At 45.9% G+C, this 57,671-nt stretch carries 53 protein-coding genes, 1 tRNA gene and 1 pseudogene (1 of these 55 running past the window's edge); 29 read left to right on the top strand and 26 right to left on the bottom strand.

The window, feature by feature from the left end; all coding sequences use genetic code 11:
• Positions 1-964 carry the 3' portion of an outer membrane beta-barrel protein gene (locus tag BKN38_RS04670; protein WP_066454123.1) on the top strand. It extends 383 nt beyond the left edge of the window, so the window shows 964 of its 1,347 coding nt (coding positions 384-1,347); its start codon lies beyond the left edge, outside the window; its stop codon occupies positions 962-964.
• A 12-nt stretch (positions 965-976) separates the two neighbouring features.
• On the opposite strand, the gene BKN38_RS04665 is transcribed toward BKN38_RS04670, so the two are convergent.
• Both BKN38_RS04665 and BKN38_RS04660 read right to left on the bottom strand, forming a co-directional pair.
• Positions 977-1,582 carry a hypothetical protein gene (locus tag BKN38_RS04665; protein ID WP_066454121.1) on the bottom strand — a complete coding sequence of 202 codons (606 nt, stop codon included), beginning with the start codon at positions 1,580-1,582 and terminating at the stop codon, positions 977-979.
• 9 nt (positions 1,583-1,591) lie between these two features.
• Positions 1,592-2,956 (bottom strand): penicillin-binding protein activator LpoB, encoded by a 1,365-nt coding sequence (locus BKN38_RS04660; protein WP_082942449.1) that lies wholly within the window; start codon positions 2,954-2,956, stop codon positions 1,592-1,594.
• Between BKN38_RS04660 and BKN38_RS11060 the strand changes: the two genes are divergently transcribed.
• Complete coding sequence (locus BKN38_RS11060; RefSeq protein WP_156528102.1) at positions 2,945-3,115, top strand: hypothetical protein; 171 nt, start codon at positions 2,945-2,947, stop codon at positions 3,113-3,115. The genes BKN38_RS04660 and BKN38_RS11060 overlap by 12 nt on opposite strands.
• Positions 3,116-3,278: 163 nt before the next feature.
• Here BKN38_RS11060 and der read toward each other — a convergent pair whose 3' ends face one another.
• From der to rpe, 3 genes and pseudogenes are all read right to left on the bottom strand, one after another.
• Positions 3,279-4,817: a ribosome biogenesis GTPase Der gene (gene der / locus BKN38_RS04655; RefSeq protein WP_066454114.1), complete on the bottom strand. Its 1,539-nt coding sequence runs from the start codon at positions 4,815-4,817 to the stop codon at positions 3,279-3,281.
• A gap of 133 nt (positions 4,818-4,950) precedes the next feature.
• Complete coding sequence (locus BKN38_RS04650) at positions 4,951-5,967, bottom strand: 3'-5' exonuclease (RefSeq protein ID WP_233712874.1); 1,017 nt, start codon at positions 5,965-5,967, stop codon at positions 4,951-4,953.
• Positions 5,968-6,116: 149 nt separating this feature from the next.
• Positions 6,117-6,755 (bottom strand): annotated as a pseudogene (gene rpe, locus BKN38_RS04645) (ribulose-phosphate 3-epimerase); the annotation flags it as partial.
• A 113-nt stretch (positions 6,756-6,868) separates the two neighbouring features.
• Between rpe and BKN38_RS04640 the strand changes: the two are divergent.
• The 5 genes from BKN38_RS04640 to BKN38_RS04620 all read left to right on the top strand — a co-directional run bounded on the left by BKN38_RS04640 (position 6,869) and on the right by BKN38_RS04620 (position 12,977).
• Complete coding sequence (locus BKN38_RS04640) at positions 6,869-7,921, top strand: class 1 fructose-bisphosphatase (protein ID WP_066454111.1); 1,053 nt, start codon at positions 6,869-6,871, stop codon at positions 7,919-7,921.
• Positions 7,922-7,974: 53 nt separating this feature from the next.
• On the top strand, positions 7,975-8,196 hold the full coding sequence (locus BKN38_RS04635) for a hypothetical protein (protein WP_066454108.1): 222 nt from the start codon (positions 7,975-7,977) through the stop codon (positions 8,194-8,196).
• A 159-nt stretch (positions 8,197-8,355) separates the two neighbouring features.
• Entirely contained in the window at positions 8,356-9,012 is a 657-nt protein-coding gene (locus tag BKN38_RS11805; RefSeq protein WP_066454104.1) for a hypothetical protein, read from the top strand.
• A gap of 41 nt (positions 9,013-9,053) precedes the next feature.
• A complete protein-coding gene (locus tag BKN38_RS04625; RefSeq protein ID WP_066454102.1) occupies positions 9,054-12,464 on the top strand; it encodes an Eco57I restriction-modification methylase domain-containing protein in 3,411 nt (1,136 codons plus the stop codon).
• Between the two features lie 42 nt (positions 12,465-12,506).
• A complete protein-coding gene (locus BKN38_RS04620) occupies positions 12,507-12,977 on the top strand; it encodes a hypothetical protein (protein ID WP_066454099.1) in 471 nt (156 codons plus the stop codon).
• On the opposite strand, the gene BKN38_RS04615 is transcribed toward BKN38_RS04620, so the two are convergent.
• Positions 12,964-13,362, bottom strand: coding sequence for a TIR domain-containing protein (locus BKN38_RS04615; protein ID WP_066454096.1), 399 nt, complete (start codon positions 13,360-13,362; stop codon positions 12,964-12,966). The two genes, BKN38_RS04620 and BKN38_RS04615, sit on opposite strands and share 14 nt — an antisense overlap.
• A 78-nt stretch (positions 13,363-13,440) precedes the next feature.
• Between BKN38_RS04615 and BKN38_RS10280 the strand changes: the two genes are divergently transcribed.
• Positions 13,441-13,617, top strand: coding sequence for a DUF5131 family protein (locus tag BKN38_RS10280; RefSeq protein WP_233712873.1), 177 nt, complete (start codon positions 13,441-13,443; stop codon positions 13,615-13,617).
• Between the two features lie 180 nt (positions 13,618-13,797).
• Here BKN38_RS10280 and BKN38_RS04610 read toward each other — a convergent pair whose 3' ends face one another.
• The 3 genes from BKN38_RS04610 to BKN38_RS04600 are packed head-to-tail and all read right to left on the bottom strand — an operon-like array spanning position 13,798 to position 16,339.
• Positions 13,798-14,655: an amino acid ABC transporter ATP-binding protein gene (locus tag BKN38_RS04610; RefSeq protein ID WP_082942447.1), complete on the bottom strand. Its 858-nt coding sequence runs from the start codon at positions 14,653-14,655 to the stop codon at positions 13,798-13,800.
• A 16-nt stretch (positions 14,656-14,671) separates the two neighbouring features.
• Positions 14,672-15,349 (bottom strand): amino acid ABC transporter permease, encoded by a 678-nt coding sequence (locus BKN38_RS04605; protein WP_066454093.1) that lies wholly within the window; start codon positions 15,347-15,349, stop codon positions 14,672-14,674.
• Positions 15,350-15,400: 51 nt separating this feature from the next.
• Positions 15,401-16,339 carry an amino acid ABC transporter permease gene (locus BKN38_RS04600; RefSeq protein ID WP_324737479.1) on the bottom strand — a complete coding sequence of 313 codons (939 nt, stop codon included), beginning with the start codon at positions 16,337-16,339 and terminating at the stop codon, positions 15,401-15,403.
• A gap of 24 nt (positions 16,340-16,363) precedes the next feature.
• On the opposite strand from BKN38_RS04600, the gene BKN38_RS04595 reads away from it, so the two are divergent.
• From BKN38_RS04595 to BKN38_RS04580, 5 genes are all read left to right on the top strand, one after another.
• Complete coding sequence (locus BKN38_RS04595; RefSeq protein WP_066454091.1) at positions 16,364-17,995, top strand: MBL fold metallo-hydrolase; 1,632 nt, start codon at positions 16,364-16,366, stop codon at positions 17,993-17,995.
• 7 nt (positions 17,996-18,002) lie between these two features.
• Positions 18,003-18,671: a DMT family transporter gene (locus tag BKN38_RS04590; protein WP_082942446.1), complete on the top strand. Its 669-nt coding sequence runs from the start codon at positions 18,003-18,005 to the stop codon at positions 18,669-18,671.
• A gap of 10 nt (positions 18,672-18,681) precedes the next feature.
• Positions 18,682-18,906, top strand: a complete 225-nt coding sequence (locus tag BKN38_RS10275) for an EamA family transporter (protein WP_158655933.1) — start codon at positions 18,682-18,684, stop codon at positions 18,904-18,906.
• A gap of 118 nt (positions 18,907-19,024) precedes the next feature.
• The gene (locus BKN38_RS04585; protein WP_070957709.1) at positions 19,025-19,411 is read left to right on the top strand and encodes a methyltransferase domain-containing protein; all 387 of its coding nucleotides are present in this window, start codon (positions 19,025-19,027) and stop codon (positions 19,409-19,411) included.
• Positions 19,362-20,063: a methyltransferase type 11 gene (locus BKN38_RS04580; RefSeq protein WP_256325535.1), complete on the top strand. Its 702-nt coding sequence runs from the start codon at positions 19,362-19,364 to the stop codon at positions 20,061-20,063. The genes BKN38_RS04585 and BKN38_RS04580 overlap by 50 nt, the downstream gene beginning before the upstream one ends.
• A gap of 99 nt (positions 20,064-20,162) precedes the next feature.
• Here BKN38_RS04580 and BKN38_RS04575 read toward each other — a convergent pair whose 3' ends face one another.
• From BKN38_RS04575 to BKN38_RS04545, 7 genes are all read right to left on the bottom strand, one after another.
• A complete protein-coding gene (locus tag BKN38_RS04575) occupies positions 20,163-20,831 on the bottom strand; it encodes a DUF2726 domain-containing protein (RefSeq protein WP_066454086.1) in 669 nt (222 codons plus the stop codon).
• 92 nt (positions 20,832-20,923) lie between these two features.
• Positions 20,924-20,999: transfer RNA gene (locus tag BKN38_RS04570), tRNA-Glu, on the bottom strand.
• Positions 21,000-21,009: 10 nt separating this feature from the next.
• On the bottom strand, positions 21,010-22,059 hold the full coding sequence (locus tag BKN38_RS04565) for an SPOR domain-containing protein (protein ID WP_066454084.1): 1,050 nt from the start codon (positions 22,057-22,059) through the stop codon (positions 21,010-21,012).
• A gap of 33 nt (positions 22,060-22,092) precedes the next feature.
• Positions 22,093-22,635, bottom strand: a complete 543-nt coding sequence (locus BKN38_RS04560; protein WP_070957708.1) for a DUF1882 domain-containing protein — start codon at positions 22,633-22,635, stop codon at positions 22,093-22,095.
• 9 nt (positions 22,636-22,644) lie between these two features.
• Entirely contained in the window at positions 22,645-23,895 is a 1,251-nt protein-coding gene (locus tag BKN38_RS04555; protein ID WP_066454072.1) for a serine hydroxymethyltransferase, read from the bottom strand.
• A gap of 39 nt (positions 23,896-23,934) precedes the next feature.
• The gene (gene lysS, locus BKN38_RS04550) at positions 23,935-25,614 is read right to left on the bottom strand and encodes a lysine--tRNA ligase (protein WP_066454134.1); all 1,680 of its coding nucleotides are present in this window, start codon (positions 25,612-25,614) and stop codon (positions 23,935-23,937) included.
• Between the two features lie 18 nt (positions 25,615-25,632).
• Positions 25,633-26,244, bottom strand: a complete 612-nt coding sequence (locus BKN38_RS04545; protein ID WP_066454070.1) for a CvpA family protein — start codon at positions 26,242-26,244, stop codon at positions 25,633-25,635.
• Positions 26,245-26,320: 76 nt separating this feature from the next.
• Here BKN38_RS04545 and lnt point away from each other — a divergent pair, with 76 nt between their 5' ends.
• Both lnt and BKN38_RS04535 read left to right on the top strand, forming a co-directional pair.
• Positions 26,321-28,126, top strand: coding sequence for an apolipoprotein N-acyltransferase (gene lnt / locus BKN38_RS04540; RefSeq protein ID WP_066454068.1), 1,806 nt, complete (start codon positions 26,321-26,323; stop codon positions 28,124-28,126).
• A 25-nt stretch (positions 28,127-28,151) separates the two neighbouring features.
• Positions 28,152-28,796, top strand: coding sequence for an ABC transporter ATP-binding protein (locus BKN38_RS04535; RefSeq protein WP_066454065.1), 645 nt, complete (start codon positions 28,152-28,154; stop codon positions 28,794-28,796).
• Between the two features lie 241 nt (positions 28,797-29,037).
• On the opposite strand, the gene BKN38_RS04530 is transcribed toward BKN38_RS04535, so the two are convergent.
• Positions 29,038-31,071 (bottom strand): Na/Pi cotransporter family protein, encoded by a 2,034-nt coding sequence (locus tag BKN38_RS04530; protein WP_066453783.1) that lies wholly within the window; start codon positions 31,069-31,071, stop codon positions 29,038-29,040.
• Between the two features lie 90 nt (positions 31,072-31,161).
• Here BKN38_RS04530 and BKN38_RS04525 point away from each other — a divergent pair, with 90 nt between their 5' ends.
• From BKN38_RS04525 to BKN38_RS11800, 5 genes are all read left to right on the top strand, one after another.
• Positions 31,162-31,353, top strand: a complete 192-nt coding sequence (locus BKN38_RS04525; RefSeq protein WP_143000203.1) for a hypothetical protein — start codon at positions 31,162-31,164, stop codon at positions 31,351-31,353.
• Positions 31,354-31,628: 275 nt separating this feature from the next.
• Positions 31,629-32,228, top strand: a complete 600-nt coding sequence (locus BKN38_RS04520; RefSeq protein WP_066453771.1) for an FAD-dependent oxidoreductase — start codon at positions 31,629-31,631, stop codon at positions 32,226-32,228.
• 1,127 nt (positions 32,229-33,355) lie between these two features.
• Positions 33,356-33,997: a TRAP transporter small permease gene (locus tag BKN38_RS04500; RefSeq protein WP_172798592.1), complete on the top strand. Its 642-nt coding sequence runs from the start codon at positions 33,356-33,358 to the stop codon at positions 33,995-33,997.
• Positions 33,998-34,148: 151 nt separating this feature from the next.
• Positions 34,149-35,444 (top strand): TRAP transporter large permease, encoded by a 1,296-nt coding sequence (locus BKN38_RS04495; RefSeq protein ID WP_066453760.1) that lies wholly within the window; start codon positions 34,149-34,151, stop codon positions 35,442-35,444.
• A gap of 11 nt (positions 35,445-35,455) precedes the next feature.
• Positions 35,456-35,584 (top strand): hypothetical protein, encoded by a 129-nt coding sequence (locus BKN38_RS11800; RefSeq protein ID WP_256325534.1) that lies wholly within the window; start codon positions 35,456-35,458, stop codon positions 35,582-35,584.
• Between the two features lie 234 nt (positions 35,585-35,818).
• Here BKN38_RS11800 and BKN38_RS04490 read toward each other — a convergent pair whose 3' ends face one another.
• The 5 genes from BKN38_RS04490 to BKN38_RS10600 form a co-directional block, all read right to left on the bottom strand.
• Positions 35,819-36,529, bottom strand: a complete 711-nt coding sequence (locus tag BKN38_RS04490) for a hypothetical protein (RefSeq protein WP_066453758.1) — start codon at positions 36,527-36,529, stop codon at positions 35,819-35,821.
• Positions 36,530-36,803: 274 nt separating this feature from the next.
• Complete coding sequence (locus BKN38_RS04485; protein WP_070957707.1) at positions 36,804-39,155, bottom strand: lipopolysaccharide assembly protein LapB; 2,352 nt, start codon at positions 39,153-39,155, stop codon at positions 36,804-36,806.
• Positions 39,156-39,190: 35 nt separating this feature from the next.
• Positions 39,191-39,415 (bottom strand): YdcH family protein, encoded by a 225-nt coding sequence (locus BKN38_RS04480; protein WP_066453754.1) that lies wholly within the window; start codon positions 39,413-39,415, stop codon positions 39,191-39,193.
• Between the two features lie 165 nt (positions 39,416-39,580).
• Positions 39,581-40,498 (bottom strand): YihY family inner membrane protein, encoded by a 918-nt coding sequence (locus tag BKN38_RS04475; protein WP_082942424.1) that lies wholly within the window; start codon positions 40,496-40,498, stop codon positions 39,581-39,583.
• 580 nt (positions 40,499-41,078) lie between these two features.
• The gene (locus BKN38_RS10600; RefSeq protein ID WP_143000202.1) at positions 41,079-41,489 is read right to left on the bottom strand and encodes a hypothetical protein; all 411 of its coding nucleotides are present in this window, start codon (positions 41,487-41,489) and stop codon (positions 41,079-41,081) included.
• Positions 41,490-41,789: 300 nt separating this feature from the next.
• On the opposite strand from BKN38_RS10600, the gene BKN38_RS11055 reads away from it, so the two are divergent.
• Positions 41,790-41,960 (top strand): hypothetical protein, encoded by a 171-nt coding sequence (locus BKN38_RS11055; RefSeq protein ID WP_156528092.1) that lies wholly within the window; start codon positions 41,790-41,792, stop codon positions 41,958-41,960.
• A 128-nt stretch (positions 41,961-42,088) separates the two neighbouring features.
• On the opposite strand, the gene BKN38_RS11795 is transcribed toward BKN38_RS11055, so the two are convergent.
• Entirely contained in the window at positions 42,089-43,330 is a 1,242-nt protein-coding gene (locus BKN38_RS11795) for a hypothetical protein (protein WP_066453750.1), read from the bottom strand.
• Between the two features lie 185 nt (positions 43,331-43,515).
• On the opposite strand from BKN38_RS11795, the gene BKN38_RS04460 reads away from it, so the two are divergent.
• From BKN38_RS04460 to BKN38_RS04450, 3 genes are all read left to right on the top strand, one after another.
• Complete coding sequence (locus BKN38_RS04460) at positions 43,516-44,034, top strand: DinB family protein (protein WP_066453748.1); 519 nt, start codon at positions 43,516-43,518, stop codon at positions 44,032-44,034.
• Between the two features lie 102 nt (positions 44,035-44,136).
• On the top strand, positions 44,137-45,795 hold the full coding sequence (locus tag BKN38_RS04455; RefSeq protein WP_066453746.1) for an NFACT family protein: 1,659 nt from the start codon (positions 44,137-44,139) through the stop codon (positions 45,793-45,795).
• A gap of 95 nt (positions 45,796-45,890) precedes the next feature.
• Positions 45,891-46,244: a hypothetical protein gene (locus tag BKN38_RS04450; RefSeq protein ID WP_066453745.1), complete on the top strand. Its 354-nt coding sequence runs from the start codon at positions 45,891-45,893 to the stop codon at positions 46,242-46,244.
• Positions 46,245-46,471: 227 nt separating this feature from the next.
• Here the strand turns inward: BKN38_RS04450 and BKN38_RS04445 are convergent, their stop codons facing one another.
• Together BKN38_RS04445 and BKN38_RS04440 are read right to left on the bottom strand one after the other, a co-directional pair.
• Positions 46,472-47,677 (bottom strand): 2,3,4,5-tetrahydropyridine-2,6-carboxylate N-succinyltransferase, encoded by a 1,206-nt coding sequence (locus BKN38_RS04445; RefSeq protein WP_066453744.1) that lies wholly within the window; start codon positions 47,675-47,677, stop codon positions 46,472-46,474.
• 112 nt (positions 47,678-47,789) lie between these two features.
• Positions 47,790-48,704 carry an AEC family transporter gene (locus BKN38_RS04440; RefSeq protein WP_066453742.1) on the bottom strand — a complete coding sequence of 305 codons (915 nt, stop codon included), beginning with the start codon at positions 48,702-48,704 and terminating at the stop codon, positions 47,790-47,792.
• A 261-nt stretch (positions 48,705-48,965) separates the two neighbouring features.
• On the opposite strand from BKN38_RS04440, the gene BKN38_RS04435 reads away from it, so the two are divergent.
• On the top strand, positions 48,966-49,649 hold the full coding sequence (locus BKN38_RS04435) for an HAD-IB family phosphatase (protein WP_066453739.1): 684 nt from the start codon (positions 48,966-48,968) through the stop codon (positions 49,647-49,649).
• 112 nt (positions 49,650-49,761) lie between these two features.
• Here BKN38_RS04435 and BKN38_RS04430 read toward each other — a convergent pair whose 3' ends face one another.
• Positions 49,762-50,844 (bottom strand): hypothetical protein, encoded by a 1,083-nt coding sequence (locus BKN38_RS04430; protein ID WP_066453736.1) that lies wholly within the window; start codon positions 50,842-50,844, stop codon positions 49,762-49,764.
• A gap of 415 nt (positions 50,845-51,259) precedes the next feature.
• Here BKN38_RS04430 and BKN38_RS04425 point away from each other — a divergent pair, with 415 nt between their 5' ends.
• Genes BKN38_RS04425 through BKN38_RS04410 form a run of 4 tightly spaced genes read left to right on the top strand, consistent with a single transcriptional unit; the run spans position 51,260 to position 57,265 of the window.
• Positions 51,260-52,795 carry a mechanosensitive ion channel domain-containing protein gene (locus BKN38_RS04425; RefSeq protein WP_066453796.1) on the top strand — a complete coding sequence of 512 codons (1,536 nt, stop codon included), beginning with the start codon at positions 51,260-51,262 and terminating at the stop codon, positions 52,793-52,795.
• A 9-nt stretch (positions 52,796-52,804) separates the two neighbouring features.
• Complete coding sequence (gene mtaB, locus BKN38_RS04420) at positions 52,805-54,226, top strand: tRNA (N(6)-L-threonylcarbamoyladenosine(37)-C(2))-methylthiotransferase MtaB (RefSeq protein WP_082942423.1); 1,422 nt, start codon at positions 52,805-52,807, stop codon at positions 54,224-54,226.
• On the top strand, positions 54,213-56,108 hold the full coding sequence (locus BKN38_RS04415) for an AAA family ATPase (RefSeq protein WP_066453733.1): 1,896 nt from the start codon (positions 54,213-54,215) through the stop codon (positions 56,106-56,108). The genes mtaB and BKN38_RS04415 overlap by 14 nt, the downstream gene beginning before the upstream one ends.
• Positions 56,109-56,116: 8 nt before the next feature.
• Positions 56,117-57,265 carry a DUF5131 family protein gene (locus tag BKN38_RS04410; RefSeq protein ID WP_233712869.1) on the top strand — a complete coding sequence of 383 codons (1,149 nt, stop codon included), beginning with the start codon at positions 56,117-56,119 and terminating at the stop codon, positions 57,263-57,265.
• Positions 57,266-57,671 lie beyond the last annotated feature (406 nt).

Genomic DNA, 57,671 nt, shown 5'->3' with positions numbered 1-57,671 from the left:
GATTTTGCATTATGAGAATCTTTTGCGGGTAAATGGTATCACGCCCCACAAAGAATCCGAATACATCGAGCATCGCTTCGCCGACAAAGATGATGCCGCCAAACAAGACCTAAGCCGCTACTACACGCTAGCGGACAAAAAAAGCGGCGCATTTGCCAGCATCTCCATAGGCTTTGGCAATATCTCACAAACCTACACCGATGGCCTATACAACCGCACCAATAATGTCCCAGCTGATGACAAAGACAGCACCAGCTGCAATGAAACCGATAAAAGCGGGTGCAAAATCACAGGCGTGTTTATAAATGGCGCGCAGGGCATCGCAGTAGAATCCGATGTTTTCGCCTTTGGCGGGGGGTTTGGGTATCAGAAGTTTTTCAATCCCTACTTTGGTTCTAGGCTCTATGGCGATGGGCTTTTGAGCGCTGGGAGCGAGACTATAGGCGGCGAGAAAGTCGGCAGTTTTTATTATGTTTTGGGTGGGATGAATGTCGATTTGCTAGGCGAGCTGCCTTTTGGTGTCTTTACCAAATCAAGATTCTGGGAGAAGTTTGCTGTGGGTGGGTATTTTGGGCTAAATATCGGCGTGATGCTGCTTTTTGATGAGTCAAATGAGAATCTATCCAAATACTTGATAAACCCCGGCGTAAGACAATACACCAGCAAAGATGTGCTTTGGAATTACCAGCTGCAAGTGGATTATGGGCTAAATATGGGCTTTAGCATAAGTTTCACGCACAAATACAAGCTAGACATCGGCGCCAAAGTCCCCATGAGCCTGATAGGACTGCCCTCAGAGCTAAGGCTCGGGCTAGAATCCCCTGCTAGATACGATGGCGCGTATATAAAGAGGGAGAATGATGGCAGAGAAAGGGTTGTAGAAGACTCTCAAACCCTCGTATCAAAAGACATCACTTTCACACGCTCCCCCATTTTTACGATAAGCTTCATTCAGCTGTTTTAGTTTGGATTCTGGCTAGTCCCAGTGTTTTATATTTTTAGGCTCGATTATTTCTATATCTATGATGTCATCATCATCGCACTTTGGAGGCATTTTGATATGTTTATATTTAAAAGCAAAAAATGGATTGAGATTGCCAAAGACTATATAATTTCCAATCCACAAAAGCATCAGCATAAAAAACCCAAAGCCAGCACCCACAATACTAATGATAAGCACCAGTGACACGCACCATCCCACCTTGAAAAACCTAATAGCTGCTGGGTTATACTCTTTTATCTGTGATTCTATGCTTAGTGGCACTATCAGGCAATAAATAAGCTTTGCAAAAATAAATAAAAATAACCCGCCAAAAAGTGACAAAAACGATAATAAAATAAACATATCCCAAAACATCTCTCGCATATTTACAAAGCCTAAGCCCCACATTATCGCACCAGCGACAGATACTAAATATTTCAAGCTTTCGTTGCGTTGTATTTTTGAGAAAAATATTTTGTGCAATAAAATATAAAGCAATAAGCACACAAAAAATCCCAAAAATGCACCGATGACAAAAAGTAAAATATAGCTATTATGCAAAGCCACTTTGGCAGCGGCAGAGCCTAGTAAAAATTTCATGCAAGCCCCCTAAAATAAGTCAAACATAAGGATTATCCCTAGGTTGAAAGAGCCTACGCCCGCCCAGTCCTCGCCCTCTTTGCCATCTAGCATATATCTGTAGCTTACATCGAGGTAAAAGCTTTTGTAGCCAAACATCGTGCCGATTTCCCAAAATGGATAAGTGCCATTTATCTTGCGGTTGATTTCATAGCCTGCGGTGTTTGCTGGAGAGCCCTTGATACTGGAGCCTACATCCATAAACACGCCACCGCCAGCATAAGGCACAATACCAAAAACATATCCATCTATATCCACCTCTGCATTAAAACCGATTCTAGCATTTCCACCAAGCATACTGTGCGATATGGTGATGCCCTCTATGTTAATTCCAGCCCACGAACAATAATCTACGCCACTGCATGTAAAATCATATTCAGAATCAACGGAAATTTCATGTCCGCCATATACAATATTTGCATTGGCAAAAATGCCATTTTTCTTTTTGTAATAGCCACCAATTCTAAACATATATGGTATAGGAATCCAAGTAAAAATTGGACTTTGGTTGAGAGTTATTGTTCCGCTATGATGAGGCACAAATGATGACTTATTGTCGGTAGTGGTGTATGGCGTTGGCATCATACTAACAGAATCAAGTCCCATGCCCACATCCCCGCCAATCGTAATCCCCCACGCAGAATGATTGGCAAATTTTTGCTCTTTTTCATAGTTTTTTAGCGTTTGTAGCTGGGAGCATGCCTCTTTGGAGCCAAAGTCGCAGGATTTTTTCAGTAGCTTTTTGCCGACTTTGTAGTTGTTGGCATTGAACGCGCGCGTGCTGTCCTCATAGCATGCCTCAGCACTCCCCTCCTCACAGGTTAGATTCTCAAATGTGCTAAACGCGCCCACTTGCTTTTTGTCAATCACTTTGATGATGATTTCTTCATGATCCCACACGACAAGCCCGGTTTTGAGATCTGTCAGCACAAACAAAAACAAATAATCCACGCGCTTTTTGCTGCCTACATTTTTGGTGTTTTTGGTTATTTTGCCAGTGAGGGAGTATTGTGGGGCTAGCAGCATGCCTTTTGCTTGCGTGGTGTTTTGGTTGTATTCATCATCGCTGCGTAGTGTGCGGGAGTCAGAGATGAGCGCATCTGTGGTGGCGCCGCTCCCTGCGATAGCGTTTGTCAAGGTGATCTTTTTGGCTTTGGCAAGCTGTCTGGCTAGGCTTCGCATGAGAAACTCGACATCAAACTCCTCTTGGCTTAGGTTGCTGATGTCAGAGATGGCTAGTATCGCGGTCTTTTCTTTGGGTAGCGATTTGATGAAAGGCGAGCTTAGCAGGGATTTGGTGCTGGCTTTGGTGACTTTCTCCAAATGCTTTGGCAAAGCGTTGGATTTTTGCGCCTGCTAGCAAAAGCCTTGCTTGCGTTTGACTTCTGGCTTTTGTCATTTGCGCCGCTGGCTTTTGACTCGATAGATTCTAGCTTTTTGCGCGCTTTACTTTTTCGCCGCCTTGTTGGTTTGCGCCTAGAATCTAGATTCTAGCTTTTGCCAGCTTATTTTGTTAAGTTGGCATCCATCGCAAGGCTATTTCCAAAAATCGCGTGGCATTATAGCAGATTGATACACATAGTGCAAATGAAAATAAATGCGGAATTGGATTCTGCGTGCAAAATGCAGCATTTGGTGTTCTGCGCGCAAATTTATATCATTTAGATACTGCGTCTTTTTGCGATTTGTCGCGGGGGGTTAAGATGATGGGCGTGCCGCTTAAGCCAAACTCTTTGCGCAGGCGATTTACCAAAAAGCGCTTGTAGCTGAAATGCAAGGATTTGGGGCGGTTTGAGATGAGCGCGATTTGCGGGGGTTTGGTGGCGTATTGCGTGGCGTAGTAGATTTTTACTAGCTTGCCATGGTCGCTTGGTATGGGGTGGATTTTGGTGGCGGCGGCGATGCTCTCATTTAGCTTGGCGGTGGGGATGCGCATCGCGTAGTTGGCATAGACTTCGAGGATTTTTTGCTTTAGCTCGGTGATGTGGCGCTTGTTTGTCGCGCTAAGCGTGAGGAATGGCGCGTATTCTAGGAAGCGGAATTTGCGCGAAAATACCTCTTTCATCGCCTTAAAATCAGTATGCCTGATGTCCCATTTGTTCCACACGACGATCACGCCAAGCGCGTGCTTTTGCACGAGCGATGAGATTTTCTCATCAAGCTCGACAAGCGGCTCGCTCGCATCTAGCACGAGGATAGCGATGTCTGCTAGATCGAGAATCTTGCTTGTGCGATCGAGTGCGAATTTTTCTAGCGAGTGGATTTTGCCGCGCTTCCTGATGCCCGCTGTATCGACAAAATGCAAGCGCTTGCCCTCAAACTCTATCTCATCGCTCACGGGGTCTATCGTCGTGCCTGCGCGCGAGCTCACGATACTGCGCTCTTGGCCTACTAGCGCGTTTAGCAGCGAGCTTTTGCCGACATTTACGCGCCCGATGATGCCTATTTTTATAATGCTAGAATCTGCTTCATCTTGAGAATCTGCACTGGATTCCAAATCGGATTCTGCTGTGGATTCTGCGTTTGCGCTGGATTTTGCGCCTTCAGATTCTGCGCTAGAATCCGCTTTTCTAGATTTTTTCTTTTTGGTAGAATCTGCCTTTTTAGATTCTGCGCCTGCGCCCGCGCCACCAGCACCACTCGCGCCCTCATCCCCAAACGCCGCCAGAATCTCATCCTCTAGCGAAGTCTGCGCGCTAGATTCTGCCTCGCCAAACAGCGCATCATCAAGCGCGGATAAAAGCTTGCTAATCCCGCGATTGTGCGTCACAGAGATTAGAAACATCTCGCGCACGCCAAACTCGCCAAACGCGTAGCCAAACTCCTTTTGCGCGTCGTTATCGATTTTGTTTATCACTAGGAAGCATGGCGCGTGCTTGCTTATCTCAAAAAGCATTTTTTTGTCTTCGTCGCTTGGGATTTCTTTGCCATCGACTACATAGAGCACGATGTCGGCTTTTTTGGAGGATTCTATGGCTTTTTTGGCGACTTTGGCGAAGAGCTCATCGGTGGTTTTTTCGATCCCGCCGGTGTCGATGAGGCGCGCTTTTTTGTCGCTGATGATGATTTCAGTGGCGTTGGTGTCGCGCGTGGTGCCGCTGATGTCAGAAGTGATGGCGATGCGCGATTTGGCGAGGCGGTTAAACAGCGATGATTTGCCGACATTTGGCTTGCCTACGATTGCTATGGTTTTCATGATATGCCTTTGTTTGTCGTTGTTGGCGGCTAGAGTTTGCGACTAGAATCTATATAGAATCTATTTGCGTGCCGAGATTCTGCGCTAGATTCTGGCGCAGATCTAGGCTAGAATCTAGATCTAAAATCTAAGCCTATCTTTTGAGTGCGCCGGTGGAAAAATCTATCAAATCTTGCGCGGTGCGTATGTGGCTAGGCGCGCATTTTAGCGCTATCTCAAAGACTTTTAGCGAAGTCAGCGCATCGGCATAGGCGCGGTGCGCGATGGGCGTGTTTATCCCTAAAAATTCGTTTAGATACTGCAAAGAATAGCGCCTTGAAAGGATGCTTTTGCGCGCGAGGTTTATGGTGCATAGGCGAGGATTTAGCAGCGCGCCAAAGCCGTGAGAATCAAGCGCGTAGCTCAAAAATCCATAATCAAAGCCGACATTGTGCGCGACAAAAACGCTATCGCCTAGAAACTCTTTGAAATCGCGCAGGACGGATTCTGCGCGGCGGCTATCTTTTAGCATCTCGCTCGTGATGCCTGTAATCTCGCTAATCATCTCTGGCACATGCGGCGCGTGGATAAACTCCTCAAAACGCCCGATAATCTCGCCATTTTGGTAAGTGATAGCGCCTATCTCGATGACTTGGCATTCTTTGGGCTTAGCACCCGTCGTCTCGATATCCACAAAGCAAAATCGCTGCTCGCTTAGCGGCACTCTCGCAGTGCTAAGAAAATAATGCGCGCCATCCGTCTCTAGCGGCAACCCCTGCGCTTTGATAAGCTCCAGCGCGACATCTAGGCCAATCCCCAAATCCAGCTCTTGCGCGTTATTTTGCTCTAGGAGTTTATGCATCTCATCGATGCTTAGGTGGGATTTGGCAAGCTCGGATTTGAGGGTGGTGGCGAGCTGTTCTAGCGGGGATTTTGGGGATTCGGATTTTGGGAGATTTTGGCTTGCTTGGGGGTTTGTTTGCGGGTTTTTTTGTTGGTCTGCTTGCGGGTTTATTTGTGGAGTGGTTTGCGCGGATTGGGTGGCGTTTTGCGCGGATTTTATGATTTGAGACTGCATGATATTAGATTCTATTCTAGCATGCGACGCGGCATGCGATGCTATATGTGGCGCGCTAGATTCTCCAAAATTTCTGCTTGTTTCAAAACTCATAACACTTTCTCGCTTGCACTACTTGCCATTCACTTACTTTGTGAGGCGTTTGGCGCGCCACAAGCAGAATCTGCGCTTTTGGATTCTGGCGCTTTTTCTAGTGTTTTTGCTGGCGCTTTCTCCAGTGTCTTTTTTGGCATTTTCCCGGCTAGCTTTAGAGAATCTATCGCGCTTTTATAATCGCTACTGCCAAACACATAGCTCCCAGCCACCACGATATCAGCGCCCGCTTCTTGCAGACTTGCGATATTTTTGTCATTTACCCCGCCATCGACTTCGATGAGACAGCGCGGATTTTTTGCCATGATGAGATCTTTTAGCCGCTTCGTCTTTTCTAGCACACTAGGGATGAATTTCTGCCCGCCAAAGCCCGGATTCACACTCATCAAAAGCACCATGTCAATATCTGGCAAAATATAGCGCAGGGCTTCTTCGCTGGTGTGTGGGTTTAGCACGACAGCGGGGCGCGTGCCAGCATCTCTGATATGACACACAAGCCTATGCAGATGTGCCACTGCCTCGATATGCACGCTCATAAAAGCAGGCTTCAGCGGCAAAAAATAATCCACAAAGTCCTCGACATTCTCCACCATCAGATGCACATCTAGCGGGATAGTCGCGGCTTTTGCCACTTGGGTGAGGATGGGCATGCCAAAGGTGAGGTTTGGCACGAAATGCCCATCCATCACATCGATATGCAAAAAATCCGCGCCCGCTTTGCAGATGGATGCTACTTCACTGCCAAGATTTAGGAAATCCGCCGATAAAATGCTAGGAGCGACAAGCATAAAAACCTCGTGTTATTTGTGTAGATTTATGGATTTTTGGATGCTAAAGCGTATCATAATTTGCGTTAGAATATAATTAAGCGCGATAAAAGATAAAAGCAAAAGGAAGTAAAATGAGCGAGAATCCAAACGAGAATCTAGGCATTTCTAGTGCGGTGGGCGCGGCAAGTGCAAAAGGCGTGGAGGATATATATGAGTGTATCAAGGCGTGTGCGATAGCACTAAATGCGACGCTACAAACTGATGATACAAGCTATCTTGCAAGCACCAATTCTAGCGGGGATATGCAGCTAGGCATCGATGTGGCGGCGGATGCGCTGATAGGGGAGCGACTGCTGGCGCTTGAGTGCGTGCGCGGCGTGTGCTCGGAGGAAAAGCAGGGGGCTGTGTATAAGGATTTGGATTCTGGTGATTTAGGCGCTGGCTGTGGCTGTGGCGCAGAATCCAAAGGCGCTAAAAATGGCACAGAATCTAAGTGCAAGCCCGCGCAAAGCAGCGCGCTAACCGCACCCAAAGGCGGGCTTTTGGTAGCGTATGATCCGCTAGATGGCTCTAGCTTGTTTGATTCTGATTTGAGCGTGGGGAGTATTTTTGGCATTTATGATGGTGCGTTTGGCGCGGAGCATATCGTGGCGGCGGCGTATGTGGTGTATGGACCGCGCCTTGAAGTCGTGTTTGCAAGCGCTGGCGCGCAAGGCGTGAAGCATAGCTTCTATAATGGCAAAGAGTGGGTGAGTAAGCCAAATCTCGCGCTAAAAACTAAGGGCAAGCTAAACGCGCCCGGCGGGACGCAAAAGCACTGGAGTGCCGCGCACAAGGCGCTTATCGATGGCTTTTTCGCGCAGGGGTATAGGCTGCGGTATTCTGGGGGGATGGTGCCGGATTTGCACCAGATTTTGTGCAAGGGCGGGGGGATTTTCAGCTATCCAGCGACGACGGATGCGCCAAATGGCAAGCTTCGCAAGCTTTTTGAGGTGTTTCCTTTCGCGCTCATCTATGAAAAGGCGGGCGGCGAGGCGATAGCGCCAGAATCTAGTGGCGCGTGCAAGCGCGTGCTGGAGCTAAAAAGCGCTAGCCTGCATGAAAGCACACCATGTTTTCTAGGAAGCAGCGAAGAGATAGCACAGGTGCGCGCGGCGTATGCGTCTGCTAGCGGCGCGCGGTGATGCTGATAAATGGCGCGGTCATTTGGCGGCGAGACTAAAAAAAGGGGCGATAAATGAGTGAAAATCCGATGACAAAAGATGTGTATGAGCGCGAGCTAGAGCGCGCAAAGGGCGAGCTAGAGGCGTGCCAAAGGGTACGAGGCTGGCTTAGCGAGGCGCAAAACAAAGGCTGCTATGAATGCCAAGAACTGCTAGAATGCGCCACTCGCAAATCCTATGTAAGCGCTGTGTATAAAAGCATGAATAAAGGACAAGTGGGAGATTTTGATTTTTAGGCGGCAAGTCTAGCTATTTTGCGTGCTAATTTTTGCAAAACTTTTTAATAAACAGGCGCAAATCTCAAGCAAATAAGAATCTTTGCAGGCAAAATCTAGCGCACAAATTTTGCTATAATGCCAAATCCAAATGACACCAAAAATATAATAAGGGCAATAATGCAAACCCAAAATTCCGCGCAAAACCAAAGCTCCACACAAAACCAAAGCTCCACACAAAACCAAAGTTTTTTGCAAACTCCAAGCCCCGCGCAAATAAAAAACTTCTTGCAACCCCAAAGCTTTATGCGAAACAATCTTTTTACCACCTACACCTTACAAGTGGATTTTCCACAAATCTATCATTTTACAGATTCTAAGCAAGACCAAGACGCCCAAAAAGCGCTAGATTCTATAAAAACCCTTTATAACAAAGAAAAATTTAGCAAACAAAACGAGCATCAATTTGAGGATGATTTTATCGCCAAAGTTTTGGAGATTTTAGGCTGGCATTTTGTGCGCCAAGATGAAAAAATCATTCAAGGCAAGCTAGAAAAGCCGGACTTTTTGCTATTTGCCGCGCCAGAATCCAAGCAAGATTACCAAAGCATAGACAAAGAAAGCCGCAAAGCTAGCAATGAGTTTATAAGCGTGGTTTTAGAATCCAAAGCCTATAGCATAGAAGTAGATAATAACAAAGTCAAAGACAATCCACATTTCCAGCTTTTGCGCTATCTCAATAACCTAAAGCTAAATTTTGGCTTTTTGAGTAATGGCAGAATCTGGCGCTTTTATAATAACGAAAAATCACCGCCAACAAGGTCTTTTATGAAATAAATCTAGAATCTATCCTAGAAAATACCGATAAAAATCAAGCTTTGCAGGATTTTAAATATTTTTATTTTATCTTTCGAGCGGATAACTTCGCCAAAATCGATAAAGCCAGCGAGGAAGCCCAAACTACTATACACTACACCCTAGCACAAAATGAAAATGCCAAAATAGAGCTAGAAAATGACTTGCAATCTATTATTTATGGGATCGAGGGTAAAGATTCTTTGTTTGAGTTTATAGGAAGTGCTATTTTTGATGCAAATCCGCAGGCAAGTCTGCAAGAAGTCTATGAAAATTCACTTTATTTTATTTTTCGTATGCTATTTATCGCATATTTTGAGGATAAATTTAGCGAAACTCTAGGCAGGCATTTGTGTTTTGGCGATATTTTAAGCGTCACAAATTTATATAATCAACTAGATAATTTTAAGGCTGATTTTGTAGGCAATGGGAATCTAAATCAAATCTTTAGAATCTATGACAAAGGCGAGCCAAACTATGATATGCCTGTGTTTAATGGCGGGCTTTTTGATGAGAGTAAAGCGCCTCTTTTGCTTACGCCAAGGACTTTTGACAACCAAAAGCTAAAACACATCCTAAAAGAACTTTTATTTTACAACAATGGCGACTCTCTTTTCAAAAGAGACTACAAAACGCTAAGTGTGGCGCATTTAGGCACGATTTATGAGGGATTATTGTCTTACTTTTTTGAGCTAGCTGATGAGAATCTCGTCTATGTCATCTACTCTGACAAAAAAGCCAGCAAAGACGCATCAAAAAATCTAGCAAAAAATCAAATAAAAAGCATGGAAGGATATTTTGATATTTATGACTATAAAAATTTAGAAAAATCCTACAAAATCGAGCGCGTCCAAAACTATCAAAAAGGACAAATCTATCTCAAAAATACTAGCAACTCACGCAAAAGCACTGCTAGTTTTTATACGCCAGATATTATCACCAAATTTCTTGTTGAAAATGCACTAGAAAATGTGCTAAATGATGAAAACATAACGCATTTTAAAATCCTTGATAATGCCTGTGGAAGCGGACATTTTCTAGTCGAAAGCCTAAATCAAATCACGCAGATTGTAAGCCAAAATTTTGACTCTTTCCCAAGTCTCAAAAAACTTTTTCTCATCGAAAAGCAAAGCATAGAATCTAATGTAAGCAAATACATAAAAGACTATGTGCCTGATGAGAATGATATTTTAAAACGCCTACTTTTGAAATGCGTGATTTTTGGCGTGGATTTAAATCCATTTAGCATAGAGCTTACCAAGCTTAGCCTTTGGATTGATAGCTTTATTTTTGGCACGCCGCTAAGTTTTATCGAGCATCATATAAAGCAAGGAAATGCACTCATTGGCACGAGCATCGCTGAGTTTAGGCAATATTTTGAAGCGATCTTAAAAAAGGATTCTAGTCTTTTTGTAAATAATTTTTTGGATATTTTTGGCGAATTTTCTGATGTCTTTACGCTGCTAGATTCTATCACAGATACCACGCACGAGGATGTTTTAGAATCAAAGCGCATCTATAGCGAACAGATAAAACCAAAGCTTGATGACCTAAATATGTATCTAAATTTTATCACTACCAAAAGCTTTTGTGATGCGCAAGAGTTGCAGATTTTAAAATCTGGCGAAGTGTCTATAAATGAGATTCTAAACAAAGAAAAATACAAAGATTTGCAAGAAATCATCTCAAAATATACCAAAAGATTTAATTTTTTTAATTATGAAATAGAATTTCCAGAAATCACAGCAGGTTCAAATTTTGTGGGCTTTCAGGCAGTCGTTGGCAATCCACCTTGGGATAAAACAAAGTTTAGCGATAGCGACTTTTTCCCACAATATCGCAGCAACTATCGCACAATGAGCAATTCGCAAAAGGCAGAGCTAAAGACAAATCTTTTGGCTAAACCCTACATAGCAAAAAACTATAGTGAGCAAAAAGAGTTTATCCAAAGCGCAAATAACTACTACAAAGCCAGCTATCCGCTAAATGAAGGCAGCGGCGATGGCAATCTATTTCGCTTTTTTGTCGAGCGCAATCTGGCTTTGCTTGCCCCAAATGCAAGCCTAAACTATGTCTTGCCAAGCGCTTTGATGCTAGAGGAAGGAAGCTTTAGGATACGCAAAGAGATTTTGGAAAATAAAAATCTTGTATATTTTTATAGCTTTGAAAATCGCGAAGGTATTTTTAGAGATGTGGATTCTCGCTATAAATTCGCCCTTATGCAAGTGATAAATGCCCCTCGCAACCCAAGAAGCAAAATAAAAACAATGTTTTATAAAACAAACCCAGCACAAGATTTGTATGACAAAGATTCTATAATCAAAACAAGCTTCAAAAGCATAAAAGCCATAAGTCCGCATCAGCTAGCATTTATGGAGGTTAGAAGCAGGTTTGACTTAGAAATATTAGAAAAATGCTATAAAGCTTATGATGCTTTGGATTTGGAGTGGCTTGATTTTAGGCGCGAACTTGATATGACAAATGATAAAGATTTATTTATAGAATCTTTTGGTGAAAATTTGTTGCCACTATATGAAGGCAAAATGATTCATCAGTTTGATGCAAAGTTTGGCACTCCTCAATATTTTTTAGACAAAAAGGCATTTGATGAGCGATTAAGAAGCAAAGAAATTTATCGAATGAAACAGGACTTGGGGCTAGATTCCAAAGAATTTGATAAATTGCTAGATAGCATTATATCATCGCAAGCCAATTCCTTGTCATTGCGAGGGAGTGGAGCGAGCGAAGCAATCCAAAAATCCAATAGTTATTGCGAGCGAAGTGAAGCAATCCACACAAAAGATTCTCTACTAGATTCCATAATCGCCTATGATAGAGAGTTTTTTAGACTAGGTTTTAGGGCAATTGCAAGCGATACAAATGAACGCACGCTTATATTTTCACTTTTACCAAAGGATTGCGGTGTAGGAAATAGTATATGGAGTAACACAACAAAAATCTATGTGATAAATAACTCTAAAATATCCACCAAAACCATAGGCAACTTAAAACTTTTATTTGCACTTGGAATGTTTAATTCAATTATGCTAGATTTTATCGCAAGAGCAATGATACAAATAAATGTAAATAAAACCTACCTAGAGAGAATTCCGCTCCCACAACCAAGCGATGAGGAAATTTTAGCTAATCCACTTTATAAAGAACTAGCCCTAAACGCCTTAAAACTTCAGCTTTATAATGACAAAGCAGGAAATTTCAAAGAATTAGCAGATGAATTTAAAATAAGCAAAAATCAAATCCCAAGCACCCAAAAACTCTACGATACGCTAAAAGCAAAAAATGATATTTTAATCGCAAAAGAAATCTACAAGCTAGAAAAAAGCGAATTTATCTATATGCTAACAACTTTCAAAGTCCTAAACACAAAACAACCCGGCTTCATAGCCTTACTTGAATCTTTGTGGGAGGAGTAAAAGTGAAATTTAATTTGACAATAATCTTTAAGGAGAAAAGTAATGGGACTAAAAAATAAGAGTAAAGAGGACTCAGGTGTTTTGCTGGAGCAATATAAACTAGCTGTAACCATGGCAGATAAAGTAAGTGATAGAAGAGGAATTACAAACAACTTTTTTATTGCACTAAATTCTGCTATTGCTTCTGTAGGGAGTCTTACGAAAGAATATGTTTTAATTTTTATTGTTGGAATCCTCTTTTGTTTCTTGTGGCTTTCTATTCTAAAAAGTTACAAAAGACTCAATAAAGTTAAATTTGATATCATAAACAAACTAGAAAACGATTTGCCTATTAATTTAATGCAGCATGAATGGAAATTATTAAATAAAAACAATCATGAGATATTTTCCTATTATGAATCGTATATACCAATAATTTTTATTTTAGTTTATGTATCATGTATCATAATTAAATATTTACCTTGCATAAAATTATTCATTGAATGCTTGAAAAAAGCTTCTAGCATTCAATGATTGCATCTACAATGGATTTCTTTTGCCAACTAACGATGTGAGTCGCATTTTCTTTTACCATTGCCGAGGTTTTTTGGCTACCCCATTTTTCAACGGCTATGATTTTTTTATTGTATTTTTTTGCCATTTCTATTTCTTTATTTATCCACTTACTATAGTTAGCATATAGTCCTGCTAATATCAAAACGCATGAACATGATTTTATCTTTTTTTCAATAGCTTCATACAATTCTCTATCACTTCCTGTTGTATGAATTGGATCATTTTTGGGAACTGAGTAATCCTGCCATCTTAAACTAGAATTATTCAACAAGTTGGTTAGACCTTCATATTCATTGTGATATGCCCAAGAATGGCTTATAAAGATGTAATATGTTTGATTCATTTTCTTTCCTTTAATTTTTTTTAAGATTATAGCATAGATGCTGTAAACAAGCAGGTCATAATATATCGTAAATCTTGGGTGCTAAATATCAAAAAACAATGTGAAGAACAAAATGTTACTTTTTTCTTTAAACAATGGGGAACATGGGGAAGCGATGGCATAAAACGCAATAAAAAAGAAAATGGTGCGCTTTTAGGTGGTAAAATATATCGAGATTATCCCAAAGTTTGGCAAAACATTCAAAATTGCCACTAGTTTTATCGCGCGCGTTTGGCTTGGTGTAAATTTGGCGCAAATAATATTGATTTAGCTGCTCCAACTACTTCACGATAAAATAGAGGCTTGCCGCATCGGTCTAGATTTTGGATTCTAGGTTATTGCTGCATAGCGGCACGCGCTAGCAGCGCCAAGCACTCCATTCCTCGCCACGCACTTTCACACCCCGCCACGCGTCCTTTTTACTTTGAAATCAAAACTCTGCAAGAAATTCCGCGCGCGCTTAGTTTTTGGATTGGCAAAAAACTCGCTAGGCGTGTCCTCCTGCGCGATTTTCCCCATATCCACAAACACTATCCTATCGCTCACCGCCTTGGCAAACCCCATCTCATGCGTCACGATTATCATCGTCATCCCCTCATCCGCAAGCTCGAGCATCACATCCAGCACCTCGCGCACCATCTCCGGGTCAAGCGACGCCGTCACCTCATCAAAAAGCATCATTTTTGGATTCATACACAGCGCACGCACGATAGCCACGCGCTGCTTTTGCCCGCCGCTTAGCTCTTTTGGATAGGCTTTGATTTTGGATTCTAGCCCCACGCGTTTGAGCCATGCGTGCGCCTCCTCTTGCGCCTCTTTGCGCGCGCGTTTTTGCACTTTTAGCGGTCCTAGCAGGATGTTTTCCTCGATATTTAGATGCGGGAAAAGCTCATAGTTTTGAAACACCATCCCTATCTGCTCGCGCACCTTGCGCCACTTGGTTTTTGGCGTGTTTATCTGCGCGCCTTCTAGGTATATAGCGCCCTTTTGCGTCTCTTCAAGCCCATTTATGCAGCGCAAAAGCGTGGATTTACCACAGCCGCTAGGTCCTAGGAGGGTTAGCACCTCGCCCTTTTTTACCGACAGATTGATATCATCTAGCACGAGATGCGCGCCATAGTATTTGTAGAGATGCTCGATTTTTAGCACTTCTTTTGTTGATGCATTTTGTGCCGATGCCTTTTGCGTCGATGTCTTTTGTGATGACGCATTTTGTGATGCCTTTTGCGATGCTTCTTTTGATATTTCTTGCATGGATTCTCCTTAAGATTTAGCCTTTCAGCTCTGAGTCCCAGCGCCGCTCTAGCGCCCTAGAGAGCCTGCTTAGCGGATAGCACATCGCAAAATACGCCAAAAGTATCACTCCATATATCACAAAAGGCGCGCTTTCTAGCTGGCGATTTGCCTCGATGATCTGCCGCCCCACTTGCAAAATATCCGCGATACCGATAAAAAGCAAAAGCGAAGTCGTCTTTATCATGCGGGTGAAAAGGTTTATAAGCCCCGGGATCAGCCGCTTGCTAGCAAGCGGTAGCACGACAAATGCCTGCACTTGCAGCCACCCAAGCCCCAGGCTAAATGCCGCATCTTTCTGATGCTGATGTATCCCGCTAAGCGCGCCGCGCACGAGGTCTGCCATCTCCGCCCCGCCCCAAATGCTAAACACCAAAACCGCCACAAACACATTAGAAATGCTGATATCAAGCAACTGCGGCAAGCCAAAATAGCACACATAAAGCAGCGCCAAAATAGGAATGATACGCACAGATTCTAGATACACCTTACACAGCGCGCGCAGCACCCAGAATCTAGCACTCATCATCACACCGACAATGAGCCCGATGAAAATCGAGCAGGCGATACACAAAAGCGCGATGCCAAAGCTAACGCCTAGCCCTTGCAGCAGTCGCCAGAGATTTGCGCCTTCAAAAAGTGTTAGCGTAGTCATTGTGTGCCTTTATTTTGTGGTTTTTTAGATTCTCGCGTTAGAATCCAGCCCCTAAATCCGCTTTTTCAAATGCGACTCTACCGCCCCAAACACCAGCGATATCGGCAGTAAAATCACCAGATATATCGCTATTAGCATGATGAGCGCCTCATAAGTTTTGCCATAGAGATCAATGATATCTTTGCTCACATACAGCACATCGCCAAGTGCGAGCACGCCGACTATAGAGGTTTCTTTGATGAGGAAAATGACATTCGCACTCAAAGCCGGCATCGCCACGCCAAGCGCCTGCGGGGCGCGCACGAAGCATATCACGCCAAAGCGCGAGAGCCCGATGCTGAGCGCGGATTCTACTTGCGATCTGCTGACACTCTCAAGCCCCGCGCGAAACGCCTCGCACATATACCCGCCGCCAAGAAACGCAAGCCCGACCACCGCGCAGCTGAAGGCATCAAGCTTTATGCCAATTTTTGGCAGGGCGAAATAGAGAAAAAAGAGCTGGATAAGCAAGGGTGTGTTGCGCGAAAGCTCGACATAGCCGCTGATGACAAGGCGCAGTGCGCGCAAAAATGCGCTCATCAAAGGCGTATGCGCGCGCGTAGCAGGTGCAGAATCTATACTAGCGCTTTTGTGGATATCTTTTGTCTCTACCAGCACCACCGCGCAAATCGCGCCGATGATGACGCTTAGTGCAATGCCAAGCGCTGAAATCTGCAGCGTCAGCCACAGCGCGCCTTTGAAAAGATAAAAATGAGAAATGATAAAATCCCAATCAATCATATATACTCCAAAATTTATACTCCAAAATCCGCGAGGGTTTTTAGAGATTTTGCGAGAATCTAGGCAGAATCTAGCGCCAAATCCCCCATCAAACTCGCGCCAAAAGTGGCAAAATAAAAGCGCCATTATAGCCAAACTACCAAAATCCGCGCTATATTTCACACGCGCAAATGCTATAATACGCGCCAGATTCACGCACAAAACAATCATATCATTATCATATAAGGAGAATTTATGAAAAAAGCCAACCCTTTGGATTCCGCACCCGCCTTGGATTCCACGCCCCCTTTAGATTCTGCCCTAGCGCACGCAAATCCCGCGTATAATGTAGCCCACAGCCAAGCGCGCATCGCCAAATCAAAGCATTTCATCGATGGTAAAGCGCGCAATATCGAGCCTACCACGCTAGAGACGCCTATACAAAGCATCGCCAAAAATATGACAAAATTTGACAGCGCGCCCAAAAGCCAAAAAACACAGAATCCAAAGGCGCAGAATCTAAGCTTGCAAAATCCATTTTGGCAAGATCAGATTCTGCACACTCCAGCCGCGCACGCCCCAGCCACATCCGCGCCAAAACCCGCGCAAAACTCACCACTACAAAACCCCCAATCTCCACAAACCCCGCCACTTCTGCAAATCCCACCAGAATCCATATCGCTAGAATCCGCGCCCAAATCCAAAGCCCGCGTGTTTTATGAGATCCTAGGCATGCGACATCGCGACATCATCATCCCCAGCGTCAAAACCGATTTGCGCGCGTTTGTGCCAGAGCGCGATTCTTTCGTGTGGTTTGGGCACTCATCGCTACTTTTTTGTATAGGCGGCAAGACTATCGCGATAGACCCGGTGCTCGATGGCTCCGCCGCGCCGCTGCCTTTCATCATCAAGCCCTTCAAGGGTGCGGACATCTACAGCTCGCGCAACCTGCCCGATATCGATTACCTCATCATCACACACAACCACTACGACCACCTAAGCAAAAAAAGCATCAAACTCCTAGCGCGCCGCGTGGGGCTGGCTATCGTGCCACTAGGCGTGGGAAAATATCTGCAAAAATGGGGGATAGAACCTAGCAGGATTTTTGAGCTGGACTGGGGCGAGGATATGGCGCTAAATGAGGCGCTTCGCGTGTATTGCCTGCCGGCTAGGCATTTTTCTGGGCGCAAAATGGTGGATATGAATGCGAGCCTTTGGGCGTCTTTTGTGCTGGAGTGCGGGGGTGAGGAGTCTGAAAGTGTAGAATCTGCGAAAGTGGATTCTATGGGCTTAGATTCTGGCGGCGTGGATTCTGATAGCTTCAAAACCCCTCACAAAACGCATATCAAGCGCATATTTTTAAGCGGCGATGGCGGGTATGGCTCGCATTTTGCAGAGATTGGCGCGCGGTTTGGGCGGATAGATATGGCGTTTTTGGAAAATGGGCAGTATAACAAGGACTGGGCACAGGTGCATAGCTTCCCCAATGAGTGCCTGCAGGCTGCCAAAGACCTGCACGCGCGCGCGATGATGCCTATACACAACTGCAAATTTCAGCTTTCATTTCATAAATGGTATGAGCCGCTGGAGTGCATCGCTAGGTTGTATGAGCGTTATCGTGATGAGCTTTCTTTTGCGCTTGTCACGCCGATGATTGGCGAGATAGCGCCGCTTTGGCAGGATTTTGGCGTGCAAAATTTTGGCGCACCGGATTGCGATATGCTAGACTGCGATGTTTTAGATTCTGCGCGCGCGAATTCTGCTATACAGACAAACAACTTGCGGACAAGCACCACGCAAACAAACGCATGGCGGCGCACGCAAAAAACCAAGCAGGATTCTAGACAAGATACCAACCCAGAATCCACGCCAAAATCCACCAACTAGAATCCACATGTCAAACACCTCGCAAGCCCGCTCGCTGCTTCTAGGACACGCGCTAGCGATTTTTACGATTTTTGTGTGGGGTGGCACTTTTAGCGCGACGAAGATTTTGCTGCAAGACTTCGCTGCGGCCGAGATTTTGCTTTTGCGCTTTTTTATAGCTTTTATATTTTTGTGCGTGCTTTGCTATGCGCTCCATATCCGCGCGCTCGCGTGGCAGGGGCTTGGCAGAGAGTGGCTATTTATGGGTGCTGGGCTTAGCGGGGCGTGCTTGTATTTTTTGGTGGAAAATATCGCGCTATCGCACACAAGCGCGGCAAATGCTTCGATTTTGGTGTCTATCAGCCCGATTTTTACCGCGATTTTATGCTTTTTGCTCTATGGCAAGCGGCTAAAAAGGCTTTTTGTGCTTGGCTTTGTGCTGGCAGTCGCTGGGATTTTTCTAGTAGTGCAAAGTGGCGGCTTGGCGTTTAGCGTGTCGCTTTTTGGCGATATGCTTTGCGTGCTGGCGGGACTTATTTGGTCGATTTACACTATCATTTTGCAGCGGATTTTTGCCCTCTGTCGCGGCGTCTCGCACCTTGCTATCACACGCAAGATATTTTTGTATGGCGTGATTTTTACGCTGCCTTTTGGGCTAGGCTCTGCTGATTTTAGCGATTTGTCGCGCTTTTTTTGAGGTGCGATATTTGGCGCTTTTGGCGTTTCTGGGGCTTGTGGCAAGCGCGCTTTGCTATCTGTCGTGGAATGCGAGTCTAAAGCGGCTTGGCATCATCAAAGCAAGCGCGTATATCTATGCCATACCTGTGGTTGGCGTGCTGATAGCTACCATCTGGCTTGGCGAGAATCTAAGCGCGCAGATGATCCTAGGCGGCGCACTGGTGCTGCTAGGGCTTTTTCTAAGTCAAAAATAGCCAAACATAAATCAAAGGTGGCAAACAAGTGGCGGGCAAAACGCCAGAATCCTAAGCGCTTTTTAACGACTTTTGGGCTAGTATCGCGCGCAATACCACACTACAATAAAGGAATGCTATGAAAATGCTAAATTTTGCCTGCGGAAGCAGGATAGCGCAGGGCTGGGAAAATATAGATTTTAGCCCTATGGATAATCGAGTCAAAAAGGTAAATCTGCTAAAGCGCCTGCCTTATGATGACAATCATTTTGATGTGGCTTATAGCAGCCATTTTTTGGAGCATTTGACACCGCGCAATGCAGAATCTATCCTAAAAGAAATCAGCCGCGTTTTGAAGCCGGGCGGGATTTTGCGCGTGGTTGTGCCGGATTTGGAAAATATGTGCGAGGGCTACTTGCAAGCTTTGGGCGCGCTAAAGGCTAGCAAAGCCATAAAAGCTAGAAAAGCAGAATCCAGTGATTTTGCTGCAAATATCGGGGGGGGGGGGCAACCTGCCAGAATCTAGGACGCTAGAATCTAAAACGCTAAATTTTAAAGCATCAGATTCTAAGATGCTAGAATCCAAAGTGCCAGAATCTAAAACATTGTCGCCTAAAATAGATTCTGGTGTTTTGGATTTCAAAGATTGCGAAAAGCGCTATGATTGGATGATGATAGAGATATTTGACCAAATGGTGCGGATGAAAAGCGGCGGGGAGATGCTTGAGTGCTTCGAGCGCACAAGGGAGGACAAAGATGTGGCGCTAGCGGCGTATATACAAGAGCGCGTGGGGGAAAATGTGCTAGCAGATGGGGCTTGTGCCGGGAAAAGTGGCGCTTCAAAAATCGCCAAACTAAAATCAAAGCTAGCAAAACTAAGCGCGGATAAAATCGCCAACAAAATCCTATCTCTCTATCTAAAAGCCCTGCGCGCGATGATTCCAAAAACTTTGCGCGATGAGATTTTTATAAACACAAGTATTGGTGAGCGGCACAAATGGGCTTATGATAGCTTCTCGATGTCGCGATTGCTTGGTAAAGCGGGGTATAAAAATATCAAAATCCTAGATTTTAAAACCTCTGATATCACAGACTTTAATCAATATTTGCTAGATATCAACCAAGATGGCAGCGCGTATAAAGGCTGCTCGAGCCTCTATGTGGAGTGCGTGAAGTAGGCAAATAAAAGCGGATAGATATAAGGCGATAGGCAAAATGATAGGCATAAAAGGGTGATTTGGCTAGCTGTGATAAATTTCAAAAATCTGTTGCAGATTTTAGGCCTTGCAAAGCTCTTGCGTGATTTTATCGATTTCTGCTTTTAGCTTGTCTTTGTCTATCTCTTCTTTTTTATCCACATATTTATAAATCATCTCGCCTTTTATCACAAAAAGCTTTATCCCTACTTTATCCAGAATCTGCTTTTTTATATCATCATTGTTGCGCACGGATTTTTTATGCTCTTCACTTGGATTATCGACACCATAATGCCCGCTGCCATAAAACTCCACTACAGCGACTGGCGCGAGAGTGTTTTTCTCATTTTTAAAATCTCTTCTTGCTAGCAAAAAATCCACATAAAAGCCCGCATAAGTTTTCCACACCTCATCATCTTTTGGATTTTTGATAAAAGCCTTCATCGCCACTTGTGGCAGGATACTAAAACTATTTTGCAGTGATTTTTCAAAAATAAGTGCTTTAAATATTTCTATTTCTTGAAGATTGAGCGGATTTTTTGCCTCAAGTTTTGCATTTGATATGAGATCTATTTTTTCGCCAAAACTTAGACTTTTGCCCTTTTGGGCTTGCCATGGTTTTTGGTAGCGCGCAGATTTTGGATAAAAAATCTGATAAAAAATGCGCCTAAGCCGCTGCAAAATAATAAAACCAGCAAGAATGCAAGCAAGCGCGATTAATACAGAAATAAAATCATTGAAATTTGGCATTTATGTCCTTTTGTTGTGTGCTAGATTCTAGCCTTGTGACAATATAAGCTTGGGTTTTGTATTGTAAAAATATGCAAGTAAAAATAAAACACTGGCGACCCCTGAAAGATTCGAACTTCCGTAACTGCCTAGAAAGGGCAGTATCCTTGACCGCTAGATGAAGGGGTCATCGCCCCTGCTATTGGATTTCGACAGGGGTAGGGTTTTCTTTGAAGATGTTGGCGATTTCTTCGCGGTTTGGCGCTTGTGGTCGGCTGGCGTATGGACCTATGAGGTAGCGCGTGGTGGGGATATTGTCGATTTTGGTGTGCTGGATGCGATAGGGGTATTTTTTGATAAGCGCCATAAATTCGGCGTTTGGCTCTTTTTCAAACGCGCCCACTTGCCAATAAAATCCTTGCGTAGGCGCAGAACCATTTCTCGCGGTGGTTTGCGCGCTAGAAGTGCTGGCGGGTGCTGGCGCTTGAGTGGATGCGCTTTGAGCGGGCGTATTTTGAGCTGGTGCGTGGGCTTGTGCTAGTTTGCCAGAATCCTTTGCGGAATCTTTGCTAGAATCCGCTTTTGGCGCTGGTTTTGCTGGCTCTTTGGCAGAATCTTTTGCTGTGCTTTGAGCGGGCGCGCTTGGCTTGGCAGGCTCTTTAGCTGCTGGTTTAGAATCTATTTTGGAATCCGGTTTAGATTCTGCTTTTGGTGTGCTTTTGGCTGGTTCTTTTGCGCTATCTTTGGTTGCAGCTGGCGCGCTTGGTTTGGCGGGCTCTTTGGCAGTTTGTGCTGGCTTTTGTGGCTCGGATTTTATGCTATCTTCTATAGCCTTTAGCGCATCATCTATGCTATTGCCAGCATTTGCGCTATTTATGTCATCTTGTAGCCCAAAGCCATTATTTGCATCATTTGCGCCATCATTTTCTAGCCCAAATCCCAAATCCTGCGGCTGCAGCGGCGTATTGGCAAAATCTAGCGAGCCAAAGTCATTTGAGCTAGGGTTGTTGCCCATGCCAAAATCATCGCCAAAATCCTTCGTGGCTGGCTTCATGATATCAGTATCTACGATGCTGCTAGGCTTTGCTACTTTCTCTTCTTTGGAGCCTAGTAGCTTCCACATACCAAACGCCACCACCGCGATGATGACAATCGATGCGATGACGATAAGCACGGCTTTTTTGCCATTGGATGATTGTTTGGTGTTGCCAAGCAGAATCTCGCTCAACTCTTTTCTATCTTCTGTCATAAATTCTCCTTGCTTTTGTCATAAACTCTTTTGCTACATATGCTTCGCCCAAGAAGCCCCGCGCTCTTTTGCAAAAATCTCATAAGGAAGCGCCAATATATTAAACTCTCTAGGTAAATCATTGGTAGGAAATACGCGCCACTCTAGCGGCGTTTTCTGCGCTAGCTTCATGGATAGGATTTTGGCTAGTCGCTGCCCTTCACCAAGGTCAGTATGCCCTTTATGCACATAAAGATGCAGGTGTCCGGGCGTTTTGGTGGTGTAGGCGGTGAAGTTGATAAAGCCCTCATTGCGCAGCAAAAGCTGGGCTTTTTGGTAGAATCTATCCGGACTTCTGCCATTATAATCAAACACTAGATTCTCCACTTTATCGCCGGGCAGTATGAGGCTGTGCGCGACGGTTATACGTTTGGCGAAGTGGTCGCGTATGATAGGGCTTGTGAGCGGGCTATTCACCCTCTCAAATTTATCAAAAAGCAGCCTCGCATTGTAATGCACCTTCTGACCGATGCCATCCACCTTCTTATAGTAGAAGGAGGTGTGCATTGTGATAAGCTTCAAATCCATTTCTGTCATATTGTGTCCTTAAAAAATGGGCTTGTTATAGACGACAAACCCCTTGTTGAGCTCTTTTATCTCTGCTTTGATGGCTTCTTGAAGTTTTGTATCGCTAATATTATCCAAAATATCCGTGATTTTCTCCGCTATCCATGCAAATTCTGCTTCTTTCATCCCGCGCGCGGTGAGTGCTGGCGAGCCGATGCGGATTCCGCTAGTGACAAAAGGGCTGCGCGTTTCGCCGGGCACGGTGTTTTTATTTACCGTGATGCCAGCGTTTCCGAGTGCCAAATCAGCATCTTTGCCGCTAAAATCTTTTTGCAAAAAGCTCATCAAAATGAGGTGATTATCTGTCCCGCCGCTTACGAGGTCATATCCGCGAGAGACGAGCACTTCTGCCATTTTTTTGATGTTTGATTTCACTTGCTTGGCGTAAGTTTTCCACTCTGGCTTGAGATTTTCTCTAAATCCTACCGCTTTTGCTGCGATGATATTCATAAGCGGTCCGCCTTGAAGTCCGGGGAATACGCTTTTGTCGATTTTGGCGGCGTATTCTTCATTGTTTGTGAGGATAAGCCCGCCGCGTGGTCCGCGCAAAGTCTTGTGCGTGGTGGAGGTTACCACATCGCAATGTGGGAATGGGTTTGGGTATTCGCCAGCGACGACAAGCCCCGCGACATGCGCGACATCTGCCATAAGTATCGCGCCCACCTCATCAGCTATCGCGCGGAATCTCGCGAAATCAAGCTCCCTCGTATAAGCCGAGAATCCACAAACAATCATCTTTGGCTTCACGATTAGCGCTGTTTGGCGCAATTTATCATAATCGATGCGCCCATCAAGCTCCACACCATAGAAAAAGCTTTGGTATATTTGCCCGGTTTGGCTGACTTTGGCGCCATGCGTCAAATGCCCGCCATGACTCAAATCCATCCCCAAAATCTTATCATAAGGCTTAAGCAGTGCATTATACACCGCGCCATTTGCTTGGCTACCAGAATGCGGCTGCACATTGGCAAACTTGCAGCCAAAAAGCTTTTTGGCGCGCTCTATCGCGATAGATTCTATCTTATCGACAAACTCGCAGCCTCCATAATAGCGCTTGCCCGGATATCCTTCAGCGTATTTGTTGGTAAGCACGCTACCCATAGCCTCCATGACTGCTGGGAATGTGTAGTTTTCACTAGCGATCATTTCTAGGTGCTCGTTTTGGCGGACGAGCTCGCACTCGATGAGGTCATAAATTTCTTTGTCGATTTGCTCGATGAGGTAAGACATGGATTCTCCTTTTTGTTTGGTTGGGTGGATTCTAGTGGCTTATTCCTTGGCGCTAGAGTCGCTATTTAGCGGCTTCATCGCTGGGAACAAAATCACATCTTTTATCGTTTTGGCGTTTGTAAGCAGCATCACAAGCCTATCGATACCTATGCCCTGCCCAGCAGTCGGCGGCATACCATAGCCTAGCGCACTTACAAAATCCTCATCCATATACTGCGCCTCTTCATCGCCGGCGTCTTTTTGGCGCACTTGCGCTAGGAAGCGCTCGTATTGATCGAGCGGATCGTTTAGCTCGCTAAAGCCATTGGCGATTTCTTTGCCGCCGATAAAAAGCTCAAATCTATCAGCGATATCTGGATTCTCATCGTTGCGGCGCGCAAGCGGGCTTATCTCGATAGGATAATGCGTGATAAAAGTGGGATTTATAAGTTTAGATTCTACAAACTCGCTAAATGCCTCATCTTGCAGCTTGCCATAATTGGCGTTTGGCTCAAGTCTCACGCCTTTAGATTCTAGGTATTGGCGAAGTTTTGCAGGGTCGCTTATGATTTCTTGTGCGATGCCGCCGATGCGCTCTAGGCTTTCTTGATAGCTCATAGTTTGCCATTTGGTGAAGTCGATGGTGTTTTGGGTGTTTTGGCTTTGGGCGCTGGCGGTGTTTATGGTGTCATCTGCGCCATCGCTCGCGCTTGTATCATCGCTATCATCCGCTTCGCCAAAAGGCAGAATCTTAGGAAGCCCAAGATTCTCTAGCAGATAGTCAAAAAACTCTTTGGTAAGCGCTATCAAATCCTCATAAGTATGATACGCCCAATAAAACTCTATCATCGAAAACTCGGGATTGTGCGAGTGATCCATGCCCTCATTGCGGAAGTTGCGATTTAGCTCAAACACCGCTTCAAAACCGCCCACAATAAGGCGCTTGAGATACAGCTCTGGCGCGATTCTTAGGTATCTATCTACGCCTAGCGCATTATGATGCGTGATAAATGGCTTGGCATTCGCGCCGCCCGGGATTGGATGCAGCATAGGCGTCTCTACTTCTAGGAAGCCCTTTTGCTCGAAAAATCTACGCACGCAAGAGACGACTTTGCTCCTTAGCACGAAGGTTTCGCGCACTTTTGGATTCATGATGAGATCGACATAGCGCTGTCTGTAGCGCAGCTCGACATCGGTTAGCCCATGAAACTTCTCTGGCAGGGGGATTATCGACTTTGTGAGTATGGCAAGGCTGGCGGCATGGATGCTTAGCTCGCCTGTTTTGGTGACAAATGCAAAGCCTTGTATATGCACGATATCGCCTACTTCTAGCAGTTTTTTCGCCACTTCCCAAGTCGCATCGCCCAGATCGTTTTTTGACAGATAGGCTTGCAAAATCCCGCTTTCATCCTCGATTTTGACAAAGCAGGCTTTACCCATGAGGCGCATAAATTTGACGCGCCCGACTATGGATTCTAAGGGCTTTTGGGATTCTATGGGTTTGGTAGATTCTAGGGGTTTAGCAGAATCCGCAGAATCCGCCGCGCTAGCCACATTAGTCCCGCTAGCCACGCCACTAGATTCTGCCACTTCTTTTAGTGATTTCAGCGCTTTATATTTTTCTAGAAACTCGCTATTTGTTATCGTTCTTTTTAGCCCGTTGCGATAAGGATTCAGCCCCATATCGCGCAGATTCTGCGCTTTTTGGATGCGTTGTGCGATATAGGTATTTTCAAATATTCCCATCTGCCAAATCCCTTATTTATTGTCGCCAGTCAGCGAAGCCGCAGAATCTTGCGTGGTTTTTTTGACCTGCTCTAGCCCTTCTTGGATACTCTTGGCAGTCGTCTTGCCTTCTGTGATATCGCCTAGATTCTGCAGCGTCTCATCCACCACCGGGAAGCGCATGATAGAATCCGCGACTTTTATCATATTCACATACATTTGGCTATTTTCTTGCGCTTTTTTGGCGAAATTTTCTTTGACGAAATTGATATGAGAAATCGCATAGGCAATGAAGCTAAACACAAAAAACACCTTGATAGAGGAGAACACAAATCCAAGCGCTTTGTTGATAAAATCTAGCCCAGAGAACTGCAACTTTTTAGCCAAAATAATGCCAATCAGCACAAAAATCAGCCAGCACACCAAAAGCACGATGATAAAGCCAAGCGCGGTGTGTATGGTGTAGCTATTGAAATCATAAATGCTTTTTAGCGCGCTGCCAAAAGGCACCGCAAACACCGAGCCCAAATACACGCCAAGCAGTATCCCCGCCAAGCTACAAAACTCCGCGACAAAGCCCGATGCAAACCCGCGAAAACCTATCACAACAATAAGCACTATCAATGCAACATCTATATAATTCATACGCGCTCTTTACTCAAAATTTAGCTTAAAAAGGCTACCATTCTAGCCAAATATACATAAAATCAAGGTAAAGATTTTGAAAAAAAACAAGGCTTCAGACAGCATTACTCAAACTGCAAAAACTTCTGGTGAAACTTCTAACGAAATTGCCGGCAAAAATTCTGGCGAAAATTCTCGCGATAGCTTTGCGACACAAAGTTGCGATACAAAATCATCGCACAATGCCAAATCATTTATCGCAAAAACCCTCACGCGCAAAGTTTTTTTAAAAGATTTTTTGCATTTAGATTCCACTTCTTCTACTTCATGGCGCATTTTTGGCGCTAGACTTACCTTTGGAGCGCTGCTAGCAGTTATTTTTAGCTTGTGGGTGTATGGCTTTATTTTTCTATCGAGATTTTTTGATATAGATGCAAGTGGTGTGAGCCAAGTGTTAGCCTTGATAGCGATGAGTGTGCTGGCATTTTTGGCGATTGTTGTGTGGTTTGTGGTGCCTAGAAAAGTTGGGGCATATTTTGGCTTTTTTATGGGGATTTTTTTATTTTATTGGATAGGGCTGTCATTTAGATATACAGATTTTGTTTTTTTGATGCCGATAGTGGCGTTTAGCATAGGGATTGGCTATGCTGTTTTATTTTATTTGGCATTATTTTTTGATAGCAGAATCTATCGCATTTTTAGTTTATTGATACTTGGGGCGATGAAGCCTTTTGGCTTTGATTGGTTTGTGCCGCAAGCGTGGTTTTCTTATAGTTTTTTTGGCGTGGGGGCGTGGGATTTTATTTTTATTTTGTGCGCGGCGGCGTTGGTGGCGCCTCGTATCGAGGCTTTTGGCAGAAATAAATGTCGCGTGATTTTTGCCTCTAGCGCGCGTTTGGTGTTTGGAGTGCTTTTGCTTTGTATGGCAGCAGAGTGGAGCAAAAGCGCGTATATAGCAGAATCTAGCGCGCATTTGGATTCTGCTACACATTTGGATTCTGGCAATCTAGATTCTAGGCTAGATTCTAGCGCGCCGATATCTGCCAAAAACAGCGCAAAACCCGCCAAATCCGATGATTTTTTGCATAAAAATATTTATCTAGTCCAAAGCAATATAGACCAAGGCATAAAATGGCAAACAAACAGCGCAAAAGCGGTAAATCAAAAGGTGCTAGATGCCATAGATTCTGCTATTTTAGAATCCAAAAAAATGATTATTTTTCCAGAGACGATTTTGCCCTATATTTTAAATGAAAATGCCCCATTCCAGCAAAATATGATGCGCGAGCTTCAAGCGCGCTCACATCGCATTGCCATCGTGCTTGGCGCGCTTAGTGCTAGCGATCCGGATGATTTTTATTCTATGGTGTTAAATTCTTCTTATGTGTTTAATAATGGCGAGATAACTATTTTAAATAAAGTCGTTTTGGCGCCCTTTGGCGAGCGCATCCCGCTGCCAGATTTTATCGCAAAGCCTCTGTATAAAGCGTTTTTTGACATAGAAGATGGGCTTGGCAATGCGAGCGAGCCGCAGGATTTTGTGGCACTTGGCAAAGTGTGGCGCAACGCGATTTGCTATGAGGGCACGAGCGAGGCGCTTTATGAAAAAATAGGCAAATATATGGTGATGATTAGCAATAATGGCTGGTTTGACCCAAGCATCGAGCCCTATATGCAGCGCATACTGCTAAAATACCGCGCGAGGGCGCATCGCACCACCATTTTGCACGCTGCGAACAAATCAGATTCTGGTATCATCTCGCCGCTTATTTTTGGCGATGATTTGAGCGAGCGCGTGCGATACAGGCTGGATTCTCCGCATTCTGCGCCTGCCACTCAAGAAATCTTGCAAGAGGCGCAAGAGGCGCAGCAAAATAATTGGCAAGAGGCGCAAGAAATCTAGCGCGCAATCCACACAAAGGCAAATCATGCTACTTCAAGCAAATGATATTTCTCATAGTTTTGACACACTGCTTTATGAGGGCGTAAATCTAGCGCTAAATCGCGCAGAATCTATCGCGATCCTTGGCGTGTCTGGCTCTGGCAAATCCACCCTGCTAGCAAATCTCTCCACTTTGCTAGCGCCAAAAAGCGGGCGCGTGGGGATTCTCGAGCATAGCGACATATATGCGCTAAAAAGTGCCGAGCGGCTTAGGCTGCTGCGCTATGAAATCGGCGTGATTTTTCAGGCGCATTATCTTTTTCGCGGATTTAGCACGATAGAAAATCTGCAAGTAGGCTCGATACTAGCCAAAGAGCGGCTTGATATGGCGCTGCTTGAGAGCCTTGGCATCGCACACACGCTAGCCCAAAGTAGCGCAGATCTTAGCGGCGGGCAGCAGCAGCGTCTCTCTATCGCGCGCGTGCTACTAAAAAAGCCGCGCATTATCTTTGCCGATGAACCCACGGGTAATCTAGATAAAACCACCGCACATAGCGTGATGGATGCCATCACTGGCTATTTGCGCGCCAATGCCGCCGGGCTCATCATCGCTACACATGATGAAGAAATCGCCAACAAATGCGACAAAATATACAGAATCCACAAGCAAGGACTAGAATCTATAAAGTAGCTTAAGGTTAAGGCGCGTTTATAAAATTTGCGCTGGTATTAGATTCTGGTTGCAATCGCAGTTTTTATAATTTTATTTTTTATATTTTATTTTTGCGATTATTTTGTATTTTGCTTTACGATTTTGTTTTGCGATTTTGTCTCGCCTATATTTTTCTCTTATAATTTTCTCTTGCGATTTTATTTTGCAATTTTATTTTGGTTAATGTATCTTGCAATTTTTGGCTTGATATTTTATGTTTTTATTTTGGATTATCGCTAGATTTTGCGCTGTCATCCAAACTAGATTCTGCTATCAAACCAGAATCCAAAGCCGCGCCAGATTCTGCACCCGCGCCAGCCTCCACACTTTCCACACCGGCATCCACTTGCAGCGGGATATTTTGCATACTATTTTCATCGGTAGGATCAGCCAGCGAAGCGTTGTTTGCCAGCAGCAGATTCTCGTATTTCACGATGCAGTTTGCAGCATTTACGATTTCTTTTAGCGCTTCAGTGCTGAAGGCGATGTCATTTAGCAGCGAAGTAGCCTGCGCGGAGGTGATTTTGCGCGATTTGATGAGCTCTTGGATGGTATAGATTGATTTAGAATTTATCGTTTTGAGATCTTTTTTGATATGCTTGATGCCCTCTTGTATATTTTCACCCGCCATGCGCTGCGCGGCGATGTTTTGCGCGCGGTTTGGCTTATGCGCCCTCGTGGCATCAAACGCCGCTAGATTCTCATCTTGCAGGATTTTTAGATCATATATCGTTTGTGCGAGAAGCACGCGGATATTGGTGTATTCTTGCTGCAAAGTTTTGTTGGTAGCGGCGGAGTTTTTGATGATGTTTGGCTTGATTATTTTTAGATTTTTTGTCGCTTCTACGAGGTTGCGCGAGGCTTTTTGCAGATTGGCAATCTCTGCGCAAAACGATTTGTCATCATCATAGCTAGTGCGCAGATGTGTAGAAAAATCAATTATTGCATTAAAAATATTTTTTATTTTTTTCTCATAGAGATTTTCTAGCTCATCGGCGTTTATTTTTAGCCGCTTTGGCGAGTCGAAAAACTTCTCATCTAGCCTAGATTCTAACAATTCCTGCTTGCTCGCACCAATAACCGCGCCTAGGATGAAAATAGTATTATCAAAAAGGTGCAAAACCTCTTTTTGCAGGCATTCTTTGGCGGTATTTGGGTAAGGAATGAGATCGAAATCTATATATCGCGCATAGTCAGAGTCGTCTTTGGAAGTCGTGATAAACGAGCACAAAAAGTGCTCAAAAAGCGGGATAAAAGGCGTCATCATCGCCACAGCGATGACATTGTAAGTCGTGTGAAAAAGCGCGATTTTTAGCGCATAATCGCTCTCGCCAAAGCCAAAAAATCCCGCCAAAATATCCACCGCCTCTTTAAACCAAGGCAAAAATATAATACAAACCACCGCGATGACGAGGTTAAACAAAGTATTGCCAATAGCGAGCCTGCGCCCATCCACGCTAGAAGATATGGAGGCGATGAGTGCCGTGACCACGCCGCCTACATTTGTCCCGATGACTAATGCCAGCGCGTCATCATAAGAGATACTGCCCGTGCTAAGGGCCAAAATGATGATAGTAAGCGCGGCGAAGCTTGACTGCACGATAGAGGTTATCAAAATCCCCATACCAAAAAATATCGCAAACGCCCAGACTTTATTCGAGCTAATCGCGCTTAAATCGAAGTTTTGATAGCTTTCAAAGCCGATTTTGATATATGAAATGCCTAGGAAAAAAAACCCGATGCCTGCGAGAATGTAGCCAAGCGATTTTAGATTCTTGCTTTTGGCAAAAAGCAGCATCACACCAAGCGTGATGAGCGGCAAGCCGAGCGCGGAGACATTCATCTTCACGCCAATCCCCGCGATTATCCACCCGCTTGTCGTAGAGCCGATATTCGCGCCAAACACGATGCCAAGCGCCTGCCCTAGCCCTACCAAAGACGCCGAGAGAAAAGAAAGCGTGAGAATAGTCACAAGCGTGGAGCTTTGCATGATAGCTGTGGCACTTAGCCCAAAAAGGATAGATTTTAGCTTCGTGTCAGAAAACTTTTTTAAAATCTTTTCCAAAATCCCTCCACTAAAGCCTTTGAACCCATCCTCCAAAAACACCATGCCAAGCAGAAATATCGCAAGGCCAGAGAGGATATTTTGCGCTGTCTCGCTCTGCCCCATAAGCACCAGCCCAGCGATAGACATAACCGCCAAAAGCCCCATTTTATAATATGTATAAATCTCTGTTTTAAACCTTCTAAACATGTAATTGTCCTTTTCCTTTGGTGATTTTGGGCGATTTTTGATGACTCTTTTGACGACTCTTTGGCGATTTTGGATTTGCGCGCTAGATTTATGCCGGATTTATCCGGATTTTGCGCTGAATGCGCGCTAGATTTGCGCGCCACTTTGATGCGCTTAGCGCGCAGATTGCTTGCTACTTTGGATTCTAGCAAATCGCGCGCTTTAGATTCTGCTATCGCGACATTCCGCTACACAACATTCCACTGTGCGACCACACAACAAACTTATAAGTCTAGCAAATAAATAATTTTCTAGCAATATAAAAGCCAACTTTTTGTAAATCATCACAAATCATCGCGCTAGATTCTGCACTAGAATCTAGATTTAAGCGCCAAATCCAAATCCAAGCACTAGAATCCAAATCAAACAAAATCTATATCAATTTAAAAACCATTGCCATTTTTCTACTACAATGCGCGAAGACTTGCCAAAGCCGCGCTTAGATTCTAGCAGATTCTAGGCTATCGCCTCCAAGCGCGCCGCAGCAGTCTATCCCAATCAACCAAAAAAGGACATTTATGAAAAAATCGATAACCATCATCGGCGGCAGTGTCGCCGGACTCACAAGTGCGCTCATCCTCGCATCTGCCAAAGGCGAGAATCTAGATTTTGACATCACCATCATCGATGAGGGCAAAGGCGATTTGCGCGCCGCCGCGATATACAACGCCCCCATGTTCCCACAAGGCGCGCTCGCCAATGACATCTACGCACAAATCAAAAGCCAGATAGACTCGCTCATCAAAGTGCGCTACATCAGCGGCAAGGCAGAATCTGTAAGCGGCAGCAAAGGCGGCTTCGTCACAAAAGGCGCAGGATTTGATGAAGTCAAAAGCGATTATGTGATTTTCGCCACGGGCGCTGGGGCGTTTGACATCAAGGGATTTGAAGAGTTTGTGCGCCCTCACACGCTCATCCCGCGCCCAAACAAAGTGCGCCTAGAGTGGAGCGGGCGCCAAGAGCTCAAACCCGGCGCATATGTCGCTGGCATCGCATCTGGCGTGACTTCTATGGTGACGACAGCGATGGGAAGCGCTAGCGAGGCAGCTTGCGCGATACTAAGCGACATCGCAGGCACAGTGGCATACCACCATGACACCCCCACCTCTCGCAAATAAGCACGCTTAGAGCGCGGATTCTGCGGGTTTTGTTTTTAACCATCATTGCAATTTACAATGGGCTAGAACCACTCAACACATCCCATACTTTAACCAGCGCGCCAAGCATTGCAAAAGACACATAGGTTGATGCCTCATCTCCTATGTAGCCAGCATGGCGGGCATCATCCGTATTGGGTGCCCATACTCGCGCGTAAAGTCCAGCGCCACACAGCACGCCTGCGATGCCGGCGTAACCCATGCGCTCATTACGCACCAATGTAAAATCGCCAATGTCTTTTTGATTTTTTGAGATTTATCTCAAAAAACCTCTTTGCAAAATCACTAAAAAGCTTTTGAACTTCCTGCCTCATTGGCAAAACTATCGCTTGAATAATATTTATAGAGCAAATGATAGCTGGCGTATTTATCGAGGGCTTGCATAGTTTTATCCCCCCTAAAGTCTTTTGGCAAAAAGCTTTATGCGCAGGATTATAGCTATAACAAATACAAAATATTATCGATTTACTAGAATATGTATGGCCAAAGATGATAGAAATGCTAGAAAAAACGCTTTCCCGGTGCAAGCTAAAATGTAGGCGCTCAATGAAATGTGCTAGTGCGAGGTACAAAAATTAAATAAAGCCTAATTCTTAGAATCCAAGAAACTTTTTTGATAAGAATATTTTTATGAAACTATAAGATTTCAAAACTATGCCAAACGTATTGACTAAAATATAACACAAAAATATAAGAACTTGCCAAAGCCAATTAGCGTATTGCATAATAAATGCACAAAGAAAAAAGTAATGATATACAAATCTAAACACGCGCTAAGGCATTTTATTACAAATAGATACATAACGCGCGAGATTATGCTAAGATTTAAAGCCAAATATTTGTAATCTCGATAATATAGAAAGCGAAGTAGCGCATTTTTGCGCTTTTGGATTCTGGATTTTGCCGGTGTGATTGGCAAAATGGCGCAGGTTGGCAAAAGCGCAGAAAAGCGCGAGTTTGGCTAAATGCAGAGCAACAAGAACGCAAAATGCGGTCGCCAAACCAGAAGCACCAAACCAGAAGCACCAAATAAAGCCAAAATCGCCAAAAGCCACAAAGCCGCCAAACCCCAACATAAGGAGAGCAACATGGATTCTATAAAATCTTTCATCATATCATTTTTGCTTGTGCTGCAAAAGCCTTTCAAATGGGCGCATTTGAGCCCGGGCGTCAATAAGTTTTTCAAAATCCTAGATGTCATCATCGCCTCGATAAACAAAAACATCGCTGTTTTTGGGCTAGTCATCGGCGTGCTGATAGTCGCTGTAAATGTCGCCACGCGCTTTGTCGCGAGCTTTTATCCGGGCATCCATTCGCTCACTTGGGGCGAGGAGGTATCGACTTATTGTTTTGTGTGGAGCGCGCTATTTGGCGCGGCGTATGGATTCCGCAAGGGCGTGCATATTTCAGTGATGATACTCGTGGAGCGCTTCCCGCCCGCACTTGCCAAAGCAAGCGTGATATTTTCGCATATTTTGAGCGCTTGTTTTTTGGCGTTTATGGCGTGGGCTGGGTTTGAGGTGTGCGAGCTGTATTATGAGCTGGGGCGGTATTCGGAGGCGCTGCATGATGTGCCGCTGTGGATTTTCCTCGTGTGCTTGCCGCTATCTTTCATCGGCGCGACATATCGCGTGATAGAGAAAATCTATGAAGTCTCATGGATGCCAGCGGACAAAGTCGCCAAAGCCACGCAAGATGAGATAATCCACGACACCGCGATAAAAGAATAATCGCAAATCGAGCCAAAGTGAAGTGAAGCAAGGCAAGACAGATGCGAGAAAAATGCCAAAAAATACAAAGCGGATGCAACGCAGATACAAAGCGAACGCAAACAAGCGCTACAAACGCAACGCAATAGGCTTTAAACTTTAAGGAGCAAAAATGAGTATAGCTGTATTATTTATCGTTTTATTTGCGCTGATTCTCATCGGCGTGCCAGTGGCGGTGGCACTTGGGGTTAGCTCGCTAGTGTGTATGGTGCTTTTCACTAGTCATGATATTAGCGGCGTGCCAGATATTTTTATCTCCGCGTTCAAACCCACGCTCATGGCGATTCCTATGTTTATCCTAGCAGGCTCATTGCTTAGCAAAGGAAGTGCGGCGCAGCGCATAGTGGATTTTGCGCGCTCGCTGGTGGGGCATCTGCCCGGCGGGCTGCCAATGAGTGCGATTTTGGCTTGTATCATTTTTGCAGCAGTGAGTGGTAGCTCGCCAGCGACGGTGGTGGCTATTGGCTCGGTGATGTTTGTAGCGCTAAGAGAAGCAGGCTATCCCAAATCCTACTCTGTAGGCGCTATCACGACAGCCGGGAGTCTTGGGATATTGATACCGCCTTCAGTTGTGATGATAGTGTATGGCGTGACAGCAAGCGGGCTAAGCGATCTCAATGGCAAAGAAATCACCATATCTATCGAAGCGCTCTTCCGCGCAGGGATAATCCCCGGGCTCATGATAGGCGGGATGATGATGGTCTATGCGTATTTTGGCGCAAAAAGGCTGGGATACAAAGCCTCCAAACCAGAATCTATAAAAGTGCGCGCCAAGCAGTTTTTCCGCGCGTTTTGGGCGCTGCTTATTATTTTTGTGGTGATTGGCGGAATCTATGGCGGGCTATTTACCGCGACAGAGGCGGCGGGGATCGCTGTGGTGTATGCGTTTATCGTGTCGGTTTTTGTGTATAAGGATCTGAAGCTAAAAGATCTTTATAATGTCTGCCTTGATGCGGCGATCACGACAGCGATGATATTTCTCATCATCGGGAGTGCTGTGGTGTTTGCGCATTTCCTCACAAGCGAGCGCATCCCGCATCATATCGCGGAGTTTTTGATCGAGCAAAATATGAGCTGGTGGATGTTCCTCATCGCGGTGAATGTGCTGCTTTTTATCATGGGGCAGTTTATGGAGCCTAGCTCGGTGGTGATGATAATGACGCCGCTGTTGCTGCCTATCGCTGTTTCTCTAGGCATCGATCCGGTGCATTTTGGTATCATCATGGTTGTGAATATGGAGCTAGGGATGATAACGCCACCAGTGGGGCTAAACCTCTTTGTCGCAAGCTCGCTCACTGGGCTAGATCTCAAAGAAGTGGTGATATCTGTGCTTCCATGGCTTGTGGTGATGCTAGTGGGCTTGATACTAGTGACTTATATACCACAAATCTCGCTGGCGCTGGTATGATTTAGATTTTTATGCGTGGCGATTTGGGGGCTTGGATTCTCGCCACGCGTGGATTGCTAGATTCTGGAGTGTTAGACTCTTGCCACGCGTTGGATTCTGGGGTTTTGGCGAAGTTGGCAGAGTTGGATTCTGGAGATTAATAGTTTTGGATTCTAGAGATTACTGGCCAAATTTGGCTGACGCTTTAGATTCTCGTGTGGCTAGAATCTAACCAAATCCAGATTCTAGCAAAATATTAAACCTCATACAACAATAAATCAAAACTAGATTTTGCATTTTGCGCGCCCAGAATCCAATAAGGCGCGCGATTCTAGTGCGAGCTCATAAAAACATCAAAAACACCATTGCTTTAGTGGCGGGTTATTTCTCGAGTCTTACTTCTCAAGCCTTATTTGATTTACTTCCCTTATGGTTACTTCTTTTATCCTATAGATTCCGAGGATGAAAAACCCATACGCAGCGATAGCGACAAACTTGGCTATGGTATATGGTATAGAAAATGTGCTGACTTGAATAGAGCGCGCGTTTGAGTTGCTTATGCCATTGTCTATGCCGCCATTGCCTATGCCATAATTACTAAATATCGTGCGGCTTTCGCTTTCTATCATAGTCGATGAAAATAAGCCTACAACAAGCAAGAGCGCGCAAACACACACAAGCCTAAATGCTGTGATAAACTCTTTTTGGCCGGTGCGCGCAGCGAGCTCATAGCATATGAGATATAGCAAATATATTTGCATGGATGCATACGCGATGCAGATGATAGATGTTATTATCAAGGTTTCGATGTCGTTTTGCAAAAATCCCGGCACAAACAAGGCAAAAGGGGAAAGAAGAGAGGCGAGGATAAGCAGCAAAATGCTAAAAATCATTAGGCGGAAAATGAAGGTATTGCAAAGATTGCTAAACCGATAAAATCCCACCAAAGCCACGATATACACGACAAGCAAAAAGGGTGATGCGATGATAGAAAGGCTTCCAAATGCGCTGATGTAGCCAAGAAATATGCCAACAAGCGTTGAGTAGAGTATGATTTTTCTTGCTTCTTGCAATTCTTTGCTGTCGTTTATATGGATGGTTTGCATTGGTGAGTCCTTTTTGGTTAAATGGTTTTGGTGCTGGCGCGGGTGGTTTGGCTAGCTGGTGTGCCTGCTATTTGCCTGCTGTGTTTGGCTAGCCAAACAAAGCGCGCATTATAGCATAGATTCTGCTTTTGCGTGGGTTTTGTGATGTTGCGGTTTGAGATTAGCGGATTTGCGATGTTTGCGCCTTGTAAGTTTGCCTTGTGGATTTGTAAGTTTTGCGCGTTTTGTGTGTTTGTGAGTTGTGCTGGATTTGGCGTCTTATCGCGCGGCAGGATTAGGTGCTAGAATCTAGGCTCAAAAGATATGCGCGCAAGTCATTTAGCACGCTTCCCCATTCGCCATACACGGATTGCGCGAAAACTTCCCCGCCACAAAAGCCCCTAAATCGCGTGTGTGCGAGCTCGCCCCAGCGCCAATCATACCGCTTATACGCAAGCACAGCACTTGGCACGCCAAGCGCGATAGCCAAATGCGCCGCCACAGAATCCACACTCACCACCAAATCCATCTCCGCCACCACGCTCGCGGCATCGAGAAAATCTCGGAGTTTGTATGTGTGTAAGGTTAGGCGTTTGCCTAGTTTGTCGGGCTTGGCGGTTTTTGCGGGTTTGGCGCTGGTTTTGCACGCTTTGGCAAAATCCGCACCAGAATCTATGTCACCAAAAATTTTTTGGCCAGAATCCGCCTCATCGCCAAATGCGTCGCTTTGAAGCTCGGCTATGGTGGTGGCGCGCTCTTTGACGCAGTGTTTGTCGGATATGGATTCTAGCGGCTCTGGTTGCAGGCAATGCAGCGTGAAAGCTAGCCCTTGTTTGCGGCACTGCTCGAAGCATTTGATGAGCATGGATAGCTTTATGGATTTGTAGGTGGCGTAGGCGAAGTTGGGGTTGGAGTGGAAAAATATGCCTATTTTTAGCGCGCGCTTGGGGGCTTGCGCACTTGGTGTGTGGCTTGTGTGGCTTGGGCTTTGGTGCGTGGGTTCTGGGGTATCTCTATGGATTGCCAAAGAAACTTCGCCTTTGGCTTGTTTGTGGATTGCTTCGTCGCTTCGCTCCTCGCAATGACGAAAATCCGCATTCGCAGAATCTACATTCGCAGAATCCAAGTTTGCAGAATTTAAGTTTGCAGAATCCACATTTGCCAAATCCGCGCCTTTAGATTCTCGCGCGCGCAAAACCCCTTGCAGATACGAAGCATTGTGCGCGAAATCCGCTAGCATCGAGATACCTAGCACATAGGGCAAACTAGGCAGCGACAGGCAATAATCAAAATCATCAAAGCCCCTATCCACCACCTCATAGCGCAGGGCAAAAAGGCTTTTCAGCGACTCTTGGACGAAGACAAATTTTCGCGCGCACTGCAACATATCAATAAAGCGGCCAAACATCAAACTATCGCCAAATCCCTGCTCATAAAAAACAAGCACGCGCGCATCCTTGATACGCTCGCGTATATCGGCGGGATTTTCTAGCGCGATGTGCCTTGGCGAGTCGAAAAATCGGCTATTATCCATCGCTGCTTTTGGCAGATGCAGCCGCTCTTGATAGTAGCTAAACCCGCGCTCAAACACGCCAACGCTAAGCAGCAAATACGCATAGTTTATCACATACGCGGAGTTGTGCGTGATAGCATAGGAGGTCTGATACAGCCGCTCGGCTTCGCGCGTGTGTCCAGCGTATCTGGCGGCATTGGCGTAGTTGAAATAAAACTCCGCGCGAGAATCTTGATAGGCATTATACGCCTCCTCGCTTTCTTGCGGTGCGCGCGGGCGGGGCAGGAAGCTAGATTCTAGCGATTTATACAGCGCCAAAGCACGCGGCATATCATCGATGAGCGTGTAGGTATGCGCTAGGTTAAACCGCGCCTGCAAAGTATCGCACCGCTTATAAAGCGCGATGGCTTGCTTTGTGTCGCCTTCTTGCGCGCAGAGATTGGCGAGATTATACGCGGCGTCTTTGTCGTTTGGCGAAAGCTTTAGCACCTCTTGATACGCGCTTTTGGCGTGCGCTTTCTCGCCTAGGAGATTTAGCGCGCAGGCTAGGTTGTAGTAGAGGTCTGGGTTTTTGGAGGGCAAAAGAGCGGATAATATTTGCACCGCAAGCGCTGGCTCACCCTGCAAGCGCAAAAGCTCGGCTAGATTTAGCGCGATGGGCTCATCGCGGGGGGCTAGGTCGCGCGCATAGGAGAGATACTCGATAGCGCGCGCAGTGTCGCCTAGATAATACAAACTCATCGCGCACACAAACCAAACGCGCGCGATTTTGGCGGGATCTATTTTTGTGGAATCTGGGTTGGCGGGGCTTGGTTTGGTGGAATCCGCTTTTGCAGAATCTTTTTTGAGGTTTTTGGATTCTGGATTCTGGTGCGGCGAGCTTGTCGCATCTGAAGCGGGATTTTGCGCGCTAGATTCTGGTGCAGCGCCCGCAGAATCCGCAGCCTCGCCCGAACTAGCGCCAGCCAAACTAGCACTAGCCAAACCAACACTAGCCAAATTTGCCAAAATCCGCGTGGCGATCTCAATGCAGCGGCGATAATCTTGCGAGTTGAAAGAAAAATAGAGAGAATCTAGTAAAAGATCCAGCGAGTCTGGCGCGCCTTGTGTGAAGCCTTCCCCTGCTTGATTCATAAATCTAGCGGTGCGTTAAGGCGCGCTTGTGGGGGCTAGTGAGCGTTTTTGCGATATTCTAGGATCATCGCATACACTTCATCTTTTAAGCGCAATTTTTGCTTTTTCAGCACTTCTATCTCCATCGGCGGCAGCGGCTCGATGCCATCTTCTGCATTTTTTATCTTTTGATCTAGCTCGTTGTGCTCATCAAAAATTTTTTCAAAATGCGCGTTGGTGGATTTTAGCTTGGTGATCTCTTCGCGATATTCGTGAAACATGGACGGACTCCTTTGGTGGTTTTGTAGCTAGGATTGTAGCATTTTTTGCTTAATTTTTTTAGATATAGTGCTGGCGCGTAAGTTTCACGCGCGCAAAAAGCAGAATCTACGCGCCGCGCATTCTATATACCTTAAAATATCTCGCGCGCCAAACACGCCAAATTATCACAGCATATCGCTTTCTTTTTCTTTCGCGCCCTTTTCTAGCCTAAAGCACTGCAAAATCCCCTGACACGAGCGCATGCCAAAAAGCATAACAAGCCATGATACATAAATCCACATCATCAAAAACAAAATAATAGAAATCGAGCCATAAAGCGTGGAATAAGTTTTGTTGAGCGTCACATAATACACAAAAAGATTTTTCAGCAAAAACCAAATGCTGCCCGAGACAAATGATGAGAGGAAGAGCGTTTTTTTGTGAAGCGGCTTGTTGGCAGAGATGCGAAAAAGTATCAAAAACAGCACGCAAGTGGCAAGCCATGAGAAAAAATCAGAATAAATCGCTGGCTTTGTGTGCTCGCTCAAAAACAGCTGCGCGCTAATGCTAAAATAAAACACCACCACGCTACCCAGCGGAAACAGCGTAATCATCGTCCAATACATTATCAATGAGTCAAAAAATTTGCGCGGCTTGGAATTAAACATTTTGGAAGTGATAAACTCATAGTTGCGGAAAAAAAGCAGCGAAGTGATAAAGACTGATACCACGCCTACCACGCCCATTTTGGAGCCATTTTCTAGGAATTTATTCATAAAATTTATGACGACTTCGGCGTTTGTGGGAAGGAGGTTTGAGATGATAAGCACTTGGATGTCGTTGATTTTGTCTTGAAAATGCGAGAATGCCAAAAGCACCGAAAAAGTGATAAAAAGCATCGGGATAAGCGCAAAAATCGTATAAAAACTAAGTGATGAGGCATAATAAAACATCTCTTGGCGGTAGGTGAGGAAGTGATATGCGACTTTTATCGCATGGCGCGCTTTGGCAAAAAGCTCTTTGGCATGCGGGAGAAAAGCGGGCTTTAGTTTTGGTGTATCTGGCGCATCTGGCGTATCTAGTGTGTTTGGCGTGCTTGGCATTTTTAGCTCCTTTGGTGGATTTGTGGCGTTGGCGACTTCTTTGGTATTGATGACATTTGGGGCATCAGCGACTCCTTTGGTAGATTTTTGATTTTGCGTTTTTGGGCTTTGCGCGCTTTGTTTTGCTTTTGCTTTTTTGCTTGCGCGCGTATTTTTGCATTTATTTTTGGTGCCTTATTGTAGCGGCGTTTGGCTTTATTTTGTATTTTATTTGGCATGTGGATTTTGGGAAGCGGATTTTAGGGAGAGGATTTGGGAAGTGGATTTGGCGCGCTGGAATCAAGAATGATTAGAATCTAAATTTGTGTTATTTGGATTTTGTGATTTTAGATTATTGAAGAGGCGGATTGCTTTGTCAGCCGTCATTGCGAGCAACGCAGTTGCGAAGCAATCCAAATAATAAGGTGCCGCGCTATGCGCGAAGATTTAACTTTATGTAAAAATCCTTGCGGATTTTTTATAGATTGCTTCGTCGGCCTACGGCCTCCTCGCAATGACGGAGGAGGGTTGCGATGTTGCGCGACAAAGCAATTCCAAAAACCCGCCTTGTTGTGTTTGGCGGCTTTTAGACTTTGGTGGCTTATTTCTCAAGCCTCATTTTATTCACTTCTCTTATGGTTACTTCTTTTATCCTATAGATTCCAAGGATGAAAAACACCAGCGCGGCGATAGCGACAAGCATAGCTATGACAAGCAGTATAGAAGCCGCGATGCCTTGAATAGCGCCTGCAAGATCATCTATCATGTGATAAATATTCATATATGAATTGCCTGCGATAAATAGCAGAAATAAGCCTCCGGCTAGCACAAGCAACGCAAACGCGATACAAGAAAGCTTAAATGTCGCGATAAACTCTCTTTGACCGGTGCGCGCGGAGAGCTCATAACACATAAGATATGCCCAATACATCTCTATAGCGATATATGCGATAAAAATGACAGATGCTATTATCGCTGGTATATACCAGGTATCAGATATGTAAGAAAACATACTAGCTGCACTAATGGCGCAAATGAAAACAAGCAAATAGACAGCGATAGTTAGCAAAATGTTAAAAATTATTAGGCGGAAAATGAAAGTGTTGCAAAGCTTGCTAAACTGATAATATCCCACCAAGGCCACGATATTTGCGATAAAAGCAATGGGCGATGCGATAGCAGAAATGCTTGGAGTCGAACCGATGAAGCCAAAAAAGAAGCTTACAAACGGGGCAAGCATGCTAATAAGTATCGAGTAGAATATAAGATTTTTTGCTTTTTGCAACTCCGGGTTGTCGTCTATGTGGATGGTTTGCATTGGCGAGTCCTTTTATTAAATGGTTTTGGTGTTGGCGATTTTGCTGATATGCCAACGATTTTGGTTTGGCGTGCGCTGGTGATTAGCATTTGGTTTTGGCTAGCCAAACAAAGCGCGCATTATAGCATAGATTCTGCTTTTGCGCGAGAATCTGTGAGAATCTAAAACATAGAATCTAAAGTGCAAAATCCAGAGAATGCAAAATCTAAAATCTCAAGCGCAAAATCTAGTAGCGCAAAAATGCAAAACACAAAACACAAGCAAATCCACGCCTTTATCGCGCTTGCAAATCCTTAGACATACGCATCACAAAGCGCGACGCAATGCACTCTGCCTTTTATCAAAATCGCCTCTTTGCCTTCTTTGGCAGCGATTGCCTTTATAGCCTTTTTTGTGTCGCGCGCGGATTCCGCGGATTTAGATTCTGCGTTTTTGGTTTTTGCATTTCTAGATTCTGGCGCGCTAAAATCTAGGCTGCTAGCAGAATCCATATTTCCCGCCCCCGCCGCGCTTTCACTCCAAATCTCTAGCGGCTCTAGGCTAGGCGGGATGAGCAGTGCTGGCTCGCTGATATTATGCATCTTCCCCACCACAAAGCAAGCCGCCATCCCCGTCCCGCACGCCAGCGTGATATCCTCCACACCGCGCTCATAAGTGGCTAGGTAGATTTTGCTAAGCGCCTGATTTGATGTATTATTTGGCGCGGCGTTTGCGCTAGATTCTAGCATGTCAGATTCTCGCGCACCAGAATCCAAACTAGAATCCAAACAAGCGATATTCACATTTGCATTATACGCCTGCCTTAGCGCACGCAGTAGCGCAAAAAGTGGCGTATATATCGGCTCTTGCTTGGTGCGGAGTGCCTCGATGATGTCGCGTTTTCTCACAAAGCACACCAAATGCGGCACGCCTGTGTTTAGATAAAACCAGCTAGCCGCGCACAAATCCCGCGCCAAGCCCTGCGTGGATTCTACCTCTTTTAGCAGGGCAGAATCTAGCTTTATGCCCGCATTATCCGCTAGCGCGCCTATCTCGCGGAAGTCTTTATAAACGCCAAGATTGCTAGAGACTATCGCGGTTTTGGCGGTTCTTTCGGGGCTTTGGGGCTGGGCGCTTTTGGATTCTGCGTTTTTGGATTCTGCGTTTTTGCCATCCGCTTCGACACTCACGCGGATGATGCCTGCTTTGCTTAGGAAGCTGTGCTTCGCGCCCGCAAGCCCCACGCTATAGGCATAGTGCGCCACGCATCTAGACGCGTTGCCACACATATTTGCGCTAGAGCCATCGGCGTTGTAAAAATCCCACTCATACGCCACCCGCGCGCTAGAATCCACAAAAGCACTAGAATCTGCCCCGCGCAAATCCCTAGAATCCGCAGAATCCGCCTCACAAGGCAAAACCACCACCAAACCATCCGCGCCAATCCCGCTAAAGCGATGACAAAGCGCGCGCGCAAGTGGCGCATAATCCCGCCGCACAAATGTGTGAAATATCAAAAAATCATTACCATTGGCGCAATATTTATACAAAATCATATTTTTCCTTTATTATCATTGGCGAGCATAGCGTGGCAATCTGCAACCAGAATCCAATCTAAAAATTTAGATTCTACCATTTTTGACTTTAAGCGCCTTTAATCCCCTTTGGGCGAACTTTTAAGCAAACTCTAAAACAACTCAAAGCATAATTGTAGCCAATTCCAACGCATAAAGGAGAGAGTATGAAGGAGATTTTGCGATTGTATGGCAAATACAACCAAGAGGCAAACAAAAAGATGATAGCCGTGCTAGAGGGGCTTGATGAGGGCGTGCTTACGAAGGATATGGGGCTTTATTATAAGTCTATCGTCGGCACGCTGGTGCATTATAGCGCGGGCGATGCGAGCTTTTTCAAGGATTATTTCTCGGCATTTTGCGCCAAAGCGCCCGATGCGTCCAAAATCGAGGCGATGCTAGCCGAGCCTTTCATGCTAAAATCCCAAATCATCGGCGATATGAGCAATCTTTTTGCCGCTAGAGAGGTGCTAGATAGCTACATCCTAGACATCATCGAAAACATCAATGAAAGCGACATCAAGGCGGTGAAAACGATAGATTTCCCATGGGGCGCGATGCAAAAGCCGGTGTATCAGTTTGTGCTAAGCATACTCACGCATGCGACGCATCATCGTGGGATGATCGCCGCTGCGCTTGATATGCTAAAAGTCGATAATGACTTCAATGGCATGCTTGGCGTGTGAAGCGTTTGCGTGAATGCGTGAAGTGGCGAAGTGGTGCAAAGCTTGCGCGCAGTGCGAGTCTCGAATTGACGCAAGCACGAGCGGCGTAAATGGTGCGCTTAGATGACGATTTATGAGCTAGATTCTGTCGCGCTGTATATGCGGGGCTTTTACAAGCTGTGGCATATACGGCGCGTGAATGATGTTTTGCTAGAGATTGAGCTAAAAGGCGAAAGGCGGGGCGGGGCTGTAGAATCTGGCGCGGATTCTAGCGCAGAATCCACCACAAATCCCGCCAGTTCTACCAATTTTGCCAATCCCGCCAAGTCTCACAAGCTAGATTCTATCACGCTATATTTTGATATGACGCGCGGCAAAAGCAGCATTTTTACCGCCAGCCAGCCCATAATCTGTGCGAAAAAATACAACGCCCCTTTTGACATCGCGCTTGAGCGCTTGGCAAAAAGTGAGATTCTCTCTTGCGCGCTTGTGGATAATGACCGCGTGATGCGCCTAAAACTGCTACAAAAAGGCAGCTACAAGCAAAGCGAGGTTGCCATCCAGTTTGAGTTTAGCGGGAAGCATACCAATGTGATTTTGCTAAATGAGGCGGGGCTCATCATCGATGCGCTGCGCCATATCACGCTAGCCCAGTCCTCGCGCCCTGTCAGAGTCGGCGCGCCCCTAGCGCCCATCCCCAAAAATCCGCGCGCCAAAATGCCAGAATCTAAAAATGCGGATTCTGCCAAAAAGGATTTTACTGGGGCGGATTTTATTGGAGTGGATTCTACTAAGGCGGATTCTAGTGCGCGAGAATCTAATATAGAATCTAAAGCCGCGCAAGATTCTGCCACGCTAGCAAACCCCGCGCCCCTTATGGATTCTGCGCAAGTGCTAGCCATGCTTGCCAAAAATTATGAAGCCAAATCCGCCCAAGATCTGCAAAACAAAAAACAAACGCTCATCGCGCGCCTCACCCGCGCTAGATCAAAGCTTGCCAAGCTTTACGCCGCGCTCCCGCAATCCTCCGCGCTAGAATCCAAAAGCAAAGCGCTAAGAGATGATGCCAATCTGCTGCTTTCTCACATCCACACGCTTAAGCCCTATCAGACAAGCGCTATTTTGAGCGACACCACTTTAAGCGACACTATTTCAAGCGACACCACCGGAAACGACGCCACTTCAAGTGACGCCATTTCAGACACCACAGGCACTTTGCGCGAAGTAGCCATTCCTCTAGCCAGCGCACCACAAGATGCTATAAACCAGCTTTTCAGAGAATCCAAAAAAGCCGCCAAAAAAGCCAAAAATATCCACAAAGAAGCGCAGAATCTAAAAGATAAAATCGACTTCCTAGACAAAGAGATAGCCTTCATCAGCCAATGCACCACGCTAGATATGCTCCAAATCCTCACGCCGCAAAAGTCAAGCGCAAATGCCAGCAAGGCGAGCGAAAGTAATGGCGTGGTGATGTTTATCGAAGGGTTTAAAATCTCTGTGGGGCGCAGCGAGCGTGAAAATAAGGCGCTGCTGGAAAGCGCAAAAGCGGAGGATATTTGGCTGCATATCAAAGATCTGCCCTCATCGCATATGATTATCCATTGCGGCAAGCAAAAGATTCCAAGCGAGGTGATAGAAAAGGCGGGCGAGATTTTGGTGGGGCTTAGCGGCACTCAAGCGGGTGATTTTTGTGTCGATTATACTAGGAGAAAATTTGTCAAGATAGTGCAGGGTGCGAGCGTGATATATGCCAAGCATCAGAGCCTGCACTATCGCAAATAGCGCGCCTGTGCCAATCACATCTAGGCGTATCTAGGCACATTTGGGCACATTTGGGCGCGTCCAAATCGCATCCAAAACCGCAATAAGGAGGATTTATGGCGATTTCAACGATAGGAAACATTACTTACATAAACCAAAATATGCAAACCACTTCTGCCGCGCATGCCAACGCGATGCAGCGGGGCGATTTTATCCCTAGGGAGTTTGAGGACAAACTGCGTGAGATAGAGGAGGTGCGCCCCACCGAGACGGAAAACAAGATAAACAAAGACAGCCAAAACAAAAATAGCCAAGATATGCAAGAAGAGGAGGCAAAGAAAAAGCGCGCGACAGAATCTGATGGGGAATCTGGCGCAGAATCTAGCGACTTGGCAGAATCAGATTCTGCGGATTTGGCAAATCCCACCCAGAATCCCACCGATGGGCATTTGCTAAATATCAAGGTATAGCTTGATATTTAGCACAAAACCCTTAATCTTTATATTGCTCATTCTTTGTATTTTGTTGTCTGGCTCAATTTTTGCGCATTTGCTTCGCGCTCTTGGCAGCCAAATAGATTCCAATGTTTGCAATACAAATTGCTTGGCAAGTAAAAACTTAATTAAGCAACCACATAAAGCAAAATCTTGAAAATACCAGCAAGGCACAAGACAATTATATTTACACCACATCGCACCTAATGCAGTGCGGCGTTTAGCTCGATTTTGCGATTTGAGCGGAAGGCTATCATTTTGCCTGTTTTTGAGTCTTGCCTGAAATGCACGCCATTTTTGCCAGAGAGCTCCCTGCCTTTATATAGGCCGCTTTGGTTGGTGGCAAAGCCCGGATTTATTTCAGCTAGCTTTTCTGCTTCTGCCTTTGAGATTTCAAACACCGTGCCAGCAAGCACCGCGATGCCGCCATCCACGATGCAGCCATCGCCTAGGCTTATGCCTGTGGAGCTATTTACACCTAGCAAGCAGTTTTTGCCGATGCTTATCGGGTCGGCATTGCCCCCGCTTAGCACGCCTAAGATGCTCGCACCCCCGCCTACATCGCTCCCCTCGCCCACGATGACGCTTGAGCTTATGCGCCCTTCATTCATGCACGCACCCATCGCCCCAGCGTTAAAATTCACATAGCTAGCGCCCGGCATTTGCGTATAGCCACCTGTGCCTAGATACGCACCAAAGCGTGTTTTGGCAGTGTCAAGCAGGCGGATATTGTCAAACTGCGGGATTACTTGCATAAGGTAGCGCGGGAATTTATCCACAAAATCAATGCTTGGGAATTTTCCAGCCATTTTTAGGCGCACTTCATTTTCGCGCAGCCATTCTAGCTCATAGGGCTTATTGCCACTCCACGCGACATTTTGCAGCAAGCCAAAAATGCCATTTAGGTTTAGGCTTCTTAGCGGTGCTTTGCCAAGTGAAAGGGCTAGCAGCTTCATATACGCACTCTCCACGCTAGCGCACTCATCATCGGCATAAATCACGCAAAGGCGGTATTTTGACGCGCCTTTTTTGTTGGTGAGTTTGCCCTTTTGCGCTAGCTTTTTTAGCTCTAGTATCACTTGGATATTTTTGTGCGAAGCTTTATCGATGATAGATTCTGCCAAAAACGGCTCATACAGCTCAAGCGCCCTATTTATAAACGCCTCATCGATGCCATACACCGCCTCGCTAGCGCTAGAAGAAATCGCCTTCGCCTCGCCTAGTGCTTGGAAAAACACCGCATAGCTTCCTAGATTCTCATCTTTCCAGTTTAGCGTGGGATAGGTGGCGTTTAGGATTTTGCCGGATTTTTTGCCTATCTCTACGCGCGCGATACCAAAGCCAAGCGGTGCTTTGTAGCTGCTTTGGGATTGTGTTTGCACCACGAATTTTTTAAATTTTTCTTTCATTTTTGCTCCTTTTAGATTCTGGATTTGGGATTAAAATCTGCGCTTTCGCGCCTGCACCAAAAGTTTGACATCCCAAACTGGCATTTAAAGTTGGCATTATAGTAGCCTGCCTTTACAAAGAACTTAAATACCGCCACAAAGGCGTAGTAAATGCGCTCACAAAAATGCCAAACACGATGGAGGCGAGTGCGATTTTTTGGTTTAGCCCAGCGCGCGCGATGACAGCAGCGGAGCTTATGAGCGGGGGCATGGATAGCTCGATGAGCGCCATTTGGTGGTTTTGCGTGATGGGTGTGCCTAGCAGATGCAGGCTCGCAAGATAAAGTGCGGGTGTCACAAACATCGCAAAGCTAAGCACGATAAGCGAGCTTTTCCACTCGATTTTCACATCTTTGAAGCTAATCTGCACGCCTATGGCAAAAAGCGCTACAGGCGTAGCACACGCGGCAAGTGCTTTGATAGGTGCAAAAATCTCTTCTGGAATACTGAAGGACAAAAGCCTTAGCGCAAATCCGCTAAGCATCGCTAGAAACAATGGATTCATAAACAGCCTAGCGCCCACCGCGCGCATGCTAAACCTGCCCTTGCCACTAAGGCTAAAAAGGATGGGCGTGAGAATCGCCAGCGGCAAGCCGGTGCAGAATTGATCAAAGATTATCGCTTTGTGCGAGGCTTCAAGCCCCACCGCGCCATACACCATAGGCACGCCTAGAAATAGTGTGTTATGCAAAGTCACGAGAAATGCTATCGTGACAGAAGTCAAAAATGAGTAGCGCAAAATCTTAGCGACAAAGACATATGAGAGCGCGCCCACAGCGGCAGAACAGCACAGCGCGCCAAGTAGCGTGCCTAGCAGCTCTAGCGAGATGTCAGAGTGATACACGCCGCTTAAAATCGCGCTTGGCAGGGCGAAGTTTAGCAAAAATCCTAGCAAGATATTGCCCTGGCGATTGCCTAGCATACGCATGCTTTTGGCAAAATATCCCAAAAATATAAACACAAAAATGCTATAAATAGCTACGAACATTTTTTGCCTTTGTGTTTTGTTTAGCTTGTGGTTGTTTGCGCGGGTAGGCTGGTTTATTGGTTGTGCTAAAATAGCGTGTTTGGATTCTCGCGCGCTAGGTTTTGGTCGTTTTGGCTATTGTAGCAAAATATCTGCTTTTGGGTGCAAAAGTTGCGTAAGAATCTGGAAAAATGCTTTTTAAATGCGCTTCAAATATGCGCCGCGACAAAGGCGACAAAGACAGCAAAAGCGGCGATAAAGACAACACAACAAAGGGGCTTTATGAATATCGCATTTTTTGATTTTGATGGCACGATTAGCAGGGGTGATAGTTTGTTTAAGTTTGTGGCGTTTGCGCGCGGGCGGTGGCGGCTGTATCTTGGGCTTTTGTCGCGCTTTTGGATTCTTCTTTTGTATAGTGTGGGTATCATCAGCAACACGCGCGCCAAGCAAGCGCTTATGCGCTACTTTTTTGCTGGCATGGAGCGGGAGGCGTTTTTGGATATTTGCGCGCGGTTTTTGCCAACCCTAGAATCTATGCTAAAGCCTTCTGCCATAGCGCGCCTAGAGTGGCACAAAGCGCGCGGCGATGCGGTAGTGCTGGTGAGCGCTAGCTTTGAAGAATATCTGAAGCCATTGTGCGAAAAGCTGGGGATAGAGTGCATCGCCACAAAGCTCGCGGTGGTGCGCGGGGAGAATGGATCGGGCGAGAATGGCGCGGGCAAAAATGTGGATTCTGGCGCAGAATCCGTTTTGGATTCTCTTGCACGCAATGGCACAAAATCTAGCTATTTCTTAAACGGATATTTTGCCACGCCAAACTGCTATGGCGCGCAAAAGGCTATCCGCATAAAAGCGCGCTATGATTTAGCCAAATACGATGAAATATACGCCTATGGCGACAGCAAAGGCGATAGAGAAATGCTAGCCCTCGCCACGCACGCATTTTACAAAAACTTCAAATAATCGCGACAAAAAGCTCGAATCTAAAAAGGCGCAAATCGCGCTTATCGCGATGCGTTTAGATTCTGCAAATCTTAGATTCTATAAAATCTAGATTCTGCCCCACAAATCTGCCTCAAAACTGCCAGACGCCAAAGATTCCGCCTTTGAGATTTAGCTCATAGTATGAGAGCGCGTATGAAAGCGCAAAGCGCGTCTGCAAGGCAAATGTGCGCTGATTTAGCAGATTTAGCCCAAAATCTGCCAGCGCGCCATTAGACATGCCATCCCTATCATACACGATAGAATTATCCGCGAGCACGCCCACGCCGCTGCCCGATGCGTCAAAATCGCTCATTAGCGCGAGATTCACCCACCAATCAAGCACGCGATTATCCTGTATCAGCTTCACGCCGATAAGCGCGTTTAGCCCATAATCTAGCGGATCGTGGCTTGTGCGCGCGTTTGCGCCTTGCATGCTAAGCTTGTGCGGGATGAAAAGGTATTGCTCCAAGCGCGCATAAGGATAAAGCAGCACGCTGCCAAAGCGCGCCACATAGCCGATGTCTGCATTTAACAGCAGGCTAGACTCATCAAACTGCGAGCTATCGCGCAAAATAGTCGTGCTAGATTCTGCGCCAGAGCCACCAGAATCCGCATTTGCAAAATCTTGCGACACCATCGGCAGCCCAAAGCCATATCCCACCTCAAGCCCGATAAGCCCGCCACCCCTAGCACTCTGCGCAAACGCGAAGTCAAACGCGCCAAAAATCCCCAAATGCACCGCCTCGTTTTGATTCGCGCCATATTGCGTGGTTTTGGCGAAATTCATCTGATACACGCCGCGATAAATGTCGCTAGCGTTGGTGTATTGCAGGCTCATGCCCTGCGCGTTGATAGAGAAAAAATCATTATGCATATAGGAGTGGATATAGCCCATGCCTAGCGTGTCGGTGTAGTTTTCGATGATGGGCTGGGAGTGGTTTGGCTTTGTGCGCGTTTTGTGCGTGCTAGCGGATTCTGATGATTGTTTTAGTCCAAAGGGCGCGGATTTTATAGATTCTGCGCTGTTAGATTCTGCGCCATTAGATTCTGCATTTTGGCTAGATTCTGCGCCAGAATCCAAAATAGCAGCATCCAAAATCTTAGAATCTAGCGCGCTAGATTCTGCCAGTGCCAAACTTAGCGCAAAACAAAAGCCCAAAAATATCTTTTTCATTTTCTCCACTTTTCTCCGAAAATCTAAATCTATGCCAAAGCCACAATAATCCAAAAGCGCAATGATAGTAAAATTTTTGAAATTATCCCAAGTCTTTTGTAAAAGTTTGCGCTAGTTTGGCTATAATGCGCGGATAAAAGCTAAAAGCAAGGCGAGTGCAAACGCGCAACAAAAGCCAAGCGCGCCCACCTTGCAAACACCAAACCCAAAGAACAAAAGACAAAATATGAAACTCCACAAAATGACATTTTTTTGCGCGCTATTTTTGGCGTTTGTTAGCATAGCTGCTGTGGCGGATACTAGCGATACCAGCGCCACTAGCACTAGCAGCGCAGGCGACACCAGCACCAACGCCCCCGATGACTCCGCCAAAATCTCCTCGCTAAATGACGCCAAAAAGCCAAACGCGCGCACGATGAGCCAAAAAGAGCTACAAAAAGAAATCGCCTCGATAGATTCTGCCTTGCAAAAAAGCGCGAGTCCTTGGCTAAAGCGCTACACAGATTATGCCAACTACAATCTCATCTCCAAAGAGATACAAACAAGGCAAGATGAGATACTCCGCATAGATGCTAGTGATATTGCCACGATAAACGAGAGGCGACACATACTAGAGACGCTAGAGCATCAGCTAGATTTGCTAAAAGGATCCAAAAGCGACCCTTTCAAAGATCTCATCCAAAAGCCAGAAATAGGCGAAATCCCAGTGATATCTAATCCTTTTGCGATTTTCAATGGCATCTCTTTCATAAAAACCATGCAAAGCTCCAAATCAAGCTTTGAAAGCAACAAAACAAGCCTTGAAAATCTCCTTAGCCTCATCGGGCGCAAATACACGCTTTTAATCGAGCTAGAAAAGGTTGATAAAAGCCCAGCACTCGCTCAAGAAGTCGCCGCCACGCAAGCCCAGCTGCTAGAGTTTCAAGGTGCGTATAATATCATCTCAACTAGCATGGATATCTATACCAAGCGTTATGATGAAGTTTATACACAAATCTATGGCGCGATAAAAGCCCAAGCCCAAAAGCTAGGATATATCGCGCTGGCGATTTTGCTAAGCATCGGCTTTGCGCTATTTCTGAAAATCATCGTGCGCCGCTATATTACAGACAATGAGCGCACTTACACAGCAAATAAGATCATAAACTTTTTTAACATCACTATTATCATTTTGATACTGCTTTTTAGCTATTTGGAAAATGTGACTTATCTTGTCGCGGTGCTGGGCTTCGCGTCTGCTGGGCTTGCTATCGCGATGAAAGATTTGTTTATGAGCGTGCTTGGCTGGTTTGTTATCGTCATCGGCGGGAGCGTGCATGTGGGCGATAGGGTGCGCGTGCAAAAAGATGGCAGCATCTATGTGGGCGATGTGCTAGATATTTCTATGCTTAGAATCACGATTTATGAAGATGTCACACTCACGAGTTTCAAAGAAAACCGCCGCGCTGGGCGGATAATATTTATCCCAAACAACTATGTTTTTACCATGATGATAGCAAACTACACGCATGGCGGGATGCAGACGGTGTGGGATGGGATTGATTTTTGTATCACTTTTGATTCAAACCACGCCAAAGCCGCGCAAATCGCCACAGACATCACCATAAAATACGCCAAAGGCTACACGCAAATCACCAAAAAACAGCTACGAAAAATGCGCGATCGCTACTCTTTGCGCAATGCCAATGTCGAGCCGCGCACTTATAGCTTCATCGCGCCAAATGGGATTGTCATCTCTGTGTGGTATCAGACAAACGCCTACGCCACGCTAACCCTGCGCTCGCAAATCTCGCTAGAAATCATGCAAGCAATCCTAAAAGAGCCTGATATTTTCATAGCTTATGACACGACGAAATTCGTCCAAACGCCACATGATGGCTTTGCCAACAAGCCATACACCCCGCCGCTAAACTATGCAGAATCTGATAATACAAATCGCTCAAATCCATAAGGCGCGATGATGACACAGCAAAATCTCGCTCCTAAATTAGCCTCCAAAATTGTTTCTGATCCCGTTTCTGATCCCGCCTCCGAGCTCGCTTCCGATCTCGCCCCCAAGCCAAAAGTATTTTTCAAAACCTTTGGCTGTCGCACCAACCTCTATGACACGCAAGTGATGCGCGAAAATCTAAAAGACTTCGAGCACACCCAAGAAGAAAGCGAAGCGCAAATCATCGTGGTAAATTCCTGCACCGTCACCAATGGCGCGGATTCTGGCGTGCGAAGCTTCGTGCGCCGCGCCAAAGCACAAGGCAAGCAGATAATCTTCTCTGGCTGTGGCGTCAAAACGCAAGGCAAGGCATTGTTTGAGAAAAACCTCGTGCAAAGCGTGATAGGACACAGCCACAAAGAGCGCATAAATGCACTGCTTTTGCGCGCGCAAAATGGCGAGCGGGTGTTTGCTGATGATGCGCTAGAATCTAAGCACATAGATTCTACGATTATCACGGAGTTTGTCGGCAAGTCGCGCGCGTTTATCAAAATCCAAGAGGGTTGTGATTTTGCGTGCAGCTATTGCATCATCCCTAGCGTGCGCGGCGGGGCTAGGAGCTTTCCGCTAAGTCATATCATCACGCAGGCGCGAAAGCTTATAGATTCTGGTGTGTGTGAGGTGGTGCTGACAGGGACAAATGTGGGAAGCTATGGCAAGGATCTAGGTATAAGTATGCCCACACTTTTGCGCGCGCTTTTTGAGATAGAGGGGCTGGAGCGCGTCCGCATAGGCAGTCTTGAGCCAAGCCAGCTAGATAGCGAGTTTTTCGAGATACTTTCGCATCCAAAGCTAGAGCGACATCTGCATATCGCCCTGCAACACGCGCATGATGAGATGCTTTCCATCATGAATCGCGCCAATAGAGTAGAATCTGATTTTGCCCTGCTAGAGCGGCTGGCAAATCTTGGCTATGCTATCGGCACGGATTTTATCGTGGCACATCCGGGCGAGACGCAAGAGATTTGGGAAAAAGCAATGCAAAATGTGGCGCGGCTGCCGCTTACGCATATCCACCCCTTTATCTACTCGGTGCGCGATGGCACGCCATCTGCTAAAATGCACGCCAAATATCCGCGCATAAATGGCGTGGTGGCAAAAGAGCGCTTGCATGCGCTAAACACGCTTATCGCGCAGAAAAATCTAGAATTTCGTGAGCGACAACTACAAAGTGGCGCGCCTTTGAAAGTGCTTATAGAAAAGCGGCTTGGGAATTGCCTCATCGGGCTTGATGAGTTTTTCAATAAAATCATTATAGAATCTAGCGAAGTGGAATCCAAATCAGATTCTCGCATTTTAGATTCTGCAACATCCGCCAGCCAAAACCTCTCCAAATGGCTACTCATCGATAAATACGAGGCAAAAGAGGAGTGCAATCATGCCTATATCTAAGCATTTGCGTATAGTCATCGCGGGCGTGCTGGTGTTTTTGGTGCTAGCGCTCGCACTCGCGCTCAAAGACACTGCCAAGCCCATATCCGCAAGCGCACTGGAGAATCTCATCCAAAAAAGCATGGTGGTAAAAGTGTGGATACAAGGCGAGTATCTATACGCGCAAACTAGGGATGCGGAGGTGCATAAAGCGCTATTTTTGCAGATAAATCCCGCGGTGCTAAAATCCATCCCCATAGAAAAAAATAGCAATAAGATTCTGGTATTTTCTATCGCTGGCGCGCTTTTGGCGTTGGTGCTGGCATATGCGTTTTATATGCGAAAAATGCGCGGCAATACGCGCGCTTTGACAAATCGCGCGGGTGTGAATAATGGCGGCGAAGGTGCTATCAAAGGCGTCGGCGGTGTGTTTGGCGGGCTAAATTCTAGCAGTTCTGCTAACGCTATGGATTCTAGCGATTTTACGCCGCTAAAATCTAGCCTAAAATTTGGCGATGTAGCAGGCATAAGCGATGCCAAAGATGAGCTACTAGAGATTCTGGATTTTTTGAAAAATCCTGCCAAATACCAATCACTTGGCGTCAGCATGCCAAAAGGCGTGCTGCTTTCTGGCGCGCCCGGAGTTGGGAAAACAATGCTTGCCAAAGCGCTTGCAGGGGAGAGCGGGATTCCGTTTTTTTATCAGAGTGGCGCTAGCTTTGTGGAGATGTTTGTAGGCGTGGGCGCGAAGCGCGTGCGTGCGCTGTTTAACGCGGCTAAGCGATGCGCGCCATGCGTGATTTTCATCGATGAGATAGATGCGATAGGCAGGGCGCGGGGGCTTGGCGCGAACAACACCGAGCGAGAATCCACGCTAAATCAGCTGCTTATCGAGCTTGATGGATTTGGCGATAATAGCGGCATCATCGTGCTTGGCGCGACCAATCATATCGAGGCGCTCGACCCGGCACTTTTGCGAAGCGGGCGCTTTGATAGGAAGGTGTTTATCGAGCTGCCAAATCTAAAGGAGCGCGCGCAGATAATAGAGCTCTATCTGCGCAAAAAGCCGCATGCGCTGGGTGAGAAAATCGCGCAAATCGCGCAAAAAACTTCTGGCTTTAGCGGCGCGATGCTTGCCACGCTCGTAAATGAAGCGGCGCTAAATGCGATACGAAGAAGTGGCGGGGCAGGTGGTTTAAGTGCTAGCGCTGGCGCAAATGCTGGCAATGCTAGCACTTTGGGTGCTGAAGCCAACAAGGGCGCGCCAAGCATTATAATCGAAGAGCAAGACTTCGAAGCCGTGTATCAAAAAATCCAAAGTGGCAAGCGCCGCCTCCCGCTTCTATCGCCTCGCATGCGCCAAATATACGCGCTCTATCAAGCAAGCAAGATTCTCTACGCACTGCATTTATCGCTGCCTTTGCAAAAAGCGAGCCTTTTTGAGACAGACATCTTGGAGGCAAACGCGCAGACTATAAGCAGCAAGGAATTGCGCGCAAGGCTTGGCTTTTATCTAGCGGGCGATCGTGCGGTGAGTGCGTTTGTGGGTGAGCGGTTTGGGGTGTTTGGCGAGGATTTTGCGCGAGCAAATGCGCTGCGTGACATGGCACAAGAGGTGGGACTTGGCGATGAAGCAGGAGACATGGCGAGCATGGCGCAAAATGCAGGCATTGAGCGCGTAGAATCTTTTGTGCTTAGACAAAGGCAAAATATCATCATCATCGCGGCGATTTTATACCAAGATGAACGCGTGGATATCGATAGCGCGCAAAAAGCACTGCAAAGCATCGCGCAAGATTCTAGCCAAAACAAAATCCAAAATAAGATTATAGAAGCCTTTATAAACGACTGCAAAGCTAGGGCCTTGCCAAATATCATCGAGAATCTATCTGCGCTAAAATAACGCCACAGATGCACCAAACGCCGCCAATGCACCGCCTAGATTCTAGTGATATGGATTCGCACAAAGCAGAATCTAGCTTTTTAGATTCTGATATTTCAAGTGCATCAAGCAGCGCGCACAACGCAAGCGCCACCAAAAATACCAATGCCACCAAAAACCCAAGTCTCGCCAAATCCCGCACCACCATAGAATCCACACTTTTTACTTTTGATAAAGATTGCCTAATCAGCACGCAAAATAACACATCTAGCGCTTCAAATTTTGCTTCAAACAGCGCACGCCACGCTTTGAAACACGCTTCGGGCAGCGTTTCAAGCAATGCGCTTTTAATGGCAGATTCTGCCTCTGCGCGAGAATCCACCCTAGAATCTACCCACACCTTAGATTCTGCCTTTGCCCCAAATTCCGCCCCGGCGCCCGAGTTTTCCTACAACCCATGGCATGGCTGCACGCGCATAAGCGAGGGCTGTCAAAACTGCTTTATCTACACGATAGACTCGATACATGGCAAAGACGCCAGCATCCTGCGGCGCAACAAAAACTTCGCCCTGCCTATCGCGCGCACGCGACAAGGCGGCTACAAAATCCCAAGCGGCGCTATCATCTGGCTATGCTTTAGCAGCGATTTTTTGCTAAAGGGCGCGGATATGTGGCGCGATGAGGTTTGGGCGATGATACGCGAGCGGCGCGACTGCACTTTTATATTTTTCACCAAGCGCATCGCGCGGCTAGAATCCTGCCTGCCGAGCGACTGGGGCGAGGGGTATGAAAATGTGATTATCGGCTGTAGTGTCGAGAATCAAAAGCGCGCGGATGAGCGGCTTAGCGTGTTTTTGCGCCTACCGATAAAAAGGCGCTATATCATCGCAGCACCGCTTATCGCGCCGCTTGATTTGCGCGCGTATCTTGGCGGTGGCGTGGAGCTTGTGAGTGTGGGCGGGGAGAGCGGGCGCGATGCGCGGGCGTGCAGGTATGAGTGGGTGCTAGATATCAGGGAGCAGTGCAGGGAGGCTGGCGTGGCGTTTCATTTTCATCAGCTAGGCGCGCGGTTTGTCAAAGATGGCAAGCTGTATAAAATCCCCAAACACCTATCCCGCCAGCAAGCGCAAAAAGCAGGGATAAATCTAGCGCGGAATAGTCGTGATATTTTGGTGTGAAAATTGATGCAAAATGTGATTTGTTTATGGTGATAAAATTGCTAAATCATTGCAAATAAAATGCGCAAAAAGCTGCGCCACATAATCCAACACGATAAATTTATAAGGCATTAATATTTACTGCTATAAATTTTTAATTTAAAAAGTGTAGCAAAACACCGCATTCAAATACAAAAAAACAAAGTTGATAAACTTGCATTTTCCAAAAATCACAATTCTGAAAGGCAACGGGTTATGGCTTTTCTGATATCGTCCGCTTCTGTTTCGCCTTGTTGCTCTAATACAACACTACCTCGCTCTTTTTCTCTAAAAACTCTTTTTTGCAATAACTCCCCAATAATCCCCAAACTTCACAATATTTTTTTGATACTCTTTCAAACCATCCTAAAACTTTCTTTTAATTGCA

The organism is Helicobacter sp. CLO-3, assembly GCF_001854545.1.
In the GTDB taxonomy this organism is placed as follows: Bacteria; Campylobacterota; Campylobacteria; order Campylobacterales; family Helicobacteraceae; genus Helicobacter_B.
The sequence above is the reverse complement of the archived record's forward strand: the minus strand, read 5'-3'. Positions and strand labels throughout refer to the sequence as shown.

Excerpts from the sequence above, each read along its gene's own strand:
- BKN38_RS04665 (WP_066454121.1), bottom strand. The coding sequence starts at position 1,582 with ATGAAATTTTTACTAGGCTCTGCCGCTGCCAAAGTGGCTTTGCATAAT.
- BKN38_RS11060 (WP_156528102.1), top strand. The coding sequence starts at position 2,945 with ATGCTTTGGCAAAGCGTTGGATTTTTGCGCCTGCTAGCAAAAGCCTTG.
- der (WP_066454114.1), bottom strand. The coding sequence starts at position 4,817 with ATGAAAACCATAGCAATCGTAGGCAAGCCAAATGTCGGCAAATCATCG.
- BKN38_RS04650 (WP_233712874.1), bottom strand. The coding sequence starts at position 5,967 with ATGAGTTTTGAAACAAGCAGAAATTTTGGAGAATCTAGCGCGCCACAT.
- BKN38_RS04640 (WP_066454111.1), top strand. The coding sequence starts at position 6,869 with ATGAGCGAGAATCCAAACGAGAATCTAGGCATTTCTAGTGCGGTGGGC.
- BKN38_RS04635 (WP_066454108.1), top strand. The coding sequence starts at position 7,975 with ATGAGTGAAAATCCGATGACAAAAGATGTGTATGAGCGCGAGCTAGAG.
- BKN38_RS11805 (WP_066454104.1), top strand. The coding sequence starts at position 8,356 with ATGCAAACCCAAAATTCCGCGCAAAACCAAAGCTCCACACAAAACCAA.
- BKN38_RS04620 (WP_066454099.1), top strand. The coding sequence starts at position 12,507 with ATGGGACTAAAAAATAAGAGTAAAGAGGACTCAGGTGTTTTGCTGGAG.
- BKN38_RS04615 (WP_066454096.1), bottom strand. The coding sequence starts at position 13,362 with ATGAATCAAACATATTACATCTTTATAAGCCATTCTTGGGCATATCAC.
- BKN38_RS04610 (WP_082942447.1), bottom strand. The coding sequence starts at position 14,655 with ATGCAAGAAATATCAAAAGAAGCATCGCAAAAGGCATCACAAAATGCG.
- BKN38_RS04605 (WP_066454093.1), bottom strand. The coding sequence starts at position 15,349 with ATGACTACGCTAACACTTTTTGAAGGCGCAAATCTCTGGCGACTGCTG.
- BKN38_RS04600 (WP_324737479.1), bottom strand. The coding sequence starts at position 16,339 with ATGATTGTTTTGTGCGTGAATCTGGCGCGTATTATAGCATTTGCGCGT.
- BKN38_RS04595 (WP_066454091.1), top strand. The coding sequence starts at position 16,364 with ATGAAAAAAGCCAACCCTTTGGATTCCGCACCCGCCTTGGATTCCACG.
- BKN38_RS04590 (WP_082942446.1), top strand. The coding sequence starts at position 18,003 with ATGTCAAACACCTCGCAAGCCCGCTCGCTGCTTCTAGGACACGCGCTA.
- BKN38_RS04585 (WP_070957709.1), top strand. The coding sequence starts at position 19,025 with ATGAAAATGCTAAATTTTGCCTGCGGAAGCAGGATAGCGCAGGGCTGG.
- BKN38_RS04575 (WP_066454086.1), bottom strand. The coding sequence starts at position 20,831 with ATGCCAAATTTCAATGATTTTATTTCTGTATTAATCGCGCTTGCTTGC.
- BKN38_RS04565 (WP_066454084.1), bottom strand. The coding sequence starts at position 22,059 with ATGACAGAAGATAGAAAAGAGTTGAGCGAGATTCTGCTTGGCAACACC.
- BKN38_RS04560 (WP_070957708.1), bottom strand. The coding sequence starts at position 22,635 with ATGACAGAAATGGATTTGAAGCTTATCACAATGCACACCTCCTTCTAC.
- BKN38_RS04555 (WP_066454072.1), bottom strand. The coding sequence starts at position 23,895 with ATGTCTTACCTCATCGAGCAAATCGACAAAGAAATTTATGACCTCATC.
- BKN38_RS04545 (WP_066454070.1), bottom strand. The coding sequence starts at position 26,244 with ATGAATTATATAGATGTTGCATTGATAGTGCTTATTGTTGTGATAGGT.
- BKN38_RS04535 (WP_066454065.1), top strand. The coding sequence starts at position 28,152 with ATGCTACTTCAAGCAAATGATATTTCTCATAGTTTTGACACACTGCTT.
- BKN38_RS04530 (WP_066453783.1), bottom strand. The coding sequence starts at position 31,071 with ATGTTTAGAAGGTTTAAAACAGAGATTTATACATATTATAAAATGGGG.
- BKN38_RS04525 (WP_143000203.1), top strand. The coding sequence starts at position 31,162 with ATGCCGGATTTATCCGGATTTTGCGCTGAATGCGCGCTAGATTTGCGC.
- BKN38_RS04520 (WP_066453771.1), top strand. The coding sequence starts at position 31,629 with ATGAAAAAATCGATAACCATCATCGGCGGCAGTGTCGCCGGACTCACA.
- BKN38_RS04500 (WP_172798592.1), top strand. The coding sequence starts at position 33,356 with ATGGATTCTATAAAATCTTTCATCATATCATTTTTGCTTGTGCTGCAA.
- BKN38_RS04495 (WP_066453760.1), top strand. The coding sequence starts at position 34,149 with ATGAGTATAGCTGTATTATTTATCGTTTTATTTGCGCTGATTCTCATC.
- BKN38_RS11800 (WP_256325534.1), top strand. The coding sequence starts at position 35,456 with ATGCGTGGCGATTTGGGGGCTTGGATTCTCGCCACGCGTGGATTGCTA.
- BKN38_RS04490 (WP_066453758.1), bottom strand. The coding sequence starts at position 36,529 with ATGCAAACCATCCATATAAACGACAGCAAAGAATTGCAAGAAGCAAGA.
- BKN38_RS04485 (WP_070957707.1), bottom strand. The coding sequence starts at position 39,155 with ATGAATCAAGCAGGGGAAGGCTTCACACAAGGCGCGCCAGACTCGCTG.
- BKN38_RS04480 (WP_066453754.1), bottom strand. The coding sequence starts at position 39,415 with ATGTTTCACGAATATCGCGAAGAGATCACCAAGCTAAAATCCACCAAC.
- BKN38_RS04475 (WP_082942424.1), bottom strand. The coding sequence starts at position 40,498 with ATGCCAAGCACGCCAAACACACTAGATACGCCAGATGCGCCAGATACA.
- BKN38_RS10600 (WP_143000202.1), bottom strand. The coding sequence starts at position 41,489 with ATGTTTTCTTACATATCTGATACCTGGTATATACCAGCGATAATAGCA.
- BKN38_RS11795 (WP_066453750.1), bottom strand. The coding sequence starts at position 43,330 with ATGATTTTGTATAAATATTGCGCCAATGGTAATGATTTTTTGATATTT.
- BKN38_RS04460 (WP_066453748.1), top strand. The coding sequence starts at position 43,516 with ATGAAGGAGATTTTGCGATTGTATGGCAAATACAACCAAGAGGCAAAC.
- BKN38_RS04455 (WP_066453746.1), top strand. The coding sequence starts at position 44,137 with ATGACGATTTATGAGCTAGATTCTGTCGCGCTGTATATGCGGGGCTTT.
- BKN38_RS04450 (WP_066453745.1), top strand. The coding sequence starts at position 45,891 with ATGGCGATTTCAACGATAGGAAACATTACTTACATAAACCAAAATATG.
- BKN38_RS04445 (WP_066453744.1), bottom strand. The coding sequence starts at position 47,677 with ATGAAAGAAAAATTTAAAAAATTCGTGGTGCAAACACAATCCCAAAGC.
- BKN38_RS04440 (WP_066453742.1), bottom strand. The coding sequence starts at position 48,704 with ATGTTCGTAGCTATTTATAGCATTTTTGTGTTTATATTTTTGGGATAT.
- BKN38_RS04435 (WP_066453739.1), top strand. The coding sequence starts at position 48,966 with ATGAATATCGCATTTTTTGATTTTGATGGCACGATTAGCAGGGGTGAT.
- BKN38_RS04430 (WP_066453736.1), bottom strand. The coding sequence starts at position 50,844 with ATGAAAAAGATATTTTTGGGCTTTTGTTTTGCGCTAAGTTTGGCACTG.
- BKN38_RS04425 (WP_066453796.1), top strand. The coding sequence starts at position 51,260 with ATGAGCCAAAAAGAGCTACAAAAAGAAATCGCCTCGATAGATTCTGCC.
- mtaB (WP_082942423.1), top strand. The coding sequence starts at position 52,805 with ATGACACAGCAAAATCTCGCTCCTAAATTAGCCTCCAAAATTGTTTCT.
- BKN38_RS04415 (WP_066453733.1), top strand. The coding sequence starts at position 54,213 with ATGCCTATATCTAAGCATTTGCGTATAGTCATCGCGGGCGTGCTGGTG.
- BKN38_RS04410 (WP_233712869.1), top strand. The coding sequence starts at position 56,117 with ATGCACCAAACGCCGCCAATGCACCGCCTAGATTCTAGTGATATGGAT.